46 protein-coding genes, 1 tRNA gene, 1 pseudogene and 2 riboswitches are annotated in these 44,583 nt (G+C 62.6%); of the genes and pseudogenes, 28 read left to right on the forward strand and 20 right to left on the reverse strand.

Features of this window, described 5'->3' with window-relative positions; all coding sequences use genetic code 11:
- Positions 1-561 precede the first annotated feature (561 nt).
- Entirely contained in the window at positions 562-723 is a 162-nt protein-coding gene (locus C8N32_RS15020; protein WP_170106803.1) for a hypothetical protein, read from the forward strand.
- A 43-nt stretch (positions 724-766) separates the two neighbouring features.
- Here C8N32_RS15020 and C8N32_RS12510 read toward each other — a convergent pair whose 3' ends face one another.
- The 9 genes from C8N32_RS12510 to C8N32_RS12550 form a co-directional block, all read right to left on the reverse strand.
- Positions 767-1,183, reverse strand: coding sequence for a type II toxin-antitoxin system PemK/MazF family toxin (locus C8N32_RS12510; protein WP_170106804.1), 417 nt, complete (start codon positions 1,181-1,183; stop codon positions 767-769).
- Complete coding sequence (locus C8N32_RS12515; RefSeq protein ID WP_201132317.1) at positions 1,176-1,439, reverse strand: type II toxin-antitoxin system prevent-host-death family antitoxin; 264 nt, start codon at positions 1,437-1,439, stop codon at positions 1,176-1,178. The genes C8N32_RS12510 and C8N32_RS12515 overlap by 8 nt, the downstream gene beginning before the upstream one ends.
- A 308-nt stretch (positions 1,440-1,747) precedes the next feature.
- Positions 1,748-2,551: a metallophosphoesterase gene (locus tag C8N32_RS12520; protein ID WP_107893328.1), complete on the reverse strand. Its 804-nt coding sequence runs from the start codon at positions 2,549-2,551 to the stop codon at positions 1,748-1,750.
- 25 nt (positions 2,552-2,576) lie between these two features.
- A complete protein-coding gene (locus tag C8N32_RS12525) occupies positions 2,577-3,215 on the reverse strand; it encodes an HAD family hydrolase (protein WP_107893329.1) in 639 nt (212 codons plus the stop codon).
- A complete protein-coding gene (locus C8N32_RS12530; protein ID WP_107893367.1) occupies positions 3,187-3,753 on the reverse strand; it encodes a metallophosphoesterase in 567 nt (188 codons plus the stop codon). Before C8N32_RS12530 ends, C8N32_RS12525 begins: the two co-directional genes overlap by 29 nt.
- A gap of 181 nt (positions 3,754-3,934) precedes the next feature.
- Positions 3,935-4,114 carry a hypothetical protein gene (locus C8N32_RS12535; protein ID WP_107893330.1) on the reverse strand — a complete coding sequence of 60 codons (180 nt, stop codon included), beginning with the start codon at positions 4,112-4,114 and terminating at the stop codon, positions 3,935-3,937.
- Between the two features lie 10 nt (positions 4,115-4,124).
- Positions 4,125-4,421, reverse strand: coding sequence for a hypothetical protein (locus tag C8N32_RS12540; RefSeq protein WP_146159714.1), 297 nt, complete (start codon positions 4,419-4,421; stop codon positions 4,125-4,127).
- A gap of 4 nt (positions 4,422-4,425) precedes the next feature.
- On the reverse strand, positions 4,426-4,827 hold the full coding sequence (locus tag C8N32_RS12545; protein WP_107893332.1) for a hypothetical protein: 402 nt from the start codon (positions 4,825-4,827) through the stop codon (positions 4,426-4,428).
- A gap of 130 nt (positions 4,828-4,957) precedes the next feature.
- Positions 4,958-5,033: transfer RNA gene (locus C8N32_RS12550), tRNA-Lys, on the reverse strand.
- Positions 5,034-5,142: 109 nt separating this feature from the next.
- On the opposite strand from C8N32_RS12550, the gene dapF reads away from it, so the two are divergent.
- From dapF to C8N32_RS12580, 6 genes are all read left to right on the forward strand, one after another.
- Positions 5,143-5,982: a diaminopimelate epimerase gene (dapF, locus tag C8N32_RS12555; protein WP_107893333.1), complete on the forward strand. Its 840-nt coding sequence runs from the start codon at positions 5,143-5,145 to the stop codon at positions 5,980-5,982.
- A complete protein-coding gene (gene mtaB, locus C8N32_RS12560; RefSeq protein WP_107893334.1) occupies positions 5,979-7,241 on the forward strand; it encodes a tRNA (N(6)-L-threonylcarbamoyladenosine(37)-C(2))-methylthiotransferase MtaB in 1,263 nt (420 codons plus the stop codon). The genes dapF and mtaB overlap by 4 nt, the downstream gene beginning before the upstream one ends.
- Before the next feature lie 52 nt (positions 7,242-7,293).
- Positions 7,294-7,572: a hypothetical protein gene (locus C8N32_RS12565; RefSeq protein WP_107893335.1), complete on the forward strand. Its 279-nt coding sequence runs from the start codon at positions 7,294-7,296 to the stop codon at positions 7,570-7,572.
- Positions 7,573-7,913: 341 nt separating this feature from the next.
- Positions 7,914-8,471, forward strand: a complete 558-nt coding sequence (petA, locus tag C8N32_RS12570) for a ubiquinol-cytochrome c reductase iron-sulfur subunit (protein ID WP_107893368.1) — start codon at positions 7,914-7,916, stop codon at positions 8,469-8,471.
- A gap of 11 nt (positions 8,472-8,482) precedes the next feature.
- On the forward strand, positions 8,483-9,826 hold the full coding sequence (locus C8N32_RS12575) for a cytochrome b (RefSeq protein WP_107893336.1): 1,344 nt from the start codon (positions 8,483-8,485) through the stop codon (positions 9,824-9,826).
- A 13-nt stretch (positions 9,827-9,839) separates the two neighbouring features.
- Positions 9,840-10,628 carry a cytochrome c1 gene (locus C8N32_RS12580; protein ID WP_107893369.1) on the forward strand — a complete coding sequence of 263 codons (789 nt, stop codon included), beginning with the start codon at positions 9,840-9,842 and terminating at the stop codon, positions 10,626-10,628.
- 48 nt (positions 10,629-10,676) lie between these two features.
- On the opposite strand, the gene C8N32_RS12585 is transcribed toward C8N32_RS12580, so the two are convergent.
- Genes C8N32_RS12585 through thiB form a run of 3 tightly spaced genes read right to left on the reverse strand, consistent with a single transcriptional unit; the run spans position 10,677 to position 13,880 of the window.
- Complete coding sequence (locus C8N32_RS12585; protein ID WP_107893337.1) at positions 10,677-11,369, reverse strand: thiamine ABC transporter ATP-binding protein; 693 nt, start codon at positions 11,367-11,369, stop codon at positions 10,677-10,679.
- Entirely contained in the window at positions 11,356-12,915 is a 1,560-nt protein-coding gene (locus tag C8N32_RS12590) for a thiamine/thiamine pyrophosphate ABC transporter permease ThiP (RefSeq protein WP_107893338.1), read from the reverse strand. Before C8N32_RS12590 ends, C8N32_RS12585 begins: the two co-directional genes overlap by 14 nt.
- On the reverse strand, positions 12,891-13,880 hold the full coding sequence (gene thiB / locus C8N32_RS12595; RefSeq protein WP_107893370.1) for a thiamine ABC transporter substrate binding subunit: 990 nt from the start codon (positions 13,878-13,880) through the stop codon (positions 12,891-12,893). The genes C8N32_RS12590 and thiB overlap by 25 nt, the downstream gene beginning before the upstream one ends.
- Before the next feature lie 29 nt (positions 13,881-13,909).
- Positions 13,910-14,007: riboswitch (TPP riboswitch) on the reverse strand.
- Positions 14,008-14,094: 87 nt separating this feature from the next.
- Here thiB and aroC point away from each other — a divergent pair.
- Positions 14,095-15,195, forward strand: coding sequence for a chorismate synthase (aroC, locus tag C8N32_RS12600; protein WP_107893339.1), 1,101 nt, complete (start codon positions 14,095-14,097; stop codon positions 15,193-15,195).
- On the opposite strand, the gene C8N32_RS12605 is transcribed toward aroC, so the two are convergent.
- The 3 genes from C8N32_RS12605 to C8N32_RS12615 form a co-directional block, all read right to left on the reverse strand.
- The gene (locus C8N32_RS12605) at positions 15,192-16,055 is read right to left on the reverse strand and encodes a DMT family transporter (protein WP_107893340.1); all 864 of its coding nucleotides are present in this window, start codon (positions 16,053-16,055) and stop codon (positions 15,192-15,194) included. The two genes, aroC and C8N32_RS12605, sit on opposite strands and share 4 nt — an antisense overlap.
- Before the next feature lie 72 nt (positions 16,056-16,127).
- Positions 16,128-16,415 carry an HU family DNA-binding protein gene (locus C8N32_RS12610; protein WP_107893341.1) on the reverse strand — a complete coding sequence of 96 codons (288 nt, stop codon included), beginning with the start codon at positions 16,413-16,415 and terminating at the stop codon, positions 16,128-16,130.
- 123 nt (positions 16,416-16,538) lie between these two features.
- Positions 16,539-18,023, reverse strand: a complete 1,485-nt coding sequence (locus C8N32_RS12615; protein ID WP_107893342.1) for an AMP nucleosidase — start codon at positions 18,021-18,023, stop codon at positions 16,539-16,541.
- A gap of 100 nt (positions 18,024-18,123) precedes the next feature.
- Here C8N32_RS12615 and C8N32_RS12620 point away from each other — a divergent pair, with 100 nt between their 5' ends.
- The 6 genes from C8N32_RS12620 (at position 18,124) to C8N32_RS12645 (ending at position 25,922) form a co-directional block, all read left to right on the forward strand.
- Positions 18,124-18,972 (forward strand): SDR family oxidoreductase, encoded by an 849-nt coding sequence (locus tag C8N32_RS12620; protein WP_107893371.1) that lies wholly within the window; start codon positions 18,124-18,126, stop codon positions 18,970-18,972.
- Between the two features lie 71 nt (positions 18,973-19,043).
- Complete coding sequence (locus tag C8N32_RS12625; RefSeq protein WP_107893343.1) at positions 19,044-20,900, forward strand: extracellular solute-binding protein; 1,857 nt, start codon at positions 19,044-19,046, stop codon at positions 20,898-20,900.
- A gap of 16 nt (positions 20,901-20,916) precedes the next feature.
- On the forward strand, positions 20,917-21,999 hold the full coding sequence (locus tag C8N32_RS12630; protein WP_107893344.1) for a microcin C ABC transporter permease YejB: 1,083 nt from the start codon (positions 20,917-20,919) through the stop codon (positions 21,997-21,999).
- A gap of 2 nt (positions 22,000-22,001) precedes the next feature.
- Complete coding sequence (locus C8N32_RS12635) at positions 22,002-23,111, forward strand: ABC transporter permease (RefSeq protein WP_107893345.1); 1,110 nt, start codon at positions 22,002-22,004, stop codon at positions 23,109-23,111.
- Positions 23,108-24,703 (forward strand): ABC transporter ATP-binding protein, encoded by a 1,596-nt coding sequence (locus C8N32_RS12640; RefSeq protein ID WP_107893346.1) that lies wholly within the window; start codon positions 23,108-23,110, stop codon positions 24,701-24,703. The genes C8N32_RS12635 and C8N32_RS12640 overlap by 4 nt, the downstream gene beginning before the upstream one ends.
- Positions 24,704-24,710: 7 nt before the next feature.
- Complete coding sequence (locus C8N32_RS12645; RefSeq protein WP_107893347.1) at positions 24,711-25,922, forward strand: glycosyltransferase; 1,212 nt, start codon at positions 24,711-24,713, stop codon at positions 25,920-25,922.
- 4 nt (positions 25,923-25,926) lie between these two features.
- On the opposite strand, the gene hemN is transcribed toward C8N32_RS12645, so the two are convergent.
- Positions 25,927-27,282, reverse strand: coding sequence for an oxygen-independent coproporphyrinogen III oxidase (gene hemN / locus C8N32_RS12650; RefSeq protein ID WP_107893348.1), 1,356 nt, complete (start codon positions 27,280-27,282; stop codon positions 25,927-25,929).
- A 61-nt stretch (positions 27,283-27,343) separates the two neighbouring features.
- Between hemN and fnrL the strand changes: the two genes are divergently transcribed.
- On the forward strand, positions 27,344-28,090 hold the full coding sequence (gene fnrL / locus C8N32_RS12655; protein ID WP_107893349.1) for a transcriptional regulator FnrL: 747 nt from the start codon (positions 27,344-27,346) through the stop codon (positions 28,088-28,090).
- A 268-nt stretch (positions 28,091-28,358) separates the two neighbouring features.
- Positions 28,359-28,479: riboswitch (TPP riboswitch) on the forward strand.
- 55 nt (positions 28,480-28,534) lie between these two features.
- Positions 28,535-30,223, forward strand: coding sequence for a phosphomethylpyrimidine synthase ThiC (thiC, locus tag C8N32_RS12660; RefSeq protein WP_107893350.1), 1,689 nt, complete (start codon positions 28,535-28,537; stop codon positions 30,221-30,223).
- Between the two features lie 35 nt (positions 30,224-30,258).
- Here thiC and C8N32_RS12665 read toward each other — a convergent pair whose 3' ends face one another.
- Positions 30,259-31,098: a universal stress protein gene (locus tag C8N32_RS12665; RefSeq protein WP_107893351.1), complete on the reverse strand. Its 840-nt coding sequence runs from the start codon at positions 31,096-31,098 to the stop codon at positions 30,259-30,261.
- Positions 31,099-31,294: 196 nt separating this feature from the next.
- On the opposite strand from C8N32_RS12665, the gene ccoN reads away from it, so the two are divergent.
- From ccoN to ccoS, 8 genes are all read left to right on the forward strand, one after another.
- Positions 31,295-32,893, forward strand: coding sequence for a cytochrome-c oxidase, cbb3-type subunit I (gene ccoN / locus C8N32_RS12670; RefSeq protein ID WP_107893352.1), 1,599 nt, complete (start codon positions 31,295-31,297; stop codon positions 32,891-32,893).
- Between the two features lie 11 nt (positions 32,894-32,904).
- Complete coding sequence (gene ccoO / locus C8N32_RS12675) at positions 32,905-33,633, forward strand: cytochrome-c oxidase, cbb3-type subunit II (RefSeq protein ID WP_107893353.1); 729 nt, start codon at positions 32,905-32,907, stop codon at positions 33,631-33,633.
- A 10-nt stretch (positions 33,634-33,643) separates the two neighbouring features.
- Complete coding sequence (locus C8N32_RS12680) at positions 33,644-33,862, forward strand: cbb3-type cytochrome c oxidase subunit 3 (RefSeq protein ID WP_107893354.1); 219 nt, start codon at positions 33,644-33,646, stop codon at positions 33,860-33,862.
- The gene (ccoP, locus tag C8N32_RS12685; protein WP_107893355.1) at positions 33,859-34,740 is read left to right on the forward strand and encodes a cytochrome-c oxidase, cbb3-type subunit III; all 882 of its coding nucleotides are present in this window, start codon (positions 33,859-33,861) and stop codon (positions 34,738-34,740) included. Before C8N32_RS12680 ends, ccoP begins: the two co-directional genes overlap by 4 nt.
- A 302-nt stretch (positions 34,741-35,042) precedes the next feature.
- Positions 35,043-36,470: a cytochrome c oxidase accessory protein CcoG gene (ccoG, locus tag C8N32_RS12690; protein ID WP_107893356.1), complete on the forward strand. Its 1,428-nt coding sequence runs from the start codon at positions 35,043-35,045 to the stop codon at positions 36,468-36,470.
- The gene (locus tag C8N32_RS12695; protein WP_107893357.1) at positions 36,467-36,928 is read left to right on the forward strand and encodes a FixH family protein; all 462 of its coding nucleotides are present in this window, start codon (positions 36,467-36,469) and stop codon (positions 36,926-36,928) included. Before ccoG ends, C8N32_RS12695 begins: the two co-directional genes overlap by 4 nt.
- The gene (locus C8N32_RS12700) at positions 36,925-39,111 is read left to right on the forward strand and encodes a heavy metal translocating P-type ATPase (protein WP_170106805.1); all 2,187 of its coding nucleotides are present in this window, start codon (positions 36,925-36,927) and stop codon (positions 39,109-39,111) included. Before C8N32_RS12695 ends, C8N32_RS12700 begins: the two co-directional genes overlap by 4 nt.
- 4 nt (positions 39,112-39,115) lie before the next feature.
- A complete protein-coding gene (ccoS, locus tag C8N32_RS12705) occupies positions 39,116-39,274 on the forward strand; it encodes a cbb3-type cytochrome oxidase assembly protein CcoS (RefSeq protein WP_107893358.1) in 159 nt (52 codons plus the stop codon).
- Positions 39,275-39,277: 3 nt separating this feature from the next.
- On the opposite strand, the gene C8N32_RS12710 is transcribed toward ccoS, so the two are convergent.
- Together C8N32_RS12710 and C8N32_RS12715 are read right to left on the reverse strand one after the other, a co-directional pair.
- The gene (locus C8N32_RS12710) at positions 39,278-40,801 is read right to left on the reverse strand and encodes a D-alanyl-D-alanine carboxypeptidase family protein (RefSeq protein ID WP_107893359.1); all 1,524 of its coding nucleotides are present in this window, start codon (positions 40,799-40,801) and stop codon (positions 39,278-39,280) included.
- 166 nt (positions 40,802-40,967) lie between these two features.
- Positions 40,968-41,669, reverse strand: coding sequence for an HAD family hydrolase (locus tag C8N32_RS12715; protein WP_107893360.1), 702 nt, complete (start codon positions 41,667-41,669; stop codon positions 40,968-40,970).
- Between the two features lie 129 nt (positions 41,670-41,798).
- On the opposite strand from C8N32_RS12715, the gene clpS reads away from it, so the two are divergent.
- Genes clpS through C8N32_RS12730 form a run of 3 tightly spaced genes read left to right on the forward strand, consistent with a single transcriptional unit; the run spans position 41,799 to position 43,979 of the window.
- Entirely contained in the window at positions 41,799-42,119 is a 321-nt protein-coding gene (gene clpS, locus C8N32_RS12720; protein WP_170106806.1) for an ATP-dependent Clp protease adapter ClpS, read from the forward strand.
- Positions 42,120-42,131: 12 nt separating this feature from the next.
- On the forward strand, positions 42,132-43,127 hold the full coding sequence (locus C8N32_RS12725; RefSeq protein ID WP_107893362.1) for a class I SAM-dependent methyltransferase: 996 nt from the start codon (positions 42,132-42,134) through the stop codon (positions 43,125-43,127).
- A gap of 39 nt (positions 43,128-43,166) precedes the next feature.
- Positions 43,167-43,979: an SDR family NAD(P)-dependent oxidoreductase gene (locus C8N32_RS12730; protein WP_107893363.1), complete on the forward strand. Its 813-nt coding sequence runs from the start codon at positions 43,167-43,169 to the stop codon at positions 43,977-43,979.
- Here C8N32_RS12730 and C8N32_RS12735 read toward each other — a convergent pair.
- Positions 43,960-44,376, reverse strand: coding sequence for a hypothetical protein (locus C8N32_RS12735; RefSeq protein ID WP_107893364.1), 417 nt, complete (start codon positions 44,374-44,376; stop codon positions 43,960-43,962). The genes C8N32_RS12730 and C8N32_RS12735 overlap by 20 nt on opposite strands.
- Positions 44,377-44,490: 114 nt before the next feature.
- Between C8N32_RS12735 and C8N32_RS15570 the strand changes: the two are divergent.
- Positions 44,491-44,583: pseudogene (locus C8N32_RS15570) on the forward strand (IS6 family transposase); the annotation flags it as partial.

Raw genomic sequence — 44,583 nt, forward strand, 5'->3', positions numbered from 1 at the left:
TCGTCAGGCTCATAACCTGAAGGTCGCAGGTTCAAATCCTGCCCCCGCAACCAAATTCCTTCGCGTTATCAAACGCTTAAGCGCCGCCCTCCGGGGCGGCGTTTGCGTTTGGGACCACCGTGGAAGCACTGTGGAAGCAAGAGGGGCCGAAGTCCTTCGTGCTTCCACATGAGCAGTTGGGCTCAGCGCTCCTCGATGAAGACACTGCACTCTTTCGAGTGTGACATCAGATTGTCGATTCCCGCGGTCACGTCCCATCTCAGGTTTACCCTGTCGAAGAACTGAACACGACATTCGAGGCTGGTTTGAAAAGCGCCAGCGCCTCGCCGAGCGAGTTCGAGACTTTGCATCGCGCATTCAATCGCTTCGCGACCGACTTGGAGAAACGCTTGACCGCCTTGGAGCGGCAGCAGGCGGAATTACGGCAACTGTTGGAAGCTGGCTGACCCGGCGATCTGCGCTCCGGGAAGAAGCTGAGCAGAGCAAGCCGAAGCCGAGAAGCACGGCCCCCGCGTCGTTTTCGTATGGCCCGAAATTCTAAGGAAACGAAAGGACACAACCATGAAGACCGGACAAAGCATCATCGACCGGATTCAGGACGCCTTGGGCGAAATGGAAGACACAGGCTTTCTGGATGAGCTGGTTAACAACGCCGAAAAAATAGGGGAAAAGGCCGAACCGCCAGCGCCAAAAAATACCTCGGAAACAGATCAAACAGGCTGAACCGCTCCGACTTTTCAGACGGTGGATTTCAAATTCCAGCCGATCAGTCTTGCCGGTTCACGATACGGGCCTTGCCGTCTTTGGCGGCGGCCAGAAGGGTGCCTTGTAGTCTCGCGGTGAATTTCGAACTGAAAGCACCAAGCGGGGTTCGATCCTCAAAGACAAAGGAGCGCTCAAACACATCGCTGTTGAACTCGTCCAGCATGACCCAGCAGGGCTTTTCGGTGTCGAGGCCAGCGCGTTTGGCCTCGATCTCAGGAACTTCAATAGCAATCCGCCCGTCCATTGGAGGCTGCGTTGTGATGGGAACAATGAACAGCAATGTGTTGCCGTCCGCGTTGGCAGTGGTGACGGCCATGCAGACCGGGCGAGGCTTGCGGCCTTCTGTTTCGCCCTGAATTTGCTGGCGCTTCCAAAGAAATGGATAAGTGAAGACATCACCGGCGGCGGGCTTACGCATCTGGCGTCGCGCCATTGGCAAGGTCTCGCTCCAGAGCGGCGATCATCATGGCCTTCATCTCGGCGGGCATATCCTCCAAGGTGTGCGCCTGCTGATCCGTTGTGCCTGTCAGCGCCTCGTAGCGCTCAAGGCTCATCAGCACGAACCGTGGCTTGCGATGCTTGGTGATCGCCACCGGCGCGCGACTGGCCGCGTCGAGAATGTCACCCGTCTTGCGCGCCAGATCGGCGGCGGGAAAATTCTGAATGTCGGACATGGAACCCTCCTGTTTTGCCGTAATATACGTATTTTTCGCATAATGTGCAAGAGTGGAGGACTTAGCCCGATGCCACGATACCTATTCTTAATCAGCAGTCCAGAGACACCAAGGGTATGGCGTCCAGAGCCAGCCCCACCTTCCCCTGCCATTTGGGGGGCGATGTCAGGTGGGGCTGGGTACCCAACGGGAGCCGGAAAATCCACATGAGCGAGACGCCAAGTATCGAGCGATTGTGGGGTTTTCGGCGGCTTCGGTAGAGCGATAGGATGATAGCGACATGGCACTATCGCCCTATACTGCCACGCTCAGACCTCCAGCACGAATGCCGGATCGAACTCAACCTCTTCGCCCGGATACCCGCGCCCGTTCATGACGAAGCGGATAGGGCCATGTTTGCCCTTGCCAATCCAAACCTCGTTGTCGTGGCTGTGGCCGCAGATCCAGGTGTGGATGTCAAAGCTCCTGATCTCGGCCCATAGATCACTGGCGAACCCTGCACAGAGGGCGCGTTTGCTGTCATTGCCGACTTCGCGGGCAGGGTGAACCAGTTGGCGCACCGGGATGTGGTGGGTCATGACGATGGTCGGCCCGTCATGGGACTGGCGCAGCGCGTCCCAAATTGCCGCTTTGTCCATCGCGTGACGGTCGAGCATCGTGCGCACGCAGAACATGCGCCTGGGCGTGACGCCGATCCGCTGATAATCCATCAGACATTCCCCGACCATGCCCCATGCGAGGCCCTCCAGTTCGGGGAAGAGCTTCAAATCCGTCCAGAGCGGCGCGCCGATGATGCGCACGCCAGCGATTTCGGTGGCCGCGCCATGCAGCACTCGGATATCGAGGTCTTGGGCGTGCAGCTCGGCAAGCTGCCGTTCTTCTTCGGCTAACAATTTCGACCAGATCGACCCGTAGGGTTCGTGGTTACCCCAGATCACCACAACCGGGCAGCCATACTTGCGCGCGGCCCGTGCAGGGATATCCAGATGGCGGCCCATGGTATGCGTGTCGCCCGCGATCAGCACCCCGTCCACTGGCGCGGACAGGTCAGGCAGATCGAAACCTTCCCAAAATTCGTCGTGCAGGTCACTCCAGACCAGAAAACGAGCCATTTGGAACCTATACTGTTGCTTGCTTTCACCGACCTCGCTCGGTCATTGCGGCTTCGAAGATGTGAATTGGCATCGCTTTCATTCCAGCGGCTCTTGGACCTTCCACATCTGCAGACGGGGTGTCACCGGTAAAGAGAATTTCCGCGCAATCGAGCCCAAGCGCCTTGGCCACGCAGCCGTAAATATCCGGTTCGGGTTTTAAGAACCCCACCTGGTAGGACAGGATCATGGCGTCGGGCGGGTCTGGCAAAAGGTTTTGCAGAACAGCACCATAGGGCGTGGCCAGGTTGGAACATACTGCAATCCTGACCCCTTGGGCGCGCAGGTCTGCCCAGATCGCGTCAACGCCGGGGCGCAGGCGTACCGACAGCAATTCCGATGCGATTTCGGAAGCGACCTGATCAAGCAGCCCCTCGGGCAGGTCAACTTCAAGTGCGCCAGCCCAACTATCCAGCGCCCGATCTTCGCGCATTAGCCTGTGCCGAAGCGCCCGCGCAGCGGCAGGTTGCAGCGCGTCAATCAGGGGTCTGTAGGGTTTGCGCTTGTCGGTGATTTCAACAATGGTTCCAAAAACATCAAAGCAGACGGCCTTGATGTCATGATGGCCTGCGATGACTTGACCAGATTGTAGCATATCAGAACTCCTTGGCATTGTGTTCGACATCCGCCCAGTGCCGGTTCACGGGCAGGGTTTTGGCGCGGCGAGCGATATCCTCAAAGCGAACGGGCATGAAATCCCAGACATCGACGCCCGCGTTGACGCTGTTGCGCGACCCTTTCCATTGCCCATGGACGTGGCCGAAAATCTGAAGCGCGCCGCGCCGCGCACGGTTCCAGGTGATCATGGGGTAATGGCACAGGGTATGCGCCTGGTTGTCGGGGCCATCCTTGACCTCCGCCATGTGCGAAATGCTGTCCCACGGCAAGGCTAGTGTCGGTTCCAGATCGTGGTTGCCGATCACCAGATGTTTGCGGGCGCCGGGAAGCTGCCCGAAGATGGCTTCGAGATAGTTGGCCTCTTTGGCCTTTGGGCCGAAGGCAAAGTCACCGATGATCCAGAGATCATCCTCGGGCCGCACCCTGGACCACAGATTCTCGATCAGCACCGTGTCCATGTGGCCGGCATTGCGAAAGGGCCGTCCGCACAGCGCGATGACGTTCTCATGCCCGAAATGGGTGTCTGCTGTATACCAGTTGGTCATGTCCTTGCCTCCGTCATGCCAAGTGGCGGCGGCGTCGGAGGCGTTGCGGTGATAGGGGATCATCTATCGGCGAACAGCTCGTAGCCGCCCGCCGTTTTGCGGGCGCTAAATCAGGGTGATATGTGCGCGTACTGTGATCATGTGGGCCTCATAGCCGGTTTGCACAGTTTTGGCCAGTCGCCTACGGCGCGCCGTTCACGAAATCCTCTGCGGCCCGATTGAGCCGCGCCCAGTCCCGCACCCGCGCCTTCAGTTCGGCAAGTCGAGCGTCTTCTGTCGGGGTGCGGTTGCGCCCGCAGAGGTCGGCCAGTTCCTTGCGGTCGGCTTGGTACTTTGGGCTGTCGATCCAGTGAGTTTCCATGGCGGCTTTCCTATTCCTTGCGGTGCCAAAGCACTTCGGAGACATCGAATTTATGCGCCCTGAACAGGAAGAAGCCTCCGATCAGAACGAAAGGGGACCCCCACCACCAGATACCTTTGCCGTCGATAAACATCAGGCCCAGACCGATGATCAGAGTGAACGCGCCGATCTTGTAGATTTTCAGACGCTTGGCCCATTCGGGTGTCGTGTCCTTGGTTGCCTGGCAACTGGGGCAAACATCTGCCCGCGCGTCCATCTCTGTGTAGCAGAACGGGCATGTCTGGGTATCTGGTGCGATGTCAGCCATGGCGTCACAGGTCCATGTCGGCGGGCGCGACCGGCGCGTTGGTGGTCAAGGCTTCGAGGATTTGACGATCCACCTCGGCGACATGCTGGCGGATCAGATCGAAATCGGTCAGCGAAAAGCTGACGGATGAGAGCTGCGCGCCGCCGCTAACCCCAACCGTGAACAGCGCCGTGCAACCCGGCATGATCGGCGTTTCACGGTGTTGGCGAAAACGGTATTCGGCATCGGCACTGAAGCCCGTTGTGCAGGGTCGATACTGGATCGTCTTGCGCGCCCCGAACTGGCTGACAGTGGTGATCTCATGCAGCGGCTGGCCGTCGAGATCGGGGATGAAGCCATCCTCGCCCCACGCCCAGGTCGCGCTGCTTCCGTCGCGTTTTGAGGGCGGGCCATAGCGCTCTACCAACCATGCTTACCAAAGCGTTAACAGGCGCGTCGCGTGTCAGCCGAACCGCATGTTTGAAAAATGTTTGAAAAACGCGAAAACCGCCAAGCTGTTGCCTAGCGGCTTTTCGTTTCCGATCAATCGGTTGCAGTGGTGAGCCGTGCAGGATTCGAACCTGCGACCCACTGATTAAAAGTCAGTTGCTCTACCAACTGAGCTAACGGCCCACTCGAGGCCTGCTTCGTAGAAAACAGTGGCGGTGGGGTCAAGGGGAAAAAATGCGTTTTTCGATGCCGCTTCTGGATTTGTGTTTGAAGCCGGTCTATATGCGCGGTCATGCAGAATTTGGTGCTGAAAAACGGCCTTCCCTTTCTCAAGATGCATGGGCTGGGCAACGACTTCGTGGTGATCGACCGGCGCGTGGCAGCGGTACCCATGACGGGGGGGCTGGTTACGGCCATCGCGGACCGCCACCGGGGGGTGGGGTTCGATCAGCTTGCCTGTATCGATTCCTCGCAGTCGGCGGAGGCCGCCCTTGTTTTCTACAATGCAGACGGGTCTCTTTCCGCGGCTTGCGGCAATGCAACGCGCTGTATCGCCCGCTACCTGATGGAAGAAAGCGGCAAGACGGATCTGACACTGGAAACCGGGCGCGGGATTATCGCCGTGCGTGATGCCGGGGGGGGGGGGACCTCCGTCAACATGGGGCTGCCGCTTCTGAACTGGCGTGACATCCCCCTGGCGCAAGAAATGGACAGCCTGCATGTGCCGATCGGGGGAGATCCGGTCGCCACTGGCATGGGTAACCCGCATTGTACCTTCTTCGTGGAGGATGCCGAGGCGGTCGATCTGCCAGTCTTCGGTGCCGCCCATGAACACCACCCCCTGTTCCCGGAACGCACGAATGTTCAGGTGGCGCATCTGGTGGCGCCCGATCACCTGCGCATGCGGGTCTGGGAGCGCGGCGTGGGGGTGACGCTCGCCTCGGGGTCGTCCTCTTGCGCGACGGCGGTGGCAGCGGCGCGGCGCGGGCTGACGGGACGGCGGGTGCGTATCGACCTCGATGGGGGTCGGCTCGATATCGACTGGCAAGACGATGGTGTCTGGATGACCGGCCCGACCGCACATGTATTTGCCGGCACCCTGACACCAGACTTTCTGAGGGGCGTTCTGTGACACCGCGCTTCACCACGCTGGGGTGTCGCCTGAATGCCTTTGAAACCGAGGCGATGAAGGCACTCGCCGCCGAGGCCGGGGTGGAAGATGTGCTGGTGGTAAATACCTGTGCCGTTACCGCGGAGGCCGTGCGCAAGGCGCGTCAGGACATCCGCCGCCTGCGCCGGGACAACCCGCGGGCGCGGATCGTGGTGACCGGCTGTGCCGCGCAGACCGAGCCGGACCGTTTCGCGGCGATGGCGGAAGTGGATCTTGTACTCGGCAATGCCGAAAAGATGCGGGCGGAAACCTGGAGCGCCCTTGCCAGGGAGCCGGATTTCATCGGCGAGACGGAGAAGGTGCAGGTGGATGACATCATGTCTGTCACCGAAACCGCCGGGCACCTGATCGACGGCTTCGGGACCCGCAGCCGTGCCTATGTACAGATTCAGAACGGGTGCGATCACCGCTGTACCTTTTGCATCATTCCCTTTGGACGTGGCAATTCACGCTCTGTCCCTGCGGGCGTGGTGGTGGCGCAGATCCGCCGCCTTGTCGCGCGCGGGTATAATGAGGTCGTCCTGACCGGCGTAGACCTGACAAGCTGGGGCGCGGATCTGCCCGCACAGCCCCGGCTGGGGGACCTTGTGGGGCGTATTCTCCGGCTTGTGCCGGAGTTGCCGCGCCTGCGGATCAGTTCGATCGATTCAATCGAGGCGGACCCGGCGCTGATGCGGGCTCTTGCGGAGGAGGCGCGGCTGATGCCACATCTGCACCTGTCTTTGCAAGCGGGCGACGACATGATCCTCAAACGGATGAAGCGTCGGCATACCCGTGCGGATGCCATAGCCTTTTGCCGGGAGGCCCGCCGGCTGCGCCCGGAGATTACCTTCGGCGCCGATATCATCGCGGGTTTCCCGACCGAGACGGAGCCGATGTTCGAAAACTCCCTGCGCCTGGTGGCGGAATGTGACCTGACATGGCTGCATGTTTTCCCCTATTCCCCGCGCCCGGGCACGCCGGCGGCGCGTATGCCCCAGGTTGCCGGCGGCACCGTCCGGGAGCGGGCGGCCCGTCTGCGCGCGGCCGGTGAGGCGCAAGTAGTGCGGCATCTCGCGGCGCAGATCGGAAAGAGCCACAATATCTTGATGGAGTCGCCCCGCATGGGTCGGACGGAACAGTTCGCCGAGGTCGAATTTTCCACTGACCGCCCCGAAGGGAAAATCGTTTCCGCCGTGATTGCGGGGCAGGATGGCGCGCGTTTGCAGGTTCGTGAATAGACAGCCCCATGCGCCTGTCCTATCCTGACCGCATTGCAGGAAGGAAGACCCGATGCCACTGCCTCTTGCCCCGTTTGCAGGTGCGGCTCTGCGCTATGGCGCAGTTGCGCTGGCGGTTTACGCGCTGCGCAGCCGAATGTCTCCGGCTCCGCGCGACCAGCGTGTTGAAGATGCGCTCGACGATCTGGATGAGGGTGTCGGCCTGCGGCGCGATCCCGGTCAGGTCAGCGGTGGCGCCCGGCTGCGACGGACCATCCGCCTTGGCCCCGACGGGCCGGGGGTGGAGGTCGACGCCACGGCGTTCGGGCGGGTTCGGCTGCGCCGGGTCTGATCCGGGTCGCCGGCTGTGCCCCTTTTGCGGTGGGTGTTGCAGCATGGCAAGAATGGCAAATTCCCTGCAAAAGCGGTGCGAATGTATCTGGAACAATAGGTAAATGCTGCGCTAGAAGGTCCCAATAACGCTTGAGCCTTGAAATTGCGCTGGCCGGTACAGGGTGTCACGGGTATATGACTTCCGACATCTTGTCGTGCGTGCCCCGCAGGCCGTTCCTGCGCGGGTATGTCCGCTGGACGCAATCGTTTGTCGGGGCTAGGTAACCGGAGGAAAAGGCCGGGGAGTTCTTGGCCAGTTTTCGAATCGACCGCATCGCGGTCATGGAAAGGAGAATTCTCGTGTCACACGCAGAAGATCACGACGGCTCCCGCCGCGATTTCCTTTACTACGCCACGGCGGGTGCCGGTGCGGTCACGATTGGGGCAGCGGCCTGGCCCCTGATCGATCAGATGAACCCGTCGGCGGACGTTCAGGCGCTCAGCTCGATCCGGGTGGACGTGTCCAGCGTGGTGGAAGGTCAGCAGCTTACGATCAAATGGCTGGGCAAGCCGGTTTTCATCCGCCTGCGGACCGAAGCCGATATCGACCTGGCCCGCAGCGTGGATCTCGACGATCTCGTCGACACCGACTCGCGCAACCCCAACAAGCCCGGTCCCGCCACCGATGAGAACCGCACGCTCGATGATGAAGGCAAGTGGCTTGTGATGATTGGTGTCTGCACCCACCTGGGCTGCGTGCCGATCGGAAACGGCGCAGGCGATTACGGCGGCTGGTTCTGTCCCTGCCACGGATCGCACTACGATGCGGCCGGGCGGATTCGCAAAGGCCCCGCGCCGGAGAACCTGTATATCCCGGTCGCCTCTTTCGTTGACGAAACGACGATCAAACTCGGTTAAGGGAGACGCCGATGTCCGGTATTCCTCACGATCATTACGAGCCGAAAACCGGCTTGGAGAAATGGCTGCACCGGCGCCTGCCTGTTGTCAGCCTTATCTATGACACGCTCATGATCCCCACCCCCAAGAACCTGAACTGGATGTGGATCTGGGGCGTGATCCTGTTTTTCGCGCTGGTGCTCCAGCTTGTAACCGGAATCATCCTGGCGATGCACTATGTTCCGCATGTCGACATGGCCTTCGCCTCGGTCGAGCATATCATGCGCAACGTCAATGCCGGTCACATGATGCGGTATCTGCACTCCAACGGCGCGTCGCTGTTCTTCATCGCCGTTTATCTGCACATCTTCCGCGGGCTCTACTACGGGTCTTACAAGTCCCCGCGCGAGGTGACCTGGATCATCGGCATGCTGATCTATCTGGCCATGATGGCCACCGCATTCATGGGCTACGTGCTGCCATGGGGGCAGATGTCCTTCTGGGGCGCCACGGTGATCACCGGCCTGTTCGGCGCGATCCCGTGGATCGGCGAACCGATCCAGACCTGGCTGCTGGGCGGGCCCGCGGTGGGCAACGCAACGCTGAACCGCTTCTTCTCGCTGCACTACCTGCTGCCCTTCGTGATCCTGGGCCTTTCCATCGTGCATGTCTGGGCCTTCCACGCGACCGGCAACAACAACCCGGCCGGGGTCGAGGTGCGCCGCGAGTCCAAGGAAGTCGCCAAAAAGGATGCCGTGTCGTTCTGGCCCTACTTCGTTATCAAGGACCTGTTCGCGCTGGGCGTCATCCTGATCGTGTTCTTCGCGGTCGTGGGCTTCATGCCCAATTACCTTGGCCATCCGGACAACTACGTCCCCGCCGACCCGTTGGTGACCCCGGCCCATATCGTGCCCGAATGGTACTTTTTGCCGTTCTACGCCATCCTGCGCGCCTTCACCGCCGATGTTTGGGTTGTGATGCTGGCTGACTGGCTGACCTTCGGGATCGTCGATGCCAAGTTCTTTGGCGTGATCGCGATGTTCGGGTCAATTCTGGTCATGGTATTCCTGCCCTGGCTGGATACGTCTTCGGTTCGGTCGGGCCGTTATCGCCCGATGTTCAAATGGGCGTTCTGGCTTTTTGCTCTGAATTTCGTGGTCCTGACCTGGGCGGGCGCGATGCCGGCTGAAGGGGTATACACGGTTATCGCCCTGATCGGGTCGACCTACTGGTTCGCCTACTTCCTGATCATCCTGCCGGTTCTGGGTGTGATCGAGAAGCCGTTGCCGCTGCCGGCCACGATCGAGGAAGACTTCAACGCTCACTATGGTGACGCCGGCGCGGGTTCCGCCGTCAAGGCAACCCCGGCAGAGTGAAGGGATCGAAGAGATGCTGAAGAAACTTACGATTTCCGCAATTGCCGCCCTGTCCCTCGGGACGGGGGGCGCCCTGGCCGCCGAAGGCGGCGGGCATGTGACCAATTTCCAGTTTCCCTTCGAGGGTCCGTTCGGCAAATACGATCAGGCTCAGCTTCAGCGCGGCTTGCAGGTGTTTACCGAGCTTTGCTCGGCCTGCCATGGGATCCCGCGGGTCCCCTTCCGGTCGCTGGCCGATCCCGGTGGGCCGTCGCTGAGCGAAGAGGCGATGATTCAGTACACTGAACAGTGGGAGATCTTCGACCCGGAACTGGAAGACTGGCGGACCGCCAAGCCGACCGACCACTTCCCCGAAGGCACGGACGCACAGGCACCGGACCTCAGCCTTATGGCCAAGGCGCGGGCGGGCTTCCATGGTCCGGGGGGGACCGGTCTCAACCAGCTTCTGAATGGCATGGGGGGGCCGGAATACATCGCCAGCTACCTGCTCGCCTTTACGGATGAGTGGAAGGAAGAGGCCGGGTCCGTCTACTATGAGAACCCCGTCTTCTCGACAGGCTGGAGCGCGATGGCCCCAGTCCTTTACGGGGAAGACGTCGAATATGCCGATGGCGCCCCGAATGACCGGGTTTCCATCGCCAAGGACGTGTCCGCTTTCCTGATGTGGACGGCTGAACCGAAAATGATGGCCCGGAAACAGGCCGGCTTCATCTCGGTGATCTTCCTGACGGTTTTGACGGTGCTTTTGTACCTGACGAACAAGCGTCTCTGGGCCCCGATCAAAGGCCGCAAGAAAAGCTGAGGGGATTCCCCGAATCAGGCACGCGCCCCCGATCCGGGGGCGCGTTTGCTATCCAAGATAGCGGCGAAGTGCCGGGGGCGGGTTTCGCAAAAGCTGTATCGTTCCGTGTGGGGGCTGAACCAGCCCTTCGGCCACAAGACATGTGAGCGGCGCAATGGCGCGGGCATCTTCCGGGTCGTGGGTGACCATCAGAACCGTTGCTCCGGTTTCAGTTGCCAGATCCGCCACCAGCGCCAGCATGTCGGCTTTCAGCGCCGGCCCCAGTGCCGCGAAAGGTTCGTCCAGCAGCATCAGGGGTCGTCCGCGCAACAACATCCGTGCAAGGGCGGCGCGGCTGCGCTGTCCACCTGACAGGGTGGCGGGCTTGCGGCGTTCCATTCCGGCCAGCCCAACGCGCGCCAGTGAGTCCATCACGCTCTGGTGGTGTTCCGGTCCGAGGCGCAGATCGGAGCGCAGCCCCAGCCCGGCATTCTGGGCCACGGTAAGATGAGGAAACAGGTTGTTGTCCTGAAACAGGACCGAGACAGGACGCGCCCCCGGAGACAGGCCGTTCAGATCCGTTTCATTCCACAGGATACGCCCGGAGGCCGCAGGCACGAACCCGGCGATAACATCCAGCAACGTGGATTTTCCCGCTCCCGATGGCCCAAGGATCGCCACGGTCTGTCCGGTGGGCACACTGAAATCTGCGGCAAGTCGGAACCCATCAAGGACGATCTCAAGCGTTTCAAGCCTCAGCATAGGCACGCCCCCCTCTGTCAAAAATCCAGAACACCCCAAGGCTGAGACACAGAAGCAACAGCGCCGCGCCCGCCGCGGCCTCCATCCTGTATGCGGCCATCAGGCGGTAGAGTTGCAGGGGTAAGGTTGCCTGGGAAGAGTCCGCGAACAAGGCGATTACGCCCAGATCCCCCATTGAAAGTGCGGCCGACAGCCCCAGTGAAAACCCCAGGGGCCGTCTGAGCCGTGGCAAAAGCACCAGCCGCAGGCGTATACCGCCGCTCATACCCAGACTGTCGGCCAGTTTGCCATACCCGGCTTCGATTTCCGCCACGGCCGTGGCAAGGGCGCGCAGAGCGAAGGGCAGCGCCATGGCCGCATTGACCAGGGCCGTCACCGGCAGCGCCAGGGCGACCGGGTCGGCGACCGGGAACAGCAAGATGAACAACCCCGTGCCCATCACCAGCGGTGAGGCCGCGATGGAGACCGTGCCCGCCGCCTGGACCGCCCCGCCCAGGCGGGGACCCAACCGGCATGCTGCCATTGCCATCGGCAGGGCCAGCCCCACGGTCAGGGCGGCGGACCCGAGCGCCGTGACGAGCGACCGGCCGGCGGCGGCATATATACTGGCGGGCAGATCGGTCAGCCCAGCAAGTCCCTGCGCCACGATCATCCCCAGCGGCACCAGCAGGAACAGTGTTGCTCCCCCCAGCCAGAAACCGTCGGCCAGCCGGGCGTGCCGGGTTGCGCTGTCCCAGCGGGCAACGGCCCGGTCCAGCCCGGCCCCCATCCCCGCGGGGGACGATACCGCAAATGCCAGCCCCGCCGCAGCCCCGCACAATGCGAATTGGACCAGCGCCAGCTTGGCCGCGCGGGCAAGGTCGAATTCAAGCCGGAAGGCCTGGTAGATTGCGAGTTCGACAGTTGCCGCTTTTGGCCCGCCGCCGAGTGTCAGGACGACGGCAAAGCTCGTCATGCAGATCAGCAGGATTACGGCAAAAATGCCCGGCAGAACCGTCCGCAGCATCGGGGCCTCCAGCACCCGGCGCGTATCGGCGGGGGTAAATCCCAGCGCCGCGGCCAGGCGGAACCGCTCTGCCGGGATGGAAAGCCAGCCCTGTAACACCAGGCGTGTCGCCAGCGGCAGGTTCAAGAAGACATGCGCCAGCACCACGCCGGGCAGGCCGTAGATGTCCAGCGGATCCAGCCCGGCCCAAGTCAGCCCCTCCGAGATCAGTCCGCTGCGTCCGAATACGGCCAAAAGCCCCAGTACCGCCACGATGACCGGCAGGAGAAAGGGGGCGCCCAGCAGGGTGATCAGAAGCCCCCGGCCCCAAAAATTCCGCCGTGCCAGGGCCCGCGCCACGGGGATCGCCAGAATACAGGACAGCGTCGCCGACAGGACGGCCTGCAAGACGGTAAAGCGGATGGCGGCCCAATCCGCCGGGGCAAGCGCACCGAACCCTTCGGCTCGCCAGGCCACCGCGCCCAGCGTTCCGAAAGCCAGCGCCAGAATCAGCGCCGCCGCGGCGAGCCCCGCCGCTACCGGCTGAGCGCGGTGCGCCATTCCTCCAGCGCCGCGTCGCGCAGACGGGCGGCGTCCTCTGCGGGCAGTGTCAGCGGGGCAGGGGAAATGAGGGTCCCGAACCCCTCGGGCAGACCGGCGGCGGGGAGGCGCGCCGGGTACATCCAGTTGGTGGTGGGAATTACCGATTGGAACGCCTCTTCCAGCACAAAACGCAGGAAGGCGTCGGCCAGCTCGGGCTGATCGGTGGTGGCGGTCTTCGCGGCGACCTCGATCTGCATGTAGTGACCTTCTTCGAATTCTGCGGCGGCCTTGGTATCGTCGTCCTCGGCGATCAGGTGATAGGCGGGCGATGTGGTATAGGACAGCACCATGTCGGCCTCCCCGTTCAGGAACATGCCGTAGGCTTCCGACCAGCCCTTGGTGACCGTCAGCACATGGGGGGCAAGGCCGGCCCAGATTTCAGGAGCCTCGGTGCCATAGGCCGCCTTGACCCACATCAGCAGCCCCAGGCCGGGGGTGGAGGAGCGTGGGTCCTGGATCACGATTTTCAGGTCGTCGGGCGCGGCGGCAAGGGCGCGGAAGCTGGTGGGCGGCGTTTCAAGCCGCGTCCGGTCATAGACAAAGGCGAAATACCCCCAGTCATAGGGCAGGAACGTATCGTCCTTCCACGCCACGGGCAGGTCCAGCGCGATGTCGCCTTGCCCGTGCGCTGCGAAAAGTCCGCTGTCCCGCGCGGCTGCGGTCAGGTTGGTGTCCAGCCCCAAAACCACGTCGGCACGGGTGCGCGCACCTTCAAGCTTCAGACGGGCCAAAAGCGCCGCGCCATCGCCACCGGAGACGAATTGCAGGTCGCAGCCGCAGGTTTCCTCGAACGCGGCTTCGACCTTCGGGCCGGGGCCCCATTCGGAAATGAAGCTGTCATAGGTGTAAACGGTCAGAACGGGTGTTTCCGCCACGGCCATCGCGGCGCCCAGAACCCCCGCTGCGAAGATGGGTGTTTTCATGGTCATCCTCCATCAGGCGGGGAAGGTGGAGGCTTTCCATGCACCTTCCCTCCGCCGGTTTTAACCGGGTCAGGTTCAACGGGTTCGCGTTCGCGTCTCAGCCCGGCGGGCACCCCGAGGTGGCGCGACCCTAGCCCGCCCGGGGGCCTGCGGCAAGCGAAACCCCTTGAGAGGTGCGCCCCCGCCCGGTATTTCCAAGGCAAAGGAGATTTTCATGAGCCTGAACAGTTTCGGCCACCTGTTTCGCGTGACCACCTGGGGCGAAAGCCATGGGCCCGCTCTGGGGGCGACGCTGGATGGTTGTCCGCCCGGCGTTCCGGTCGAGGCGGCGGCGCTTCAGCACTGGCTTGACCGGCGCAAACCCGGCCAGAGCCGCTTTGTCACTCAAAGAAAGGAACCCGATGCGGTGGAGATCCTCTCCGGCGTATTCGATGGACAAAGCACCGGTACGCCGATTCAACTCATGATCCGCAACACGGATCAGCGATCCAAGGATTACGGCGATATTGTGGAAAAGTTTCGCCCTGGCCATGCGGACATCACCTATTGGCAAAAATACGGAATCCGGGATTATCGCGGGGGCGGGCGATCCTCGGCGCGGGAAACGGCGGCGCGTGTGGCTGCGGGCGGCGTGGCGCGGGCAGCGCTGGGCGTGCTGACGCCGGAGGTGGAGATCATCGGTTACATGGTGCAGGTCGGCCCGCACGGAATTGCCCGCGCCCGCTTCGACCGGGACGAAATCGGGCGCAACCCGTTCTGGTCCCCCGATGCGCAGGCCGCCGAAACTTGGGGGGATTATCTGGACGGGTTGCGCAAGGCGGGCGATTCCGTCGGGGCCGTCGTCGAGGTAACGGCGCGCAACGTGCCCGCCGGGCTGGGCGCACCGGTTTACGGCAAGCTGGATACCGACCTTGCCGCCGCGATGATGAGCATCAACGCCGTCAAGGCCGTCGAGATCGGTGAGGGCATGGCCGCGGCCACCCTGACGGGCAGCCAGAATGCCGATGAGATATTCATGGGGCCGCAGGGGCCTGTTTACGCATCCAACCATGCAGGGGGCATTCTGGGGGGTATTTCCACCGGACAGGACATCGTCGTGCGGTTCGCGGTGAAGCCGACCTCTTCGATCCTTACGCCAAGGCAGACCATTACCAGGTCGGGCGAAGAGGTGCAGATCATCACCAGGGGCCGCCATGACCCCTGCGTGGGGATTCGCGCCGTTCCCGTGGCGGAGGCGATGATGGCCTGCGTGTTGCTGGACCATGTTTTGCTGCATCGCGGCCAGGTGGGAGGCAACCGGGGCCGGATCGGCTAGGCCCGTTTCGAAAGCTGCACCGCCAGAATGCCGGCCATGATGATGGCGACCCCGATCATGTCCACCGGGCCGAATGTTTCCCCCAGCAGGAGTGCGGCGATGCCGACCCCGAAAAACGGGCTGAGAAAGTGGAACGTTGCCGCCCGCACCGCGCCTACCTGGCGAACCAGCAGGAACCAGATCAGTGTGGCGATGAGGCCGGGGAACAGGATTGTGTAGGCAAAGGCCAGCCCCAGCGGCCATGATGGCGTGACCTGCCAGATCTCGCCGCGTGTCAGCGATGCCACCGCCAGCGCCCCCGCGCCGATCAGCATCTGCAGCCCCACGATCATCAGGATGTTCCCCCCTGCGGACGCCCCCCTTACCACCAGCGTCGCCACCGCCAGTGCGATGGTGGCGATAAGACACAGGCCCAACCCATAGAGATCCACTCCGCCCGAAATGCGGCTGCCCATGATCAGCGCCACCCCGGCGAAGCCGACGGCCAGCCCGGCCATTCCCAGCGGACGCATCCGTTCGCCCATGATCCGGCCGAAAAGCGCCACCAGCAAGGGCATGGCCGAAGCGATGATGGCAGCCATCCCGGCCTCGATCGTTTGCATGGCGACGAAGTTCATCCCCAGGTAAAGGCCGTTTTGGCAAAACCCGAAGATGATCGTGGCGCGCCATTGCTCGGCTGTCAGCCGCCAGCTTTGCCCCAGGGCCAGAGCCAATGCGACCCCCAGCGTTCCGGAGATGAAAAACCGCAGTGCCAGAGCCCCCAATGGCGGGGCGTCGGCCACGATGATTCGTGCCGAGGTGAACGCCGATGCCCAAATAAAGGCAAAGGTTACCCCCATCGCCAGTGCGCGAATATCCATGCTTTCCTCCGGCCAGCGAAAAGGGCCGCCCAAGGCGACCCTAATACACTGCCGGAAAGGCACAAGTCGGACTTAGCTGTTGACGCTGTCCTTGAGGGCCTTTGCGATGGTCATTTTCACGACCTTGTCGGCTTCCTTCTTGATCTGCTCGCCGGTCGCGGGATTGCGCACCATGCGTTCGGGCCGTTCGCGGCAGTAGATCTTGCCCACGCCGGGCAGCGTGACCGCGCCGCCTTGCGACACTTCGCGGGTGATGACACCAACGATCGCGTCCAGCGCGGCCCCGGCAGTTTTCTTGTCGGCGCCCATTTCGTCGGCAAGGGCCGCAACCAGCTGGGTCTTGGTCATCGGTTTCGCCATGTAACTCTCCTCGTTCCTGCCCATTGGGGCTTATCAGGCCAGTCTAACGGTATATTGGGGAAGGACACAACGATTTGTAGCGTCCGAACCCTTGTTTTACGTATCTTGAAGCGATTTTTCGCCTCACAAGAAGGCTGTTTCCTCGAAACTGCGCAACTTCCGGCTGTGGATACGTTCAAGTGGCATGTCGCGCAAGGTTTCCATTGCACGGATTCCGATGGCAAGATGGCGCGAAACCTGTGTGCGGTAGAAATCCGATGCCATGCCGGGCAGCTTCAGTTCTCCGTGGAGCGGCTTGTCGGAAACACACAAAAGCGTGCCGTAAGGCACCCTGAAGCGAAACCCGTTGGCGGCGATGGTGGCACTTTCCATGTCAAGTGCGATGGCGCGCGACTGGGACAACCGTTGTACCGGGCCGGACTGGTCGCGCAGTTCCCAGTTGCGGTTGTCGATCGTCGCTACGGTGCCGGTGCGCATGATACGCTTGAGCCCGTAGCCCTCCAGCCGGGTCAGTTCCGCCACGGCCTGTTCCAGCGCGATCTGGATCTCGGCCAGTGCCGGGATCGGAACCCATACGGGCAGGTCGTCGTCCAGCACATGGTCTTCGCGAAGATAGGCATGGGCAAGGACGAAATCGCCCAGCCGCTGAGAGTTTCGAAGCCCGGCGCAGTGCCCCACCATCAGCCATGCATGTGGGCGCAGGACGGCAATGTGGTCCGTTGCCGTTTTGGCGTTCGATGGCCCGACGCCGATATTGACCAGCGTCACACCCTGCCCGTCTGGACGCTTGAGGTGAAATGTCGGCATCTGGGGCAGCTTGTCCGGCAGGGGGAGGGGCGCGTCGGGGGCAGTGATTTTTGCGTTGCCGGGGCCGACGAGGGCGGTATACCCGCTTTCCGGATCGGCCAGCACCTTGCGGGCATGGGCTTCGAACTCCTCCACGTAGAACTGATAGTTGGTAAACAGAACGTGGTTCTGGAAATGCTCGGGCGAGGTGGCCGTGTAGTGGCTGAGCCGTGCCAGGGAGTAATCCACCCGTTGCGCAGTGAAAGGTGCCAGAGGACGCGCGCCGTCGGGGTAGGTGAAGCTCAGCCCGTTCACGATATCGTCATGGGTGATGTTGAGGTCCGGCACGTCGAACACATCGCGCAGGGGAAAATCCAGAACGCCTTCCTGTGGCACGGTAACTTCCGCACCCCCGGCGGCCACGGCAAAGTGGACGGGAACCGGGGTCTGGGATGGACCGATCAGTACCGGTACGCCGTGGTTTTCCAAAAGCAGGCCGATCTGTTGTTTCAGGTAATGCGCGAACAGGTCCGGCCGGGTGATGGTGGCCGCGAATGTACCCGGCTCCGCCACGTGGCCAAAGCTGAGCCGGCTGTCCACCTGGGCATAACTTGTGGTGGTCAGGCGAATCTCCGGGTACATCGCGCGATAGCGCCGCCCTTGCGCGCCCTGGCGGATCGTCTCACTGAATTTCCGGCGCAGAAAGGTCGTGGAGTTTTCATAGAGTTCGCACAGCCGGGCAACGGCCGCCGTCGCGTCGGTGAAGGCTTCGGGGTCGGGCTGGCCCGGCATTTCAAGGGGCAGGTCGGCGGCATCTTGCATGGTCGCTCCTTTCGGTCCTTCGGCTCAATGTGGCTTGTTGGGGGGATGATGCAAGGCCGATATGCTTGCGTCTTCCGCGCCATGGCCCCATCTTCGCGCAATGACTAAAACGCTTCTTTCCTTCGGACACGGGTACTCCGCGCAGGCGCTGGGCCGCAAGCTGGGTGCAGAGTGGCGGATCGTCGGGACAACGCGAAGCCCGGAAAAGGCCGGGGTTTTGCGTGATCAGGGAGTCGCGGCGGTAATCTGGCCCGGAACGGATCTGCGTCCCCTGCTTGGGGAAGCGACCCATGTACTCAGTTCCGTTCCGCCAGGGTCGGGGGGCGATCCCGTGGTGGCGGCACTGGCGGCGGACCTGGCCCGTGCCCCGCGCCTGGAGTGGGCGGGATATCTTTCCACCACAGGGGTTTACGGGAATCAGGATGGGGGCTGGGTAGATGAAACCGCGCCGCTGACGCCGTCCTCCCCCCGTGGGCGCGCCCGCGTCGGGGCCGAGGCCGCCTGGGTCGCACTGGGCCTGCCGCTGCATATCTTCCGATTGGCGGGAATATATGGGCCGGGGCGGTCGCCGCTGACGCGGGTGGCCTCGGGGCGAGCGCAGCGGATCATAAAGCCCGGCCAGGTGTTCTGCCGCATCCATGTCGAAGATATTGCGAACGTTCTGGCCGCCTCGATCGCGCGACCGGCGCCCGGCACGGTTTACAACGTTGCCGACGATCTGCCTGCGCCGCCCCAGGACGTTCTGGAAGAGGCCGCGCGCCTGTTAGGGGTGGCGCCGCCTCCGGAAGTGCCTTTCGACAAGGCTGCGATGTCGCCCATGTCGCGCAGTTTTTACGCGGAGTCCCGTCGGGTTTCGAACCGCCGCATCCGCGAGGATCTGGGGGTCGCGCTCACCTATCCCGATTACCGTGCGGGGTTGTGGGCCTTGGCTCACGCAAACGGAACTTGATCCCGTCGGGGCGGGGAAACTAGCCTGTAAACGTTGCAAACCGCGCGAATGCGCCGACCGGGAGATCCTGAATGACGCTCACCCGTTTCCTGCTCCGCCCGCTGGCCGTTCTGGGGCTGCTTGCCCTGGCCGGTGTTGCGCCGGCGGGGGAAAAGATCATCGTCTCGCACGGGTATACGCCGCTGGGCAGTCTGAAATACGCCTCGGATTTCATGCATTTAGATTACGTCAACCCTGACGCGCCAAAGGGGGGGGAGATCTCTGTCTGGGCGCCTGGCACATTCGACAGTTTCAATCCGTTCACCCGAAAGGGCCGGGCCGGGGCGCTGGCCAGCAGCAACATCGAACAGCTCATGGCCGATGTCGCGGATGAACCGGGCTCTTCCTACGGGCTGATCGCCGAGAGCCTCGAATACCCTGAAAGCGAGGACTGGGTGATTTTCAACCTCCGGCCCGAGGTCCGTTTTTCCGACGGGACGCCCGCCACGGCGGAGGATGTGAAGTTCACCTTCGACCTGCTGATGGAGCAGGCCCTGCCGTCTTTTCGCGCCGGGGTGGAGCCACTGGTCCATTCGCCGGAGGTTTTGGACCCGCATCGCGTGAAGTTCACATTCAAACCCGGAATCCCGCGCGAGGGGCTGATTTCACAGATGGGCGCATTGCCGGTGATGTCGAAGGCGTGGTTCGAGGAGACCGGCGCGCGGCTGGATGAAGGCAGCCTGACCCAGATCATGGGCACCGGGCCTTACGTCCTGGACAGTTATGACATCAACCGCCGTATCGTGTACAAGCGCGACCCGGATTATTGGGGCGCGGATCTGCCGGTGAACCGCGGGCGGTACAATTTCGACACCATCAGGGTGGAGTATTTCGCCGACACCATCGCCGCGCTGGAGGGGTTCAAGGGCGGGGCCTATACGTTCCGGCTGGAAAACAGTTCCAAGACCTGGGCGACGGGGTATGATTTCCCTGCGGTTTCGAAGGGGGCCGTGGTGAAAAAAGCCCTGCCCAAAGGCGATTTGCCCCCTGCGGCGGGATGGGTATTCAACCTCGCCCGGCCACAGTTTCAGGATTTGCGTGTGCGTGAGGCGATCACGCTGATGTACAATTTCGAATTCACCAACGAAACGCTGCAATACGGTCTGTTCAAGCAGCGCCACTCTTTCTGGGAAAACAGCGACCTCGCCGCCCGGGGTGTGCCCGAAGGCCGGGAACTGGAATTGCTTCAAGAGGTGCGCGACCTGATCGACCCGGCGCTGTTGAGCGCGCCGCCGGTGATGGCGCACAGCTCTGGCGCGCGCCAGCTGGACAGGCGCAACCTCCGCCGGGCCTCGGCCCTGCTGGATGAGGCCGGGTGGCTGGCGGGAGAAGACGGTCTGCGCCGCAACGGCGAAGGCCAGATCCTGCGGATGGAGTTTCTTGATGACAGCCCGGAGATGGAGCGCCTGACCCTGCCTTTCGTGGACAACCTGCGCCGCCTGGGGGTGGATGCGAGCTTCACCCGCGTGGACCCGTCGCAATTCACCAACCGCCGCCGCGACCGCGACTATGACATCATCTACAGCCAATACCTGACCGCCCGCGTGCCGGGGTTGGGGATGGCCCAGAGATTCGGTTCGGCCGATGCGGCCTACAGCCTGTTCAACCCTGCCGGTTTCGCGAACCCGGCGGCGGACAGGGTAATCCAGCGTCAGGTTGCCGCCAAAACGCAAGAGGAGTTCCGCGCCGCCTCGCGCGCGCTTGACCGTATCTTCCGGGCCGAGCGTTTCGTCATCCCCACCTGGTATACGGATCAGCACTGGGTCGTGTATTTCGACATGTACGACCATCCCGAAAACCTGCCGCCCTATGATTTGGGACATCTCGATTTCTGGTGGTATAACGCCGAAAAGGCAGAGCGGCTCCGCATGTCCGGGGCGTTGAGGTAACGCAGGCAGATACCAGATGGGCGCCTATATTCTCCGGCGACTTGCGCTGATCATTCCCACGCTTCTGGGAATCATGATCATCAATTTCACGCTGACCCAGTTCGTGCCCGGCGGCCCGATCGAACAGATCATCGCCCAGCTCGAAGGCGGCGGCGATGTGTTTCAGGGCTTTGCCGGGGGCGGATCGGACGTGGCTGCCTCCCCTTCGGGCGATGAAGCATATCTGGGCGCGCGCGGCCTGCCGCCGGAATTTATTGCCGACCTCGAACGCGAGTTCGGCTTTGACAAACCCCCGGTCGAGCGGTTCCTGAACATGATCTGGAATTACATGCGCTTCGATTTCGGAGAGAGCTACTTTCGTTCGGTCAGCGTGGTGGATCTGGTGCTGGAAAAGATGCCCGTTTCCATCACGCTCGGGCTTTGGTCGACACTGATCGCCTATCTGGTTTCGATTCCGCTGGGCATCCGCAAGGCGGTCAGGGAGGGAACGCCCTTCGATACCTGGACTTCGGGTGCGATCATCACCGCTTATGCCATTCCCGGCTTCCTGTTCGCGGTGCTCTTGCTGGTGATTTTCGCCGGCGGGTCCTATTTTCAGTGGTTTCCGTTGCGGGGGCTGACCTCGGACAATTTCGATCAGCTCAGCCTGTGGGGCAAGATCGCGGATTATTTCTGGCATATTACCCTGCCGGTGCTGGCCACGACGATTTCCAGCTTTGCAACGCTGACGCTGCTGACGAAGAATTCCTTCCTCGACGAAATCAAGAAGCAATATGTCATCACCGCGCGCGCCAAGGGACTGACGGAAGCGCGGGTTCTTTATGGTCATGTGTTCCGCAACGCGATGCTGATCGTGATCGCCGGGTTTCCGGCGATGTTCATCGGGGTGTTTTTCGGTGCCAGTATCATCATCGAGACGATTTTCTCACTCGACGGTCTTGGCCGGCTGGGGTTCGAGGCGGCGGTCGCCCGCGATTACCCCGTGATTTTCGCCACGCTTTACGTTTTCGGCCTGATCGGGCTTCTGGTCGGCCTGTTGTCGGACCTGATGTATGTACTGATCGATCCCCGGATCGATTTCGAGAGTCGGGAGACGTAACGATGGTCACGCTCTCGCCGCTCAATCAGCGTCGCTGGCGCAATTTCAAACGCAACAGGCGCGCCTTCTGGTCGCTGATCGTGTTTTCCCTGCTGTTCGGGGTGTCGCTTTTTGCCGAAATGCTGGCCAATGACAAACCGATCTACGTCAGCTACCGGGGTGAGCATTTCATTCCTGTCTACCGTTTCTACCCCGAAACCGCCTTTGGTGGCGACCTGCGCACCGAGGCCGTCTATCGCGATATCGAGGTACAATGCCTCATTGTCACCGGGGGCATGGATGCCTGCTGGGACGATCCCGAAGGGCTGATCGCAGACGCTGAGGACGGTGAGATAGACGGGCGGGAGATTCAGAAGGGCTGGATGCTCTGGCCGCCGATTCCCTACAGCTATGACACGGTGAACCAGATTGACGGGGCCGCGCCCTCGCCCCCGGACGGGCAGCACCTTCTGGGAACGGACGATACCGCGCGCGACGTACTGGCGCGGGTGATCTACGGTTTCCGGTTGTCGATCGTGTTTACCCTGATCGTCACTGGAATTGCCTCCACCATCGGGGTCATCGCCGGGGCGGTGCAGGGCTATTTCGGAGGCTGGGTGGATCTGGTATTCCAGAGGGTGATCGAGATCTGGACGTCAACACCACAGCTTTACGTCATCATCATCCTGTTTGCCATTTTGGGGCGCAGTTTCTGGCTGCTGGTGTTCCTGACGGCGCTGTTCGGCTGGCCGGCGCTGGTGGGCGTGGTCCGGGCGGAGTTCCTGCGCGCCCGCAATCTCGAATACGTGCGCGCGGCGCGGGCGCTGGGGGTATCAAGCCGGAAGATCATGTTCCGGCACATGCTGCCCAATGCCATGGTTGCCACGCTGACGATGCTGCCTTTTATCATCACCGGCACGATCGGTACGCTGGCCAGTCTGGATTTCCTCGGGTTCGGGTTGCCCTCTTCGGCGCCCTCGCTGGGGGAACTGACGCTTCAGGCCAAGCAGAACCTTCAGGCACCCTGGCTGGCCTTCACCGCGTTTTTCACTTTTGCGATCATGTTGTCGCTGCTGGTGTTCATCTTTGAAGGGGTGCGCGATGCGTTCGACCCCAGGAAGACCTTCCAATGACTGCGGTGCTGAAAGTCGAAAACCTTTCGGTCAGTTTCCGGCAGGACGGGCGGGACCATCCGGCGGTTCGCGGCGTCAGCTTTTCGGTCGGGCGGGGGGAAACCGTGGCGCTGGTGGGGGAATCCGGGTCGGGCAAGTCGGTGACGGCGCTGTCGACGGTGTCGCTGTTGCCGGGGTCGGCGACGGTGACGGGCTCGGTCACCTATGAGGGAGAAGAGATGGTCAATGCCTCGCAGGCCCGCCTGCGGTCCGTGCGTGGCAATGACATCAGCTTTATCTTCCAGGAACCGATGACATCGCTCAACCCGCTGCACACGGTGGAAAAGCAGTTGTCCGAAAGCCTGACCCTGCATCAGGGGGTGAAGGGCGCCGAAGCACGGGTGCGGGTGCTGGAGTTGTTGAACAAGGTCGGAATCCGTGATGCGGAAAGCCGTCTGGGCGCATATCCGCATCAGCTTTCAGGCGGGCAGCGCCAGCGGGTGATGATCGCCATGGCACTGGCAAACGGCCCGGACCTTCTGATCGCGGATGAGCCGACCACCGCGCTGGACGTGACGATCGAGGCGCAAATTCTCGACCTTCTGGCCGATCTCAAGCGTGATGAGAACATGAGCCTTCTGTTCATCACCCACGACCTGAACGTGGTGCGCCGCATTGCCGACAGGGTGTGCGTGATGAAAGACGGGGAAATCGTCGAAACCGGTCCCACGGCGCAGATATTTGCCGCCCCGCAGCACCCTTACACACAAAAGCTTTTGGCCGCCGAGGCCACCGGCGCCCCTGCCCCGGTTGCCCCGCGGGCGGAGGAGGTCGTGCGCACCGACGCGCTGCGCGTGTGGTTCCCGATTCAGCGTGGGTTGATGCGCCGCACCGTGGGGCATGTGAAGGCGGTGAACCAGGCCGACATCTCCGTACGTGCGGGGGAAACGCTGGGCATCGTCGGTGAAAGCGGCTCGGGGAAGACGACGCTGGCGCTGGCGATCATGCGGCTCATTTCATCCGAAGGGCGGATCCTGTATCAGGGGCGCGATATCCAGGGCTGGAAATCGCGTCAGCTGCGTCCGTTGCGGCGCGACATGCAGATTGTCTTTCAGGACCCTTATGGCAGTCTGAGCCCCCGCATGACGGTGGAGCAGATCGTCGCCGAGGGGCTGGGCGTACACGCGCTGCGAGGGGAAGTATCACAGCGCGAGGCGGTCGCGCAAATCCTGGCCGAGGTCGGCCTTCGCCCCGAGATGATGCACCGTTACCCGCATGAATTTTCCGGTGGTCAGCGTCAGCGCATTGCGGTGGCCCGCGCGATGATCCTGCGCCCCAGGCTGCTGGTTCTGGATGAGCCGACATCGGCGCTGGATATGACCGTGCAGGTGCAGATTGTCGACCTGTTGCGCAACCTGCAACGCAAATACGATCTGGCCTACCTGTTCATCAGCCATGATTTGCGTGTTGTACGGGCCCTCAGCCACAAGGTTGTGGTTATGAAGCAAGGCGATATCGTGGAGGCGGGGGCAGCAGGCGAAGTGTTCGAGGCCCCTCAAACCGACTACACACGGAAACTGATGCAGGCGGCCTTTGGAGCGCCCGAGGCATAGGGGGCAGATGCGCATTCTTTTTGTTCACCAGAATTTTCCCGGCCAGTTTCGCCACCTCGCGCCGACGATGGCGGCGCGCGGGCATGACTGCGTGGCCCTGACCCGGATGGAAAACAAACAGAAGCTGGGCTTGCCGTTTGCCAAGTACCGTTTCAAACACCGGCAGGTTACAGGCTGGGGGGGGGGCTATCACGAGTTTGCCGAGCGGGGTGCGGCTGCCGCACGGGCGGCCCGTGGGCTGCGTGACAAACACGGTTTTACACCCGATGTCATATTCGGCCACAGCGGATGGGGGGAGACCCTGTTCCTGCGTGAGGTCTGGCCTTCGGCCCGGCTGCTGAATTATGCCGAGTTCCTTTACCGCTCCGAGGGGCTGGATGCGGGGTTCGACCCTGAATTCCAGGGGGATACCCTTGAAGGCCGGATGCGTATCGTGGCCCGGCAAACGCACTTGATCCAGGGGCTGGCGCTGGCGGATGCGTCCCTGTCGCCCACGCAGTGGCAGGCAAACAGCTTTCCGGAACTGCTGCGTCGTCAGATCTCCGTGATCCACGACGGGGTAGATACTGAACGGGTACGCCCCGATCCGCAGGCGCGTTTTGCCTTGCCGGACGGACGCATGCTGACACCGGGGGATGAGGTGCTGACCTTCGTCAACCGTAACCTGGAGCCCTATCGCGGGTTTCACATTTTCATGCGGGCCCTTCCGGCGGTTTTGAAGGCACGGCCGGAGGCGCAAGTGGTGCTGATCGGCGGGCAGGAGCGTGGCTACGGGGCCACGCCCATCGGCGGAAAAAGCTGGAAACAGGTGTTGCTGCAAGAAGTCGGCGGGAGATTGGACCTCTCGCGGGTACATTTCGTGGGCCGGGTGCCCTATCCGCAATTCCTGTCCCTGATACAGGTCAGCCGGGTGCATGCGTACCTGACCTATCCGTTTGTTCTGTCCTGGTCGATGCTGGAGGCGATGAGTGCCGGGGCTTATGTGGTCGGATCCCGTACCGGGCCGGTGGAAGAAGTGATCGAGGACGGTTCGAACGGACGGCTGGTGGATTTCTTCGATGTCGACGGGTGGGCGCAGGCGCTGATCTCTGGGCTGGAAAATCCCCACCAGACCCGCCCCCTGCGCCAGGCCGCGCGGCGGACAATCCTTAACGCCTATGACCTGAAGTCGAAATGCCTGCCCCGGCTGATCGACTTTGTCGAAACAGCCGGGACATGAGCGATCAGATCGCGGAACTGTGTCCTGCTTTTGACAGGTCGTAGGCGTCGAACCCGCGGGCGATCATGCGGGTCAGCGGGCGGCCTTCCTCAACGATGGCAAACCCCTCGTTCGAAAGGTCGATGAAGCCGGGGAAGCCGTCGGCCACCTCCTGAAACATCTCGTTCAGCCTGGCCTTGGAAATGTCGAAAGTTTCGGTGATCTCGGCGGCGTCGATGCGGAAGTCGCACATCAGGGCTTCGATCATCCGGGCGCGCAGGTTGTCGTCTTCTGTGAAGGTATGGCCACGACCGGTTGCAAAACGCCCATCCCGGATACGGGCGGTATAATCAGACGTTCCCGACAGGTTCTGCGCGTAGCCCTGTGGAAATTTCGAGATCGAAGACGCCCCCAGCCCGATCAGTACCGGTGCGGTGTCGTCGGTGTAGCCCTGGAAGTTGCGGCGCAGCTTCCCGGCATCCAGCGCCACCGCCAGCCCGTCCTCGGCGCGGGCGAAGTGGTCGATCCCGATTTCGCGGTAATTGTCCCACAAGAACAGTTTTTTCGCGGTTTCGTAAAGCTTCAGCCGGGCCTCCGGTGTCGGCAGGGCGTCGGCGGGGATCATCGACTGGCGGCGGGCCATCCATGGGACATGGGCATAGCCGTAAAGCGCCACCCGATCCGGTGAGAGCGACAACAGCTTTTGCACGCTTTCGGCGATCCGCTCATTCGACTGGTGCGGCAGGCCGTAGAGGATGTCTGCATTGAGGCTGTCGATCCCGCGTGAGCGGATCAGGTCGACGGCGTCACGGGTGACGTCGTAACTCTGAATCCGCCCGATGACGGACTGGATCTGCGGGTCGAAATCCTGGATCCCGATCGAGGCGCGGTTCATTCCGGCGGCGGCCAGCACGTCAAGGCGGGCCTCGTCGATCTCATTGGGATCGATCTCGACGGAGAACTCACCGTCATCGTGCAGCGGCGCGGCGGAAAAGATGGTGTCCGCCAACTCGCGCATCATGTCGGGCGTCAGCAGGGTCGGCGTACCGCCCCCCCAATGCAGGCGCGACAGGGTCACGCCTTCGGGCAGGCGCCGGGCCAGCATCCCGATTTCCGCTTTCAGCGTATCGAGATAGGCGCGCACGGGTGCGTCAGAGCGGGTCCCCTGGGTCCGGCAGGCGCAGAACCAGCACAACCGGCGGCAGAACGGAACATGGATATACAATGATATCCGCGAGCCGGGCGCGATCTGGTCGATCCACCCGGTGAAGTCTCCGTCATCTACCGACGCGGAAAAATGGGGTGCCGTGGGATAGCTTGTGTATCTCGGCACGCGCGCGTCGAATAGACCGAGACGCGTGAGTTGCGATTCGGTGCTCATTGCCGTAGGTTTACCCTCGCCCGCGATCAGAACCTTGATCGAAGTCAAACTAGTAGGCGCCATGGTCCTGACAGAACCCCCCCTTACCCAGACGGATTGTGCCGAGTGCCCGATTCGCCATCGGGCCGTTTGCGCCCGGTGCGAACCCACGGAACTCGAACAGCTCGAGAGTATGAAATACTATCGCAGCTTCGAGGCCGGTCAGACCGTGATCTGGTCCGGCGACCGCATGGATTTCGTTGCCTCTGTGGTTGAGGGCATCGCCACGCTCAGCCAGACGATGGAGGATGGCCGGACCCAGATGGTCGGCCTGCTGCTGCCATCGGACTTTGTCGGCCGCCCGGGCCGGGAGGTGGCCGCCTATGACGTGATCGCCACGACATCGCTGACGATGTGCTGCTTCCGGCGCAAGCCGTTTGAGGGGCTGATGATCAAGACGCCGCATATCGGCCAGCGTTTGCTGGAGATGACGCTGGATGAACTGGATGCCGCACGGGAGTGGATGCTGCTTCTGGGGCGCAAAACCGCCCGCGAGAAGATTGCCAGCCTCCTGGTCATCATTGCCCGCCGGGATGCGGCCCTCAAGCAGGTCAACACCACCACCCGAATCGTCTTCGATCTGCCCCTGACGCGGGAAGCCATGGCCGATTACCTCGGTCTGACGCTGGAAACCGTCAGCCGTCAGATCTCGGCGCTCAAGCGCGACGGGGTGATCGTGCTGGAAGGCAAGCGCCATGTCACCATCCCCGACTTCGATCGCCTGCTTGGCGAAACCGGAGACGACGCCGACGGGGGCCCGCTGATCTGAGCAGGGCGCTTTGGTCGCAGGCCCGCCCGCGCGGGGCCGGTCAGGACCGGCATGTCTTTTCTTTTCGTCAAGAAAGTTTCACTGCGCGAATCGTTTCAAACGCTCGACGGGCACGCAATGCCCGGGCGTCTGAACGCGCCGGACCCCGCTGCGCCACGTTCAGGGTCACGGCAAGACCATCGCCATGCCTGAGAGGATGCGGGCCCACCGACGGCACTTTGCCCGGACAGAGCCGCGATTGACCTTGCCGCGCCCTGCCCCTAGGGTGGCCGTGTTGCAGGGGAGTCCCGCCCAGGGGACTGAGAGGCAGACGGTGCATCCGCACGGTGACGCGACCCTTTGAACCTGACCCAGTTGAGACTGGCGTAGGAAGCAGAAAGCCAAGGGCTCTTCCTGTCCGTTTTCACTGTGGGTCAACAGGTGGGAACCGCAAGGAGAAGCCCGATGACCACACCCATCCGAAAAATCTATGTTCCGGGGACGCTTTACCCGGATCTGCGCGTGCCTATGGCTGAAGTCCATGTCAGCGGAGAGGTCCCGCTGACGATGTACGACAGCTCCGGACCCTATACCGACCCGCAAGGCGGCACAGACGTGAACCGGGGATTGCCGCCGTTGCGGGCTTCGTGGATTGAGGGGCGCGGAGATACGGACCCTTATCCGGGGCGCACGGTGCTGCCGATCGATAACGGGTTTGCCGCGGGGGCGGCGCTCGCGCCTGAGTTCCCGCACCGCCGCGTGCCGCGCCGGGCACGGGCGGGGGCGGTGACGCAACTGGCGTATGCCCGCGCGGGCAGGATCACCCCGGAGATGGAGTTCGTCGCCATCCGTGAGGCTCAGCGGCGCGCCGCCGTCCGCCGTGATGGGACGCCTCCGGGCACGACCTCGCCAGGGGAGGTCACGCCGGAATTCGTTCGTGCCGAAATCGCCGCAGGCCGGGCGATACTGCCCGCCAACATCAACCACCCGGAACTGGAGCCGATGATTATCGGCCGTAATTTCCTTGTGAAGATCAACGCGAACATGGGGACTTCGGCGGTCACCTCCTCGATGGAAGAGGAGGTGGAAAAGATGGTCTGGGCTATTCGCTGGGGGGCCGATACCGTTATGGATCTGTCTACCGGGCGCAACATCCACACCACGCGGGAGTGGATCCTGCGCAACGCACCGGTGCCTGTCGGCACGGTGCCGCTCTATCAGGCGCTGGAAAAGGTCGGCGGTGTGGCCGAGGAACTGAGCTGGGACATCTTCCGCGACACGCTGATCGAACAGGCGGAGCAGGGGGTGGATTACTTCACCATCCATGCCGGGGTACGCCGCCACATGGTGCCGCTGACCGCGACCCGCGTGACCGGCATCGTCAGCCGGGGCGGCTCCATCATGGCGAAATGGTGCATCGAGCACGACCGTGAGAGTTTCCTTTACGATCGGTTCGAGGAGATCTGCGACATCTGCCGTACCTATGATGTGGCCTTCAGCCTGGGGGACGGGTTGCGTCCGGGGTCTATCGCCGATACCAACGATGCGGCCCAGTTCGCCGAGCTGGAAACGCTGGGGGAACTGACCCGGGTCGCCTGGGCGAAAGATTGCCAGGTGATGGTCGAGGGGCCAGGCCACGTGCCCATGCACAAGATCAGGGAGAACATGGACAAGCAGCTTGAGTGCTGCCACGAGGCGCCGTTCTATACCCTTGGTCCGCTGACCACGGATATCGCGCCGGGGTATGATCACATCACCAGTGCCATCGGCGCCGCGATGATCGGATGGTATGGCTGCGCGATGCTGTGTTACGTCACGCCGAAAGAGCATCTGGGCCTGCCGGACCGGGACGATGTGCGCACCGGCGTCATCACCTACAAGATTGCGGCCCATGCGGCGGATCTGGCCAAAGGGCACCCCGGTGCGCAGGCGCGCGACGATGCGCTTTCCCGGGCGCGGTTCGAGTTTCGCTGGGAGGATCAGTTCAACCTGTCGCTGGACCCGGATACCGCCCGTGCAATGCATGACGAGACTCTGCCCAAGGCGGCGCACAAGGCGGCGAAGTTCTGTTCGATGTGCGGGCCGAAATTCTGCTCGATGCGAATCTCGCAAGACATCCGGGATGCCGCCCGGCAGGCGGAACCGGCAGAGTAAGATCATAGGTGCCGCCGGGTGGCGGCACCGGCCCCTCAATGGGCCATCAGCACCGGAACTTCGGTATTTTCCAGCATGTGGCGGGTGGCCCCGCCCAGCAGCGCCTCCCGGAACCGGGAATGGCCGTAGGCCCCCATCACGATCATGTCGGCCTCGATGTCCTGGGCATGTCGGCGCAGCACGTCGGCCACCCGCGGCATGGTCTTCGCCAAGACCGAGATTTCCGTGCGCACCCCATGGCGCGACAACATCTGGGACAGCGCCCCGCCCGGATCCGACCGGTCCGGACCGTGCTGCGGCGGGTCGATCACCGCGATATTCACCGACTCGGCTGCCTGCAAGAGCGGCAGCGCCCGGCGAATCGCGGAAAGAGCCTCCGCGCTCTGGTTCCAGGCAATGATGATCTTGCGCCCGATGACGGCGGCATTCGCATCTTCGGGCATCACCAGCAGGGGGGCCTGACCGTCGAACATGACGGCCTCAACAGCGGCCTCGTCCTCGATTCCTCGGTGTTCGCCGTAAGGGCGGGGCATGACGACGATGTCAGAGAACCGTGCCCGCTGGGCCACGAGATGGCTGAGCCCGGCGATCTGGGCCACGGCGGCTTCCGCAGACCATTTCAGGGAATCGCGCTCCAGTCGCGTCTTGACGCCGGCTTCGATCCGGGTTGCGTCCTCCTGTGCCTTTTGCAGGGTTTCCTGCTGTATGAAGGCGTTGGCGCCAGCATAGTAATACCCCGTCTGGGTGCGGTCCACGCCCAGGCACAGCACATCGAGATGCGCATCCTCGCGCTGGGCCAGGGTTACCGCCGAGTCCAGCGCCGAATTCACAAGGTCGGTGTCGGTGATGATCGTCAGAATGGTCTTGTAAGCCAATGAATTGCTCCTTCCCCGTCAAACATGGGTCTGACGCAGCGTAGGCGTGCGAAGGCAGGTCAACCTTGATTTTAATCAAGCTGGAATTGTCCTAATCTTGACATGGATCAAGGCATATTTTTGCATACCGGTGGATACCGCCGGTATCTTTGGGAGAAGACCGGTTGAGTCGCCGGGGGAAGACAAAGGGAACATCATGTGGGACTATGTTAAGATCGCCGTTCTCGGCGTGATTGCGGTGTGTGCCGCGATCGCGGCGAACTACGCGCGCGACATGGCGTATCTCGTGCATGCGTTGATCGTCATGCTCGTGGCCGCCGGATTCTTCATTTACACACTGCGCCAGATGGATAAGCCCAGGCTTGCCCATGACGGCGAATACCTGGATGGGGTTATCCGGGCCGGTGTTATCGCAACCGCCTTCTGGGGGGTTGTGGGCTTTGCAGCCGGGACTTTCATCGCCAGTCAGCTGGCCTTCCCGTCGCTCAACTTCGAATGGGCGCAGGGGTACGCAAACTTCGGGCGGCTGCGGCCTCTGCACACTTCGGCAGTGATTTTTGCTTTTGGCGGCAACGCGCTGATCGCGACATCGTTCTACGTGGTGCAACGCACCTCGGCCGCGCGCCTTTGGGGCGGAAACGCGGCCTGGTTCGTGTTCTGGGGTTACAACCTTTTCATCATCCTGGCGGCGACCGGCTACCTCCTGGGGGCGACTCAGTCCAAGGAATATGCCGAGCCCGAGTGGTATGTGGACTGGTGGCTGACCGTCGTCTGGGTCGTTTACCTTGCGGTTTTCTTCGGCACTATTCTCAAGCGCAAGGAAAAGCACATCTACGTGGCGAACTGGTTCTACCTGTCGTTCATCGTGACGATCGCCATGCTGCATGTCGTTAACAACCTGTCGATTCCGGTGTCGCTGTTCGGCGCCAAGTCGGTGCAGGTCTTCGCCGGCGTCCAGGACGCCATGACCCAGTGGTGGTACGGCCATAACGCGGTCGGTTTCTTCCTGACCGCAGGCTTTCTTGGGATGATGTACTATTTCGTACCCAAGCAGGCGGAGCGCCCGGTCTACAGCTACAAGCTGTCGATCATCCATTTCTGGGCGCTGATCTTCCTGTACATCTGGGCCGGCCCGCACCACCTGCACTATACGGCGCTGCCCGACTGGGCCTCTACGCTGGGCATGGTGTTCTCGGTCATGCTGTGGATGCCCAGCTGGGGCGGCATGATCAACGGCCTGATGACGCTGTCCGGCGCTTGGGACAAGCTGCGCACCGACCCGGTCATCCGCATGATGGTGGTATCGGTCGGCTTCTACGGCATGTCCACCTTCGAAGGCCCGATGATGTCGATCAAGGCGGTCAACTCGCTGTCGCACTACACCGACTGGACGATCGGCCACGTGCATTCCGGCGCCCTTGGCTGGAACGGCATGATCACCTTCGGCGCACTTTATTTCCTGGCTCCGCGACTTTGGAACAAGGAGCGTCTTTACAGCCTGACACTGGTAAGCTGGCACTTCTGGCTGGCGACCATCGGCATCGTGCTCTATGCGGCGTCGATGTGGGTCACCGGCATAATGGAAGGCCTGATGTGGCGTGAGGTCGATGCCCAGGGTTTCCTGGTCAACAGCTTTGCCGACACCGTCAGCGCCAAGTACCCGATGTATGTCGTGCGTGCCATTGGCGGCGGGCTCTACGTCGCCGGGGGTGTGATCATGTGCTACAACCTGTGGAAAACCGCGACATCGGCCCCTGCCAAGAAGGCGGCGGCGGTTGCGGCCCCGGCTGAATAAGGAGCGCAGCAATGGGTATTCTTGACAAACACAAGATCCTTGAGAAGAACGCGTCGCTGCTGCTTGTCTTCAGCTTCCTGGTCGTGACGGTCGGCGGCCTGGTCGAGATCGCGCCGCTGTTCTACCTTGAAAATACCATCGAGGAAGTGGATGGTGTGCGGCCCTATTCGCCGATGGAACTGGCCGGGCGCGATGTTTACGTCCGTGAAGGCTGCTATGTCTGCCACAGCCAGATGATCCGCCCGATGCGGGATGAGGTCGAACGCTATGGCCATTACAGCCTTGCGGCGGAATCGATGTACGACCACCCCTTCCAATGGGGATCGAAGCGGACCGGGCCGGATCTGGCCCGTGTTGGCGGCCGCTACTCCGATGACTGGCAGGCCCAGCACCTGCGCGACCCGCAGTCTGTGGTGCCGGAATCGGTGATGCCCAAATATGCCTTTCTCGAGAATCGCATGATTGACGGCAAGTATATCGGTGACGTGATGCGCACCCATCGCCTTGTGGGCGTGCCCTATACCGACGAGATGCTGGAAAACGCCCAGGCGGATTTCCAGGCCCAGATCGACCCCTATGCCGATGGCGTGGACGGCCTGCTGGAGCGGTATCCGGGCGCTCAGGTGCGCAATTTCGACGGAAGTCCCGGGATTTCCGAAATGGATGCGTTGATCGCGTATCTGCAGATGCTTGGCACGCTGGTCGATTTCTCGACCTTCGAAGCTGACGCGAGCCGGTAAGGAGAGAGGTATGGATACCTACTCCGCCCTGCGCGCATTCGCCGATAGCTGGGCACTGCTGGCGTTGACGATGTTCTTCATCGGCGTTGTTGTCTGGGTGTTTCGCCCGGGCAGCACGCCGCAGCACCGCGACAGCGCCAACATCCCCTTCCGTCACGAAGACAAACCCGCCCGCACCGGAGGGCCTGATGCCAGCGGTGCGACTTCCAGCAAGGAGGCGCGGACATGAGCACGAAGATCAACAAAGATCCCGACCAGGTCGAGACGACCGGCCATAGCTGGGATGGAATCGAGGAGTTGAACAACCCCCTGCCGAGCTGGTGGTTGTGGAGCTTCTACGGATGTATCCTGTTTGCCCTGGTCTACAGCATTCTTTACCCGGCCTGGCCACTTCTGGACAAAGCCACCCCCGGTATTCTGGGTTATTCCACGCGGGCGGAGGTTGCAAAGGACATCCAGAAATTCGAAGACGCCAACGCCAACCTCGTCTCCCGTCTGGAAACGATCGATCTGGATATGGCGACCATCCGCGCCGACGAAGATCTCTACAATTACGCGGTTCAGGGCGGCGCAGCCGTGTTCCGGACCTGGTGCGCCCAGTGCCACGGCTCCGGCGCGGCGGGGGTTCAGGCCTCGGGCTATCCGAACCTGACCGACGACGACTGGCTTTGGGGCGGCGCTCTGGAAGACATCCACTACACGGTGACCAACGGCATTCGCAACGAGGACAATCCCGACGCGCGCTGGTCGCAGATGCCGGCCTTCGGTGCGGATGAACTGCTTTCCAACGAGGAAATCGGGCAGGTGGTTCAATATGTCCTGAAAATTTCGGGTCAGGAACATGATGCCGCATTGGCAACGCCGGGGGAAACGGTTTTCCTTGATAACTGTGCTGCCTGCCACATGGATGACGGCACCGGTGACCGCTATCAGGGCGCGCCCAATCTGACGGACGCAATCTGGCTGTATGGCGGCGATGCCGAAACGCTGACTGAAACAGTCAAGAATGCGCGTTTCGGTGTTATGCCGACGCATGTTGAACGCCTTTCGGAGGCGGAGCGTCGGGCGGTCGCGGTGTATGTGCATACCCGTGGTGGCGGCGAGTGACATCACAGCTTCCGGGGGCCGCATGGCCCCCGGCAGATGGCACCGGCCCCCATCCTGTTCGCGCGTTTCCACGGGGGTCGGTGTCCATAATCACCGATGCTCCGCCCCCCGTCCAGACCGCAACAGGAAAGAGTACTGGTCGCAGCGCATCGGGCGGTGCGGTTTTTCAGCCAAACCTATGTGATCCGTGCATGCCAGATGTGATCTGCGGCCGCTTTCCATTCTGAAATGCAAGGTTTACGTTTTGGAAAGTCAAGGACGCATGGGGTCGCACCTGCGTTCAAGCCGAACGGAGTGAGCGTGTGAGCTCTTCAGACCAGCCCCCCGACCGCCTTTACAGCGCCCGTGAGCCCATCTTCCCCCGCCGCGTTTCCGGCAGGTTCCGCAGTCTCAAGTGGTGGATCATGGGCGTCACGCTGGGTCTTTACTACCTGCTGCCCTGGATTCGCTGGGATCGCGGGTCAAACCTGCCGAACCAGGCGGTTCTGATCGACCTTGCAAACCGTCGCTTCTTCTTTTTTCAGATCGAGATCTGGCCGCATGAATTCTATTTCGTTGCCGGGCTGCTCATCATGGCGGGGCTGGGGCTTTTTCTGTTTACTTCGGCGCTGGGGCGGGTCTGGTGCGGCTATACATGCCCGCAGACCATCTGGACGGATCTTTTCATTCTGGCGGAACGCTGGATCGAGGGCGACCGCAACGCCCGTGTCCGCCTGTGGAATGCCAAGTGGGATTTCCGCAAATTCCGCCTGCGGAGCTTCAAGTATCTGGTCTGGCTTCTCATCGCGGTCAGCACCGGCGGCGCGTGGGTGTTTTATTTTGCCGATGCGCCGACGCTGCTTGTCGATCTGCTGACGCTGAGCGCGCATCCGGTGGCCTATTCGACGATTCTGGTTCTGACGCTGACCACGCTGATTTTCGGCGGCTTCATGCGTGAACAGGTCTGCGTCTACATGTGCCCCTGGCCACGTATCCAGGCGGCGCTGATGGATGAAGATACAATCACCATCGGCTACCGGGAATGGCGGGGCGAACCGCGCGGCAAGCATCGCAAGGCCGAGGGGGCCGAGAAGCTGGGCGATTGCATCGATTGCAGCGCCTGCGTGAACGTCTGCCCGATGGGAATCGATATTCGCGACGGGCAGCAGTTGGCCTGCATCACCTGTGCCCTTTGCATCGACGCCTGCGACGACGTCATGGAAAAGATCGGAAAGCCGCGCGGGTTGATCGATTACATGGCACTTTCCGACGAGGCGCGTGAGCGTGCCGGAGAGCCGGCAAAATCCGTCTGGAAGCACATTTTCCGGGTGCGAACCCTCCTTTACACCGCGCTTTGGGGGGCGGTGGGCATTGCGTTGCTGGCGGCTCTGTTCGCACGTTCTCCCATCGATATGACGGTGTCGCCGGTGCGCAACCCGATCTACACGCTGTTGTCGGATGGCTCGATCCGCAACACCTATGACGTGCGCGTTCGTAACATGCACGGTGAGGACACATCTTTCCGGATTTTCGTCGAGCCTGACAGCTACAGACTGGAAATCGAGGGTGCGGAGGGGGATCTCGTGACGGTCCCGGCGGACTCGACCGGCCTCCAGAGGGTGTATATCGTGGCCCCGGCGGGCAGCGAAGCGGCGACTTCGGTGCGGTCGGACCTGCGTATCTGGCTCCATGATCAGTCCGCCGATCTGAAGGCCTACACCGACACGGTGTTCAACGGGAAGATGAAATGAGCAACGAACTGACCGGGCGCAAGGTGCTGATCATCACCGTCTCCGCGTTTGCGGTGGTGATCGCCGTCAATCTGACGCTGGCGTTTCAGGCTGTCAGCACCTTCCCCGGTCTCGAGGTCAAGAACAGTTACGTCGCCAGCCAGGAGTTCGATGCCAATCGCGCCGCGCAACAGGCATTGGGCTGGCAGGTCGAGGCCGTTTACGACGGTGGCGTCCTTGCCCTGCGGATCAGTGAGCCCGATGGAACCGCAGCCCCCGTCACGGGGCTGGAGGTTGTGATCGGGCGTGCGACCCATGTGAAGGATGACCAGACGCCGAGCTTCACCTATGCCGATGGGCTTTTCCGAACGCCCCTCGACCTCGCGGCGGGTTACTGGAACCTGCGCCTTACCGCCCAGGGAGAGGACGGAGCCCTCTTCCGGCAGCGGATCGAACTCCTCGTGAGGAACGAGTCGTGACCAGCGTGGTGCGTCCCCGTCCGGCGGCATGCCCGGCCTGTGCCGTTGCGCCTGCCGCCGAGGAGATGGCCGGGGCCGCGCCCGGGGAGGCCCCGATTTTTCTGTCTTTGCCGACGATTCACTGTGCCGGGTGTATATCGGCGGTGGAACGCGGTCTTCACGCGACCCGGGGTGTGCGCGAGGCGCGGGTAAATCTGACGCTCAAGCGTGTCGCGGTGGCGGCCGATCCGGATGTGAGCGCCGAGGACCTTGTGCGGGTTCTGGACGGGCTGGGATACGAGGCCCATGAGCTCGACCCCGGCGTGATCGCGGCCACCGCCACCGACAAGGCAGGGCGGGACATCCTGATGCGCATTGCCGTATCGGGATTTGCGATGATGAACGTCATGCTGCTGTCCGTAGCCGTTTGGTCCGGGGCGACAGATGCCACGCGCGACATGTTCCACTGGATTTCGGCGGCTATTGCCCTGCCGACCATCGCCTTTGCGGCACAGCCCTTTTTCCGCAATGCACTGACCGCGCTGAGGGCCGGGCGGCTGAACATGGATGTCCCGATCTCGCTGGCGATCTTGCTGGCGGCGGGGATGTCGCTTTACGAAACCGCGCAGCACGGGCCGCATGCCTATTTCGATGCGGCCTTGTCGCTGACCTTTTTTTTGCTGTCCGGCCGTTACCTCGACCACCGTACCCGCGCTGTGGCGCGCTCGGCGGCGGAGGAACTGGCGGCGCTGGAGGTGCCCCGTGCCCTGCGCCTGACCGCGACGGGCGAGGAAACCGTGCCTGTCGCCCGGATTGCAGTGGGCGACCGGGTGCTGGTGAAGCCCGGCGCGCGGGTGCCGGTGGACGGTGTCGTGGCAGAGGGGCAAAGCGAGATCGACCGTTCGCTCCTGACCGGGGAAAGCCTGCCGGCCTATGCCGGGCCGGGCGATGCCCTGTGTGCGGGGGAGGTCAACCTTACCGGCCCGCTGACGGTCACCGTTACCGCCGCGGGTCGGGACAGTTCGCTGCATCGCATGGCGGACCTCGTCGCCGTGGCGGAAAGTTCGAAGAACCGCTATACTTCTCTGGCCGACCGGGCGGCGCGCATTTACGCGCCCGGCGTGCATCTGCTGGCACTTTTCGCCTTTGCTGCCTGGCTGTGGATCTCAGGTGGCGATGTGCGGCTGTCTCTCAACATTGCCGTGGCCGTTCTGATCATTACCTGTCCCTGCGCACTGGGCCTTGCGGTGCCGGCAGTCACGACCGCAGCATCCGGGCGCCTTTTCAGGCGCGGAATGCTGATCAAGGATGGCACCGCGCTGGAGCGGCTGGCCGAGGTCGACACGGTCGTATTCGACAAGACCGGGACCTTGACCCTCGGCAGCCCGGAGCCCACGAATATCGGCGAACATCCTCGCCGTGACCTCGAAATCGCTCTGGCAATGGCGGCGCAATCCGGACACCCGCTGGCCCGTGCCCTGGCCGGGGCTGCCCGCAAGGCCGGTATCAGGCCCGCGCGGGTAAGCGACCTGCAAGAGGTTCCGGGTTACGGCGTGCAGGGCCGCCTGGGCGGGGAGGAGATCCGCTTTGGCCGTGCCGCGTGGATGGGGGCGGAGCCCGGCCCGGAGACCGCGACGTGGCTGCGCGTCGGGGCTGCCGCTCCGGTCGAGTTTACCTTCGCCGACCGTCTGCGCCCCGGCGCGGAGCAAGCTGTGGCAAAGCTCAAGGCGCAGGGAATGACGATCCGTTTGCTGTCCGGAGATGCGCCGGGGCCGGTGGCCGGGCTGGCCGCGCGGTTGGGGATCGACGACTGGCAGGCCGAGGCCCTGCCTGCCGGCAAAGCCGCCACCGTTCAGGCGATATCCGACAGCGGGGCGCGGGTTCTGATGGTGGGGGATGGGCTGAACGATACCGCCGCGCTGGCTGCCGCGCATGTGTCCGTCTCACCGGCGACGGCACTGGATGCCGCACGGGTGGCATCCGATATCGTGTTGCTGGGGAAAGACCTGGAGCCGTTGGCCGAAGCGGTCACGACCGCCCGGAAGGCCACCCGCCGTATCCGTGAAAACTTTGCAATTTCGGCAATTTACAACCTTGTTGCCGTGCCGGTCGCTCTGATCGGGCTGGCCACGCCGCTGGCCGCTGCGCTGGCGATGTCGGCCTCATCGATCACGGTGTCGCTGAATGCGCTCAGACTGAGGTGACGAGATGGAGATGCTGGTTTATCTGATTCCGATCTCTCTGTTTCTTGGCGGGCTGGGTCTGGCGGCTTTTTTCTGGGCCCTCAGGAGCCGCCAGTTCGATGATCCGGAGGGCGATGCGAACCGTATCCTCACCACCGATTGGGACGACCACCCAAAGCCCTGATTTTCAGGACGGGCTGAGCAGGTTGCACCTTTCCCCGCGGGCCTTGAGACGGTTGCAGGCTTGCTGGGCCTCGCCCTCGGTCATGCCGACGAAGTTCGCCTCAAATCCGCGGGGGTTTTGAACGACCTTGCGCAGCGCCTGATCCAGCGTGCCGATCTCGCTGAGCGCGGTTTGAAGGAGAACCCGTTCCGCCTTGTAGCGAGAGGTGTAACGACCCACGTTTATACCCCAATGGCGCCCGCTGGATGAGGACAGGCGGGTGACGATCTCTTGTCCGGTATCGACTGCACCGGCCTGGTGTACGGGCGTCGCTTCCGCCAGTCTTTCCGCTTCCGGCCTGGGGCGCGGCGCGATGCGTGTGACGGGGGCGGTTTGCGGGGGGGCGGAAGGCTTTGTCCGGACTTCCGTGGATTCCGGGGGGGCGGTTTCGGCAACTGGCAAAGCCGCTGCCGGGCGCGGCGCCGGGGGTGTTGCCGCAAGGTTTGCGAGGGTCATCCTGGCCTGTGTATCCGCCACCGCACGGCTGGCGCCTTCGGCAATCGAGGCAAGCAGCGTTTCCGGCAGGTGTTCCTCCACCCGCGTTGGTCGGGGCGATGGCCGGGGCGATGGCCGGGGCGAGCGGCCCACGGCCGCGACGATCTTCGGAGCCGCCGCCGCCGCGACCCGGCCATAGGCCGGCCGGGCGGGCTTGCGGAGTGCGACACGGCTGGGCGCGCGGCTGAATCCCATGTCCAGAAGTTCGGCTACGCGGGCATTGCGGGTAACGGTGGAGCGTCCGCCGAATACCGTTGCGATGATACGTTCGTTGCCCCGTTCCGCGGAGGCGACGAGATTGAAGCCTGCGGCCTGAGTATACCCGGTCTTGATGCCGTCCGCGCCGCGGTAGCTGCTGAGCAGGCGACGGTTGGTATTGTTGACCGTACGCACGCCGGCATCGGTCTTGATGCGGGAGAACAGGTTGTAATAGTCCGGGTAATCGTAAAACAGGTGTCGGCCCAAAGTGGTCATGTCGCGTGCAGTGGACAGGTGACCCGATTGTGTCAGGCCATGGGGGTTCTTGAAGGTGGTACGATCCATGCCCAGGGCCCGGGCGGTCCGGTTCATACGACGGACGAACGCGGCTTCGCTGCCGCTGATGGCTTCGGCAATGGCGGTGGCGGCGTCATTGGCCGACTTCACGGCCGCCGCGCGGATAAGGTAGCGCAGCTTGATGCGTTGCCCGGCGCGCAGGCCCAGTTTCGAAGGCGGCTTTGACGCGGCATAGGAAGAAATCTTCACGGTGTCGTTCAGGGAAATTTCACCATGTTCCACCGCTTCGAAGGCGATGTAGAGCGTCATCATCTTGGTCAGGGAGGCCGGGTGCAGCCGGGTATCGGCGTTGCGCGCATGCAGGACCTTCCCGTCGCGCGCGTCGATCACCACGGCGGCGTAGGGGGCCGCGCCGGCCATCGGGATCCAAACGGGAGACACCGCGCCAAGTACGGCGCACAACATGACGTAACGGAAAGCCCGCCCGATGCGTTCCATGATTTCTGCCTTTTCCTGCCTCAAGCCGCCGGTATTTTTATAATGGCGGTCTCTGATGATCCTAACACAGTGTACACGCCCTTAAAACATCTTATTTTCAAGGGCTTTTGGGCGGTTTTTCAGGTGGGCACATCTTGGGGTAAGGGGGGTGTGGCGACACCAGATATCAACAAAGCCGGTCAATCAGCGTGGGTAGCGTGGCAAGGTCGGGCAGTTCCCGAAACCGGGCGTGGCCCGTGGGCGGTGCGGATTTTTCAAGATCCCAGGTCAGGGTATGGGGGATGAACACACCCCATGCGCCGGCCTCGATCGCCGGCAGCACGTCCGAGCGTATGGAGTTGCCCACCATCATCGCCTGTTGCGGGCCCTCACCGTGACGGGTGAAGATTTCGACATAGCGCGGTGCTGTTTTGTCGGAGACGATTTCGACCCCGTGGAACAGATCTCCCAGACCCGACTGGGCCAGTTTGCGCTCCTGGTCCAGCAGGTCCCCCTTGGTGATGAGAAGAATGCGATAGCGGGGTGCCAGCGCCTCCACAGCCTCGCGCGCATGGGGAAGCAGTTCGATCGGATGGCTCAGCATTTCCTGCCCGGCGCGCAACAGTTCGTGGATCACCGCGGCCGAAACCCGCTCCCCGGTGACCTCGATGGCGGTTTCGATCATCGACAGCATGAAGCCCTTGATGCCAAACCCGTAATGGCCAAGGTTGCGCCGCTCGGCCTCCAGCAGACGGGCGTGCAGGTGATCGCGATCGGTATAGTCGGCCAGCAGGTCTGCGAATCTGTCCTGCGTCAGGCGGAAGAACTGTTCGTTTTGCCAGAGCGTGTCATCCGCGTCGAAGGCGATCGTGGTCAAAGGGGGCGACATTCGTTCCTCATAACAGCGTATCGGACACACCAGACCTTTTCACGGTCCGCCCGCCGAATATATAAGGAGTCAAATCCAGCAGACGAGAAAATTCCCGAGAGGCCCGCTTTGACCCTTGCGCCCCACCTTATGACCGGCCGAGAGGGCAAGCCAGACGACCAAACCGGCGTCATCACCAAAACGCGCCCCAAAACTCAACGTCCGCCGCTTTACAAGGTCTTGCTGCTCAATGACGATTACACCCCGATGGAGTTCGTCGTGCATGTGCTGGAGCGGTTCTTCGGCATGACTCATGCGCAGGCATTCGAAGTGATGCTGACCGTTCACAAGAAAGGTGTCGCCGTGGTGGGTGTGTTTCCTTTCGAGGTGGCGGAAACCAAGGTTGCACAGGTGATGGATTTCGCCCGCCGCCATCAGCATCCGTTGCAATGCACTATGGAAAAGGAGTAGGCGCAGCCCCGCATGCGACGCTCAAGACTTTCCCACGCGCTGGCGGATGGTGCGGTTTCGCTGCCCGATGCTGGCGATATCGCCGTGATCGGCGCGCCTGCCGGGGCGGATCTTTCGGATCTGCCGAAGGCACGGGTGCGGCTGGTACAGGGCGCGCGCCCCGACCATGACGCCTGGGCAGCACAAGGGTTTGACGTATCGCCCGCTCTGCCCGAAAGCGCGGGTGCGGCGGTGGTCTTCGTGCCGCGGGCCAAGGATCTGGCGCGCGCCCGCGTGGCGCAGGCCGTGGTCCTGACCGGCGGTGGCCCGGTGATCGTGAACGGGCAGAAAACCGACGGGGTGGACAGTTTGTTCAAGGCCCTGCGGGCACGGGGCACGGTCAGTGCCGCCGTGGCGCAGGAACATGGTAAATGCTTTGCCTTTTCCGCCACTCCCGAAGCCCTCGCAGACTGGTTGCCTGTACGGCGCACTGTCGCGGGCGGATTTGTTACCGCGCCGGGGGTATTCTCCGCCGATGGACCGGATCGGGCTTCGGCGTTGCTGGCCGATTCCGTGGGGCGTCTTTCGGGGCGGGTGGCGGATCTCGGCGCGGGGTGGGGCTACCTCGCGGCCCGGGTGCTGGAGGCGCAGCCCGCCATCACCGCGCTGGATTTGGTGGAGGCCGATTTCGATGCCCTTTCCTGTGCCCGCGACAACGTGAAAGATCCGCGCGCCGCCTTCCACTGGGCCGATGTCTCCCGTTTTGATGGCCTTGGGTGCAACGCGGTGCTGACCAATCCGCCGTTTCATGCCGGGCGCGCCGCCGACCCGTCCCTGGGGGTGGCATTTCTCAGAACTGCCGCGCGGCTTCTTGTCCCTTCCGGTCAGCTTTGGCTGGTGGCGAACCGACACCTGCCCTATGAACGCGACCTTGCGGCGCAGTTCCAAACCGTCAGCGAGGAAGGCGGCGATTCAGGTTTCAAGGTCCTGCTCGCGCAGCGGCCCAAAACCGTTCGCCGCGGGCGTTGAAGCCGCATAAGCTGCAAACCAACAGCAAGGAGCACAGCGATGACCTTCTCGATAGCCGGCAAGACCGCGATCGTCACCGGCGCGGCCAACGGGGTGGGGCTTGCCATTGCGCGGCACTTCGCGGCCCAGGGCGCGAATGTGATGTTTGCGGATATGGACGAGACGCGGCTTGTCGACGAGTTGGGCAAGGAGGCGGAGGCCGAGGGCAATGCCCGCTACTTCGCCGGGGATTTGCGGGAGCGACTGGCCGTGGCGAACCTGCTGTCGGCGACGCTGGATGCGTTTGAACGGATCGACATCCTCGTCAATGCCAGTCGTCAGCTTGCCCCGTCCGACCCTTTGGATCCGGATGGCGACTCGGTGGAAATGCTGCTTCAGCAAAATCTGATGGCCAGCTTGCGCCTGAGCCAATGCGTCGCCAGGCGGATGATCAAGCAGGCCGACGAGGACAAGCCCGATGAGGGCGGTTGTGCCGGAGCCATCGTGAACCTGTCATCCATTGCGGCGCGGCGAACGCACCCGGCCCTGCTGGGCTATTCGGTTTCCACCGCCGCGCTGGATCAGATGACGCGGTCGTTGGCGGTCGCACTGGCGCCGCACCGGATTCGTGTAAATGCGGTGGCGTTTGGCTCTGTCCTGTCGGCCAGCCTCAAGGAAATTCTTCAGGACAACACCGAATACCGCAACGACATCCGGAACCACACCCCGCTTGGCCGCATCGCGCGCCCGGACGAGGTTGCAGAGGCGGTGCAGTTCCTTGCCTCGGACGGGGCACAGTTCATGACCGGGCAAATCATGACCGTTGATGGTGGGCGCACGCTGCTGGACCCTGTCAGCGCGCCGGCGCACTGACAGGGTAGAGCGCCTTGCACTGATCCAGCGCGCGGACGCTGCGCTGGGCCAGTTCGGCGCGTTTGAGCTTCATTTCCCTGAGCTTGCGGCGTTCGGCCGACAGATCGACGGCAACCGGGCGCAGCCGGGTGCGCAGTTCGGTACTGTTGCAGAAGGTGGCATAGCGGTGATGGCGGTGGCGGTGGCGGTGCCAGCTGTTGCCATAACACATCCGAAGCCGCGGGGTGGCATAGGTTTCCCGCTGGAGCCCATAGCCCCGCTGAAGTGTCAGTTCACTTTCCACGATCAGCCTGTCCATGATTGTCAGGTCGCGTACGGCGTCGCGGTCGCATGCCTGGCGGGGCGTTGCACAGGCCGCAAGAGCGAGAATCAGTCCAAGAAGGGCAAGCCGGGTCATCTGTTCCTCCCCTGGTATCAGGATATCACCGAATGTCCCCCAAGCCAACGTTGCGACCGGGACTGTTGCATTAACCGCGCTATTTGGCGGCCTTCCTGCTTTTTGCGGTCGATCATGGCGCGTCAGTCACCGTTCAAGCATCACCGTTTTCCGCGTGACATCATACTTTGCGCGGTGCGGTGGTATCTGCGCTTCCCGCTGTCCTTC

This window comes from Rhodovulum imhoffii (genome assembly GCF_003046545.1).
In the GTDB taxonomy this organism is placed as follows: Bacteria; Pseudomonadota; Alphaproteobacteria; order Rhodobacterales; family Rhodobacteraceae; genus Rhodovulum; species Rhodovulum imhoffii.

What these genes read in the sequence shown, in the direction of transcription:
- C8N32_RS15020 (WP_170106803.1), top strand. Translation starts at nt 562, where the DNA reads ATGAAGACCGGACAAAGCATCATCGACCGGATTCAGGACGCCTTGGGC.
- C8N32_RS12510 (WP_170106804.1), bottom strand. Translation starts at nt 1,183, where the DNA reads ATGCGTAAGCCCGCCGCCGGTGATGTCTTCACTTATCCATTTCTTTGG.
- C8N32_RS12515 (WP_201132317.1), bottom strand. Translation starts at nt 1,439, where the DNA reads ATGTCCGACATTCAGAATTTTCCCGCCGCCGATCTGGCGCGCAAGACG.
- C8N32_RS12520 (WP_107893328.1), bottom strand. Translation starts at nt 2,551, where the DNA reads ATGGCTCGTTTTCTGGTCTGGAGTGACCTGCACGACGAATTTTGGGAA.
- C8N32_RS12525 (WP_107893329.1), bottom strand. Translation starts at nt 3,215, where the DNA reads ATGTCGAACACAATGCCAAGGAGTTCTGATATGCTACAATCTGGTCAA.
- C8N32_RS12530 (WP_107893367.1), bottom strand. Translation starts at nt 3,753, where the DNA reads ATGACCAACTGGTATACAGCAGACACCCATTTCGGGCATGAGAACGTC.
- C8N32_RS12535 (WP_107893330.1), bottom strand. Translation starts at nt 4,114, where the DNA reads ATGGAAACTCACTGGATCGACAGCCCAAAGTACCAAGCCGACCGCAAG.
- C8N32_RS12540 (WP_146159714.1), bottom strand. Translation starts at nt 4,421, where the DNA reads ATGGCTGACATCGCACCAGATACCCAGACATGCCCGTTCTGCTACACA.
- dapF (WP_107893333.1), top strand. Translation starts at nt 5,143, where the DNA reads ATGCAGAATTTGGTGCTGAAAAACGGCCTTCCCTTTCTCAAGATGCAT.
- C8N32_RS12565 (WP_107893335.1), top strand. Translation starts at nt 7,294, where the DNA reads ATGCCACTGCCTCTTGCCCCGTTTGCAGGTGCGGCTCTGCGCTATGGC.
- C8N32_RS12575 (WP_107893336.1), top strand. Translation starts at nt 8,483, where the DNA reads ATGTCCGGTATTCCTCACGATCATTACGAGCCGAAAACCGGCTTGGAG.
- C8N32_RS12580 (WP_107893369.1), top strand. Translation starts at nt 9,840, where the DNA reads ATGCTGAAGAAACTTACGATTTCCGCAATTGCCGCCCTGTCCCTCGGG.
- C8N32_RS12585 (WP_107893337.1), bottom strand. Translation starts at nt 11,369, where the DNA reads ATGCTGAGGCTTGAAACGCTTGAGATCGTCCTTGATGGGTTCCGACTT.
- C8N32_RS12590 (WP_107893338.1), bottom strand. Translation starts at nt 12,915, where the DNA reads ATGGCGCACCGCGCTCAGCCGGTAGCGGCGGGGCTCGCCGCGGCGGCG.
- thiB (WP_107893370.1), bottom strand. Translation starts at nt 13,880, where the DNA reads ATGAAAACACCCATCTTCGCAGCGGGGGTTCTGGGCGCCGCGATGGCC.
- aroC (WP_107893339.1), top strand. Translation starts at nt 14,095, where the DNA reads ATGAGCCTGAACAGTTTCGGCCACCTGTTTCGCGTGACCACCTGGGGC.
- C8N32_RS12605 (WP_107893340.1), bottom strand. Translation starts at nt 16,055, where the DNA reads ATGGATATTCGCGCACTGGCGATGGGGGTAACCTTTGCCTTTATTTGG.
- C8N32_RS12610 (WP_107893341.1), bottom strand. Translation starts at nt 16,415, where the DNA reads ATGGCGAAACCGATGACCAAGACCCAGCTGGTTGCGGCCCTTGCCGAC.
- C8N32_RS12615 (WP_107893342.1), bottom strand. Translation starts at nt 18,023, where the DNA reads ATGCAAGATGCCGCCGACCTGCCCCTTGAAATGCCGGGCCAGCCCGAC.
- C8N32_RS12620 (WP_107893371.1), top strand. Translation starts at nt 18,124, where the DNA reads ATGACTAAAACGCTTCTTTCCTTCGGACACGGGTACTCCGCGCAGGCG.
- C8N32_RS12625 (WP_107893343.1), top strand. Translation starts at nt 19,044, where the DNA reads ATGACGCTCACCCGTTTCCTGCTCCGCCCGCTGGCCGTTCTGGGGCTG.
- C8N32_RS12630 (WP_107893344.1), top strand. Translation starts at nt 20,917, where the DNA reads ATGGGCGCCTATATTCTCCGGCGACTTGCGCTGATCATTCCCACGCTT.
- C8N32_RS12635 (WP_107893345.1), top strand. Translation starts at nt 22,002, where the DNA reads ATGGTCACGCTCTCGCCGCTCAATCAGCGTCGCTGGCGCAATTTCAAA.
- C8N32_RS12640 (WP_107893346.1), top strand. Translation starts at nt 23,108, where the DNA reads ATGACTGCGGTGCTGAAAGTCGAAAACCTTTCGGTCAGTTTCCGGCAG.
- C8N32_RS12645 (WP_107893347.1), top strand. Translation starts at nt 24,711, where the DNA reads ATGCGCATTCTTTTTGTTCACCAGAATTTTCCCGGCCAGTTTCGCCAC.
- hemN (WP_107893348.1), bottom strand. Translation starts at nt 27,282, where the DNA reads ATGAGCACCGAATCGCAACTCACGCGTCTCGGTCTATTCGACGCGCGC.
- fnrL (WP_107893349.1), top strand. Translation starts at nt 27,344, where the DNA reads ATGGTCCTGACAGAACCCCCCCTTACCCAGACGGATTGTGCCGAGTGC.
- thiC (WP_107893350.1), top strand. Translation starts at nt 28,535, where the DNA reads ATGACCACACCCATCCGAAAAATCTATGTTCCGGGGACGCTTTACCCG.
- ccoN (WP_107893352.1), top strand. Translation starts at nt 31,295, where the DNA reads ATGTGGGACTATGTTAAGATCGCCGTTCTCGGCGTGATTGCGGTGTGT.
- ccoO (WP_107893353.1), top strand. Translation starts at nt 32,905, where the DNA reads ATGGGTATTCTTGACAAACACAAGATCCTTGAGAAGAACGCGTCGCTG.
- C8N32_RS12680 (WP_107893354.1), top strand. Translation starts at nt 33,644, where the DNA reads ATGGATACCTACTCCGCCCTGCGCGCATTCGCCGATAGCTGGGCACTG.
- ccoP (WP_107893355.1), top strand. Translation starts at nt 33,859, where the DNA reads ATGAGCACGAAGATCAACAAAGATCCCGACCAGGTCGAGACGACCGGC.
- C8N32_RS12695 (WP_107893357.1), top strand. Translation starts at nt 36,467, where the DNA reads ATGAGCAACGAACTGACCGGGCGCAAGGTGCTGATCATCACCGTCTCC.
- ccoS (WP_107893358.1), top strand. Translation starts at nt 39,116, where the DNA reads ATGGAGATGCTGGTTTATCTGATTCCGATCTCTCTGTTTCTTGGCGGG.
- C8N32_RS12710 (WP_107893359.1), bottom strand. Translation starts at nt 40,801, where the DNA reads ATGGAACGCATCGGGCGGGCTTTCCGTTACGTCATGTTGTGCGCCGTA.
- C8N32_RS12715 (WP_107893360.1), bottom strand. Translation starts at nt 41,669, where the DNA reads ATGTCGCCCCCTTTGACCACGATCGCCTTCGACGCGGATGACACGCTC.
- clpS (WP_170106806.1), top strand. Translation starts at nt 41,799, where the DNA reads ATGACCGGCCGAGAGGGCAAGCCAGACGACCAAACCGGCGTCATCACC.
- C8N32_RS12725 (WP_107893362.1), top strand. Translation starts at nt 42,132, where the DNA reads ATGCGACGCTCAAGACTTTCCCACGCGCTGGCGGATGGTGCGGTTTCG.
- C8N32_RS12730 (WP_107893363.1), top strand. Translation starts at nt 43,167, where the DNA reads ATGACCTTCTCGATAGCCGGCAAGACCGCGATCGTCACCGGCGCGGCC.
- C8N32_RS12735 (WP_107893364.1), bottom strand. Translation starts at nt 44,376, where the DNA reads ATGACCCGGCTTGCCCTTCTTGGACTGATTCTCGCTCTTGCGGCCTGT.